Here is a 55,742-nt window from a genome sequence, read left to right as displayed (position 1 = left end):
GGCTTCCATCCGGTGCGGATCACCCGGGTCGTCGACGAGACACCGGACACCCGCACCTTCGCCCTCGACGCGCGCTTCCCCTACCGGGCCGGGCAGTTCCTGACCTTCAAGGTGTGCGGAACGCTGCGGAGCTACTCGATGTCGTCCTCACCCGACACGGACACGGAGGTGTGTGTCACGGTCAAGCGGGTGCCGGGCGGGCTGGCCTCCGGCTGGATGCACGAGCGGCTGAAGTCCGGTGACACGCTGGAGGCCACGCTGCCCGGCGGCTCGTTCTGCCTGCGGGAGGACTCCGCCGACCGGCCGCTCGTCGCGTACGCCGGGGGCAGCGGCATCACTCCGGTGTTCTCGCTGGTCAAGAGCGCGCTGGCGACGACAGGCCGTGACGTCGGACTGCTGACCGCGCATCAGAGCGCCGGGGCGGCCATCTTCCGCCAGGCGCTGGACGCCCTCGCGGCGCGCCACCCCGGCCGGCTCGACCTGCGCCACCATTTCGACGACCGGGACGGGCTGGTCGCCCCCGCGGAGATACGGGCCCTGGCCGACGAGGGGGCGGACTTCTACGTCTGCGGGCCGGAGCCGTTCATGACCCTCGTCGAGCAGACCCTGGCCGCCCACCGGATCGCCCCCGAGCGGATCCTGGTCGAGCGGTTCACCCCGGCGGCACCCGTGGACGCGGCCGAGGAGCCGCCCGCCGGAGCGCCGGAGCCCGTCGCCGGGACCGTCACCGTCGGCCTGCGCGGAGAGCGTCGTACCGTGCCGCAACGCCCCGGGGAGACTCTGTTGCAGAGCGCCCGCCGGGCCGGCTTCACGCCGCCGTTCTCCTGCGAGTCCGGGGACTGCGCCACCTGCATGGCCCGGCTGACCGACGGCGAGGCCAAGATGCGGGTGAACAACGCGCTGGACGCCGACGAGGTCGCCGAGGGCTATGTGCTCACCTGCCAGGCCGAGCCGACGACCCCCGACGTGACCGTGGTGTACGAGGACTGACACAGCACCATCCGCACCCGCCCGACGACCGGAAGGCCGCACATGGTTGAGCTGGAGCTGGAAGACGGCCTGGCGGTCGTCACCATCGACCGTCCGCACGCCCGCAACGCCATCGACCCGCACACCATGGGCGAGCTGGAGGAAGCCCTGGACGCGGCCGAGGGCGCGACGGCGCTGGCGGTGACCGGGGCGGGCGAGAGGGCGTTCGTCTCCGGCGGCGACCTGAAGGAACTGGCGCGGCTGCGCACCGAGGACGAGGCATCGGACATGGCGCTGCGGATGCGGGCGCTGTGCGACCGGATCGCCGGTTTTCCCGGTCCGGTGGTGGCCGCGCTCAACGGGCACGCGCTGGGCGGCGGAGCCGAGGTGGCGGTGGCGGCCGACATCCGCGTCGCCGCCGACGACGTCCGGATCGGCTTCACCCAGACGAAGCTGGCCATCGTCCCCGCCTGGGGCGGAGCCGAGCGGCTGGCGCGGCTGGTGGGGCGGGGTCAGGCCCTGCTGCTGGCGGGCACGGGGCGGGTACTGGAGGTGGCCGAGGCCGAACGGCTGGGGCTGGTGGATCTGGTCCTGCCCCGCGCGCGGTTCGCCGACGGCTGGCGGGAGGTGGCTCGCTCCCTGGCCACCCCGCAGGCGCGCGAGATCAAGAACCTCACCACCCGGACCCGGCCGGCGCGCGAGGCCGCCGCGGCCTTCGCCCGGCTGTGGGTGTCCGAGGAGCACTGGCAAGCGGCGGAGAAGGTGATGACCCGTGGCACGTGACGTACGCGTCGACGAGGGGCCGTTCGGCCCGGAGGTCCGCCCCGAGAGCGGAGCCGTGGCGCAGACGGTGCTGTACCTGCATGGCGATCCGCGGCTCGCGGGCACCCCGCAGGACGCACTGCCGACCGCGCGGGAACTGGCCCGGCTCACCGGGTACGCGGTCGTCTGCGCCCGCTACCGGCCTCGCTTCCCACAGGCCCTGGACGACGTGTGGAGGGCGTGGGAGCACTGCCACGCCGGCGGTCCGGCGGCAGTGGCGGGCAAGCGGCTCGGCGGGGCCCTCGGCGCCGGCCTGCTGCTGCGGCTGCGCGACGCGGGCGCGACACTGCCGACCTGCGCGGTGCTCTCCTCACCGGTACTGGACTTCACGCTCGACGCGCCCAGCCTGCTGCTCAACGCCGCCGCCGACCGCACCGTGGACGCGGAAGCTCTGCCGGTGCGGGCGGCCACGTACACGGGGACGACCCCGCGCGACCATCCGCTGCTCAGTCCGCTGCACGGCAATCTCCACGGCCTGCCGCCCATACAACTGCACGCGGCCGGCACGGAGGTGCTGCTCGACGACACGCTGTCGTTCGCGACCCGGGCGGCGCACTCCGGCGTCGCGGTGGACATGCGGATCCACGAGGACTCCGCCGCGCAGGGCCTACGGCAGCTGGAGGCGACGGCGCGGTTCCTGCGGGCCTGGTGCCCGGACGGGGCGGTCGTGCCGCGTCGCGGATGAACTCCGCGGCGCGGCCTTCGCGGGCCTCTCCGGGAGACCCCGGCAGCGCCGCGCGGCGCCGGCCCAGTGGTTTCGGTGGGGTCAGGAGACCGCTGTGCCGTCGTGGTACACCCGGCCGCCCTTCATCACGAAGCACACCTTCCCGGTGACGGACAGGTCGGTGAGCGGGTCGCCAGGCACGGCGACGACGTCGGCGAGCAGTCCTGGGGCGATGCGGCCCCGGTCGGCGGCGTCGATCAGCTCGGCGGCCACGGTCGTCGCAGCGCGCAGGGCGTCGATCGGCCGCATGCCCCGCTCGGCGAGGGCGAGGAGTTCCATGACGCCCTTGCCGTGGGGGATGGCGGGGGCGTCGGTGCCGAGGGCCACCTTGACCCCGCGCCGGATCGCGCGGGCGGTGGACTCGCGGGCGCGGGGGAAGACGTCGGCGGCCTTGGCCCGCAGCTCCGGCTCCGCGTGCGCGGTGTTCATGCCCTCGGTGAGGGAGGTGGTGGCCACCAGGAAGGTGCCGCGCTCGACCATCAGGTCGAGGGTGGCGTCGCTCGCGAGGAAGCCGTGCTCGATGCAGTCGATGCCGGCCTCGACGGCGGCCCGGATCGCCGAGTCGCCCATGCAGTGCGCCGCCACCTTCAGCCCCGCGCGGTGCGCCTCGTCGACGGCGGCGCGCAGCTCCTCGTCGGAGTACTGCTGCGCGCCGGCGGGGCCGGTGTGCGACATGACCCCGTTGGAGGCGCACACCTTGATGACCCGCGCGCCGTACTTGATCTGGTGGCGGACCGCCTTGCGCACCTCCGCCACGCCGTTGGCGATACCCTCCTCCACCGTGAGGGGCAGGACGCCCGGCGCGAATGCCTGGAACATGGTCGGATCCAGGTGCCCGCCGGTCGGGGCGATCGCGTGCCCGGCGGGCACCACCCGCGGACCGTCGACCCAGCCCAGGTCGATCGCCTTCTTCAGGGCGACGTCCAGCAGCACTCCCCCGGTCTGCACGAACAGGCCGAGGTTGCGCACGGTGGTGTAGCCGCGGCTCAGCGTGCGGCGGGCGTTGGCGACCGCGCGCAGGGTCCGCACGGCCGGGTCCTCCTGGACCGGGATCAGCGGACTGCGGTGGTCGGGGCCGCCGAGGAAGAGGTTGACCTCCATGTCCATCAGGCCCGGCAGCAGGGTGACGTCCCCGAGGTCACGGACCACCGTGCCCTCGGGCAGCCGGGTGGGCTGGATCCCGGCGATGTGCTCGCCCACCACGAGCACCTCGCCGGGCTCGGCGATCTCGCCCTTGTCGATGTCCAGCAGCCGCGCCGCCCGCAGCAGCACGGGAGGCTGTGGTGTCCTCTCCCGGGGAGCCTGTCCGAGTTCCTGTGCGGCCATCACACGGCGGGTTCGATGACGGCGTCGATGCTGGACGGGCCGCTGTCCGGGACCCTCGGCTGGCCCCACGCCTCCACCGGGAAGGCGACGGTCACGAGCGCGCAGAACGCCCACAGCAGGCGCTTGTCCTCTTCACTGATCGCGTCGAGGTGGAGGTTCTCCAGGTACTCGGTGTTCTGCTGGAGGAGTGGATACGCCACGTCGTAGAAGGCCTGAAGCTCCTCCATGGTGCTGCTGACGCGTTTGGCGTAGCGGGCCCGCTCGCCGCGGACCGCCCAGTCCGCGAAGGGTTCCAGCGCGGCGAAGCCGGGGGGAAAGACGTTGCCCATGTCAAGGTCTCCGTGTCTGTTCGGCGGGCGTCTTCGGGCGGAGGGCGGCTCAGGAGGTGGGCGCCGCGGCGTTTCGCTGCTGGTACTCGCGTACGTAGCTCCGCGTGGTGTTGTGCAGATGCCGGAGCAGAACCTCCTGGTCGCAGAGCGGGAACTGGTCCACCGCCCGCGACTCCAACATCGTCTGGGTCGCTTCCAGGGTGTTGCCGTCCTGGAGGCCGTACTCCTTGAACGTCACCGCGGCGAGTTCCTGCTGCAACCGCTCGAAGCCGTTCTTCGGCGGGACGAAGTAGCAGGTCCCCTCGAAGATGTGGGTGTTGTACGAGGTCGGCCAGTAGTGGTAGGTGAGCACCCAGTTGGGCCGCCAGATCAGCAGCATGAAGTTGGGGAAGAACACGAACGAGTCCATCCCCCAGACCTCGTTGCGCGTCGGGTTGATCGCCGGCGGCAGCTCCTCGGTCGTCATGCCGATGTCGGGGGCGTCCCACGGGCCGAACAGACCGCTGCGCAGCACCCGTTCGATGGGCTTGACCATGGCCTTCTCCTTGGGGGGCGCGATACCGCCCCAGGAGGAGACCATGCTGTGCGGGCCGTCGATGTCGTACGCCAGTGCCTCGTAGCCGTACTTCTTGATCTTGGCGGCCTCGCCCGACTCGTACTGGCCGGCGTGGAGGATCGGCGCGTGGTAGAACTCGGCGAACGCGTCGATGAACAGCTTCCAGTTGCTGCCGATCTCGGCGCGGTACTTGTGCACCTGGGTCAGCTTGTGGAACGGGTAGCCGTCGATGCCCTGCGCGAACTTGCCGAGGTAGGTCTTGAGCGGCGTGGTGTTCTCCGGGTCGAGGTTGACGAAGATGAACCCCTCCCACACCTCCGTCTGTACCTGCATCAGCCCGTACTTCGACGTGTCGATGCCGAAGAACTCCGACTCCTGCTGGACGAAGGTGAGCTTGCCTTCGAGGTCGTAGCGCCAGGCGTGGTACTTGCAGGTGAAGGCCCGGCAGGTGCCCTTGGTCTCCTCGCGCGGGTAGTCGTCCCACACGAGCTTGTTGCCGCGGTGACGGCAGACGTTGTGGAAGGCACGCACCTCGCCGTCCGTGCCGCGGACCACGACGACGGACGCGCGGGCGGCGTCCAGCTCCTTGGTGAAGTAGCTCCCTTTGCGCGCCAGTTGCTCGACACGTCCGACGTTCAACCAGGTTCGGCGGAAGATGGCGTCCCGCTCCTGCTCGTAGAACTCCGGCGAGATCGAGTCGGCGTAGGAGACGGGCCCGGTGTCGATCTTGAAATGCTCGGTCCAACTGCCCTCGGAGGGCTTGGGGAAGTGCGCCATGGGTCGGAACCTCCGCTCGGGGTGACCCCACCACGATAACAACAGTCTCCGAAATCGAGAATAGCGTTTCCGAATTCGCCTAACGGCTATTGCCGCATATGTTGATGCCGTTCTGTCTGGTCGGTACAGTGCTGGAGTCCCGGACGGCCGCGATGGAGTCAGGCCCGGCCCCGCGCCGGATCGGAGAAGGAGAGCGCGGATGTACGACGGCACGCCTCTGCCTCCGGGCGACCCCGTACCCGCCGAGTTCCATGACGCCAAGGCCGGCGAGCCGCTGTTCCAGACCGCCGCCCGCTGCGGCGCCAGGGAGAGAAAGTAAAGGGCCGTCCGGCCGTGGTCGGCTGCGTCGGGCTGGGCGCCATGGGCGGGGCGCTGGCGTCGAACCTGGTCCGGGCCGGGTTCGAGGTGGCGGCGGGCTGGCGTACGTGGACGCGCCCGTGTCGGGCGGGGTGGCCGGGGCGCGCCGGCGCACCCTGATGGTCATGTACGCCGGGACGGACGAGGACTGCGCCCGGGTGGAGCCGGTCCTGGCCGGGCTGAGCGACCGGCGGCGCAAGGTCGGCGACCGGCCCGGGCAGGCCCAGGCGCTGAAGCCGGCCAACAACTTCCTGTCCGCGACCGCGCTCGCCGCGACCAGCGAAGCTGTCTTCTTCGGGCGGGCCGCCGGGCTGGACCCGACCGTGATGCTGGAAGTGCTCAACGCCTCCAGCGGACGCAGCGGTGCCAGTGCGGACAAGTTCCTCAGCGAGGTGCTCACGGGGCGCTACTCCGCCGGGTTCAGCAACACGCTGATGGCCAAGGACGTCCGGCTCTGTCTGGACGAGGTGCGGCGGCTGGGCGGTGCCCGGACCGGGACGCCTTCAGCGCCGAGGAACCGGGGGCCGACTTCACCCGCGTCTATCCCTTCGTCGCGGGGGACTGACACTCCGTGGCAGCGCTGTCGGTGCCGAGAAGGACCGCCACGGCCTCCCGGGTGATCTGCGGATAGCGGTCCGCCTGTGAGTCCACGAGCCACAGCTGGTGGACGCCCTCGACCAGCGCCAGCAGGGCAGCCGCCGCGATCGGCGCGCTCAGCCCGCTGGGCACGCGCTCCCCGTACCGTTCGATCAGGCTGGCGACCAGGTGGTCCTGCACGGAGCGGCACCGCTCCCGGACGAAACCGGCGGCGGGTTCCTGGCCGGTGACCGCCTCGGCCAGCACCACGCTGTACACGGTGGCGAGCGACGGACGGCTCTGTTCGAAGGCCACGGTCTCGGCGAAGTCGCCGGCCCAGTCCTCGCCGACCCGCCGCCCCGCCAGATTCTTCCGGGCGAGTTCCTCACGGAAACTGAGGAGCTCCAGCAGCAGCCGCTTCTTGCTCGGGAAGTAGTGCAGGACGCCCTGACGCGTGAGAGCGGCCCGCTCGGCCACCGCGTCGATCGAGGTGCCCTTGAAGCCATGGGCGGCCATGACCTCCAGCGCCGCCTCCAGAATCTGCTCACGCCGGCCAGACACCATGTCCTGCCCCTTCCTGCGGTGGAGAGGTGCTCGCACACAGTACGCACGGGCGCGGCCCGGGGGCGAGAGTGCCTTCGCCGTCTCCCCCTCACCGTCCCATCGCGGCGAGAGCGGCGAGAGCGGCCAGGACGGCCAGGGCGGCCTTGCGGAGCACCGCCCCGTCGCGTGCGCCGGCCCGGTCCGCGATCTCGGCGAAGAGGCGGACGTCCTTGGCGACCAGGCTCCCGCGTGGGCGGCGATGCGGTCCAGAGCGAGGCCGGCCGCGCTGCCGACGCGGCCGTCTGGGCACCGCTGCCCGCGAACGGCATCAGCGTGGCGGGTCCGCGGGCCCACAGGGTCGTCTCGTGTCCAGTCCGATGAATCCCCCGCGCAGCGGAGGTCTGCTCATGCGGTCTTCCGGGGGCGCCAGAACGCAGCGAGCAGACCGGCGGTCGCCACCACGCCCAGTCCCAGTACGACACCGGCGCCCGCCCACCCCGTGACCGCGGTGCCGGCCGCCGTGTCGACCGCGTACTCCCCCGGGCCCCAGGCGCCGAGCGCGAGGGAGAGCACGGCCAGGACGAGGACGTACTCCCAGCCTTCCTTGAAGACGAAGAACCCGTGCGGCCGGTGGGCGAGCAGCCCGGCGACCAGCATGACCGACAGCACCGCCGCGCAGGCCAGCGGCGTGAGCAGTCCGAGCACCAGGAGGACGCCCGCGCCGATCTCGGTGACCACACTGAGCCACGCCTGCACGCGCGGCCGGGTCAGCCCCAGGCCGGCGAACCAGCGCGCGGTGCCGGTGATGCCGCCCCCGCCCCGCCAGTGGTTCCAGCCGTGCGCCACCATGACCGCGCCCAGCACGAGCCGGACCGCCAGCAGCCCGGCGTCGAAGGGTTCACCCATCGCGCCTCCCCCGTTCCGTGGGCAAGGCGGGGACGCCGAGCGCGCACTCCTCGACGAAGGCCAGGACGTGCAGGTGGTAGGCGAGGGCGGTCCGCCCGACGCTGGTGTTGTGGCCCGCCCCCGCCTGTTCGTGGAGCACCACGCGAGGTGAGCCGGTGAACAGCGAGGCGAGGTCCGACAGGCCCTCCGGCCCGTTGATCCACACCTGCTCGTGCTCGGCGAGGGTGATGTGGACCGGCACCGCGACACGCGCCGCCAGCCGGATCAGGTCCTCCTGCCAGCCCTCCCGGTGTCCCTCGTAGGCGGGCGAGGCCGCGCCGATGCGCTGTCCGCCGTGTACGTCGGGCGGGTAGGCCTGCGGCGGGTACCACAGCGCGTGGCGCAGGCTGGGCCGGGTGCGGGTCGGGTCGGTGCGCCACTCCTCCATCGCCCGCACGGCCCGGGGGTGGTGCACCCGGCCCATGCCGGCCAGCTCCACGCCGAGCAGGTCCCCGGCCCGCGGATCGCTTGCCATGCGCAGCGCGAGTTCGGAGCCCGCCGAGTGCGCCCACAGGAATACGCCCACACCACGTTCACGGTCCTTCAGCAGCATCTCGACGGCCTCGTACGCGAAGTCGGTGCGCTGGTCGGGCGTGCGCATGTGGTCCTCGTGCCCGGCGGAACTGCCGTAGCCGGGGCGGTCCAGGGCGAGGACGGTGAAGCCGGCCGCGGCGGCGGTGCGCAGGAGGGAGAGCCTCGGATGTCCGGGGTGGTCGAAGTAGGCGGAGGTGGTGGCGCCGCCGTGCAGGGCCACGATCACGGCCTGTGGTCGCGGTACCTCGGCCACCAGCGCGGAGGCGGGGACGCCGTGCACGTCGACGACCTGCCGGCGTACGGCGGTGGTGAGTTCGGGTTCGAGTGAGGTCATGCCACGGTCCTGGAAATCATGCGTCCGTCCTGAGCAGGAGTACGCCGCTGGGGGTGAGCCCGCCGCTGGAGACCACCGCGGTGCGCGCGTCCGCGACCTGCCGCCGCCCCGCCTGGCCGCGCAGCTGGAGCACGGCCTCGTGCAGCAGGCCCATGCCGTGGGTACGGCCGTGGGAGAGCTGACCGCCGTGCGGGTTCAAGGGCAGCGGGCCGTCGGGGGCGATGTTCTTGCCGCCGTCCAGGAAGTCGCGGGCCTCGCCGATGCCGCAGAAGCCGAGCGCCTCGATCCAGGACAGGCAGTTGAAGGTGAAGCCGTCGTAGAGCAGTGCCACGTCCACGTCGGCGGGGCGCAGGTCGGTGCGGGTCCACAGGTGGGCGGCCTGGCCGAGCACCTGGGGCTCGTGCGTGAGGGTGGACTGGTCCCATTCGGGCCGTTCGACGATCTGCGTGCCGACGGCCTCGACGCGGACCAATGGCCCGGGGAGGTCGGGGGCGGTCTCGGCGGCGGAGACGACCACCGCGACGGAGGCGTCGCAGGGGACGTCGCAGTCGTAGAGGCCGAAGGGGGTGGTGACGGTACGCGCGGAGAGATAGTCGTCCATGGTGAGCGGGTCGCGGTAGATCGCGTCCGGGTGTCGGGCCGCGTTGGCACGCTGGTTGAGGGCGATCCAGCCGAGGGTCTCCCGGGTGGTGCCGTAGCGGTGCATGTGCCGCTGGGCGTTCATCGCGAGCATGACCGCGGGCGAGACGGCGCCGAAGGGTTTGAACCAGCCTTCCGCGTCTGCCCGCCGGGGCACGGAGATCCTGCCCTGCCGGGCGAGTGCGCCGTACGTCGCCTCCCACACCGTGCGGAAGCACAGCACGTGCCGGGCCAAACCGCTCGCGACCGCGAGCATCGCGGCGATCACCGAACCGCCCGGGCCCGGGGTCTCCCCCGCGCCGTTGTGCCACACCGGGCGGATCCCGAGCGCGGACTCCAGCGCGGTCACACCGCCCTCGGCGAAGCCGCCGTAGGCGCCGCCGCCGGGGTAGGTGCACAGGCCGTCGATGTCGTCGAGGGTGAGGCCCGCGTCGGCGACGGCCTTCTCGCAAGCCTCGACGGTGAGGTCGAGGGGTGGGACCAACAGGCGGCGGCCGATGCGTGAGGCTCCGGCGCCGCTGATGACCGCGCGGTCCTCGAACCGGACCCCGGTCAGCGCCGGGCGCAGATACGGGGTGACCGGAGGGTCCTCGGGAAGGGGCGCGGGCGGGGGCTGCTCGGCGCACGGCCGGAACAGGGGGAGCCAGGCCTCACCTGCCCGCTCGAACACCACCTCCATGCGCATCCCGATCCGCAGGTCCTCCGGCGCGCAGCCGACGACGTCAGTGGTCAGCCTGACGCGCGGGTCCTCTTCGATCGCCACCTGGGCGACGACGAACGGCGAGGGCAGGCCGGGGAACGGGAAACGGTGGTTGACGGTGAAGCCGATCAGCGTGGCGAAGCCCGACACCTCCCCCACCTCGGTCACGTGCCCGCGGCAGTGGCGGCAGACGGGCTGCGGCGGGTGGATCAGTGCCCGGCACGCGGTGCAGGTCTGGAAGCGGAGCCGTCCGTCCCGGCCGGAGCTCCAGAAGAACTCGGTCTCCTGGCGGATCTCCGGCTGTGGACGGACAGCGTTCCCGTCCTCGCTCAACGGATCTTCGCCTCCGCCTTGCGGACCGTGACCGGCTCGGCCAGTCCGTGTTCGTCACAGGCCTGTTGAAGGTTCCCCAGGGTTTCCGCCAGTCCGGGTCCGAGGCGGTGGCCCGGCGTGAAGGTCGCCGGGAGGTGGCGCATCCCCTGGATGACACCGATGGTCTCGTAGTGGACCGTTCCCTCGGGGTCGCACGCGAAGTCGGGCATCCGGTCGAGGACCTGGAGCAGCATCCGCTTGAAGACGGTCCGCGCGACGTTGGAGCCGATGCAGCGGTGGATGCCCAGGCCGAAGGCGGTGTGCCGGTTGCCGCCGCGGGCGAGGTCGACCTGGTCGGGGTCGGTGAAGACCCGCGGATCGCGGTTGGCCATCGCCCAGGACAGCCACACCCGGTCGCCCTCCCTGAGCTCGGCGCCCGCGATCTCGCAGTCCTCGGCGACGGTGCGGCCGTCGCCGGGAGCGGGGGTGAAGTAGCGCAGGAACTCCTCCGTGGCGGTGTCCAGCAAGGTGTCGCGCTCCCGGCTCAGCCGGGTCCGCTCGCCGGGGTGCTGGGACAGCCACTCCAGGGTGTGCGCGGTGAGCGCGGTGGTGGTGTCGAAGCCTCCGCCGATGAGCAGGGCGAGGGCTCCGATCAGGTCCTCCTCGGGCGGGGCCTCGCCGTCGATCCGCAGCCGGGCCAGTGCGTCGGCGAGGCCCGGCCGTGGGTGGGCGCGTACTTCCCGGAGCGTGGCGGCGATGTCGCGGATCATCGCCATGTGCCCTTCCACCACCCGGGCCATCTCCGGCGAGTCGGGCGGGGTGTAGACGCCGGCGTGGGCGGGCTCGTTGTACAGCTCCCACTTCTTCAGCGGGATGCCCATCATGGCGAGCGTGAAGACGGCCGGGACGATGTTGGCGAGGTCGTCGACGAAGTCGATCCGGCCCGTCTCGATCCTCTCGTCGATGCAGGCCCGGGCCACGTCGTCGATGAACGGGACCCAGCGCTGGACGGCGGCCGGGGAGAGGTAGGGGTTGAGGGCGGTGCGGTAGGCGCGCTGTTCGGGCGGGTCCATCTCCAGGAAGCCGCCGCGCAGGCCCCTGCCGCGGGGCGGGGCCGGGATGCTGATGCCCCGGTAGCCGCGGCGCTCGCCGTGCACGTCGTGGTCGTTGGACAGCTTCTCACCGGCCCGGGCGAAGGCGAGCAGCTCACGGTTGCCGGCGGCCACCCAGTGGCCGTCGTAGGTGTCGGTCCAGGCGAGCGGGCAGCCCGAGTGGAATGCCCGGGTCTGCTCCTCGAACCGGTCGCGGTACTCCGGGGCATGCCGGTCGAAGTGGACGTGGGGCTGTTTGCGGGCCTCGTCGCCGGTGGTGTCCGGTGCGGTCATGGGCTGTGCTTCCTCTCGGTCCGCCGGGTACGGCTCAGAACACACCGATCGCGCGTTCGGGGCAGGAGCGGACGGCCTCGACCACCGCGTCCTCCTGATCGCCGGGGACGTCCTCGGCGACCGGCGAGGAGTGTCCGTCGATCTCGCTGAGCTCGAAGACCTCGGGGGCGCGCATGGCGCACAGGGTGTGCCCCTGGCAGCGCTCGGGGTCGACGCGTACCTTCACGTCGCTCACCTCCGGTTCATGTCAGGTCAGGTCGGCCATGGACGTGCCGACGTCGGCGAGGGTGGCCGGCTTGCCGTAGGCGCCCTTGTACTGGTAGGTGGGGGCGTCACAGCGGTAGGCGCCCTGGTCGGGCTCGAAGTCGGCCGCCTGCCAGCCCTTGGCGGTCGCCTCGACGATGACGTAGCACTTGGGCGGCTCCTTCGAGGTGAGGTCGAAGGGGGCCTGTAGGCCGCCTGCGGTGAAGGCGGTGTTCTTCATCGCGTTCTCGTACACGCATGTGCGGGTGAGCTCGGCGCAGTCGCGGGCGGAGGTGGCGAACAGCAGCCAGGCGGAGAAGGCGCGCAGGGCCGGATAGGTGACCTGCTTGCCGGGGGCGTACTTCTCGAACAGGTCGATCACCTGCTGGACGGCCGGGTTGTCCGCGGCACTCTCCAGCGGGGCGGTGGCGAAGAGTTCGGCGTAGTTGTGCTGCGTGCCCAGGGCGGCGCCGGCCAGTTGCGGGAAGGCGGGGCCGTAGGCGTTGCTGTTGGCGTCGATCCAGTCGGGGGTGTACCCGATGCCGGTGAGGGCCTGCTCCAGTTTGGCCAGGCTCGCGAAGTCGCCCAGGAAGACGAGCCCCTTGACGCCGTCCTTCTTGATCGACTGGGCGTAGGGCGTCCAGTCGGAGACTCCGGCCGCCGGGTACAGGTCGCTGTAGGAGACCGTGCCGCCGAGACCGGCGACGGCTTCCTTGAACTGGGCGGCCATGACCTTGGTGACGGGGGCGTCGCCCGCGATGACACCGACCTTGCCCGCCGAGTCCGGATACTTGTCCTTCAGCAGCCAGGAGTAGTAGCCGGCGTACCCGAAGTACCCGGCGACCGGTCCGGAGGCGAGGGCCTGGAGGTCCGAGCCGATGGCGCCGATCTGGCTGGACTGGGCGGGGAAGTTGGGCAGCAGGCACTTCAGACGGTCCTTGACGCCGAGGCTGTCCAGCGCCGAGCCGCCGCCCACGAGCGCGAAGTCCGCCTTGCATGCCTCCAGCACCCGCTGGCGGACCTCCATCAGTTTCGCGTCGCGGGTGACGGGGGCGAGGTCGCGCCCGTTGATGCCGCCGGCATCGTTGCACCAGGACGTGAACACCTTCGCGGCGTCCACGAACTCGGACCGTTTGGTGAAGCCGATGTCGGACATGACGCCGACCTGGATCTCGTCGTCGGTGACGCCCTGGACGGAAGAGGCCTTGGCGGTGCCGGGGCCGCACACGTCCTTCAGCGTGCCGAAGTCGGAGCTCTTCTCGGTGGCGGGGCTCGACCGCTGGGCGAAGTCGGTGCCGGGGCCGTCACCCGACCGGGTGGAGCAGCCGGCCAGCAGCACCGCGACCGCGGTGGCCGCGCCGATCAGCATCCTGCGCATGGTGCCTCCTCGGGGAGTTCGGACGCCGTCGTCCGAGGGAGGTGAGGGAGTGCGGGGGGCGTGGGCGAGCGCCCCGGCTCGGCGGTCAGGTGATCGCGCCGCTCGCCTTGAGGGCGAGGATGCGGTCCCAGTCGTAGCCGAGCTCGGTGAGGATCTCCTCGGTCTGGGCGGCGAACTCCGGGGCGGCGTGGAGGCGGGTGTCCTGGACGTCGAACTGGACCGGGCTGGTGACCAGTTCGAGGTCGCCGGCCTGCCCGATGTAGCCGTTGGCGCGGACCTGCTGGTCGGCTGCGGCCTGAAGGGTGTCCTGCACCGGTGCCCAGGGCCCGTCGAGCGCGGCGAGGTCCTTGGACCACTCTGTCAGGGTGCGGCTCGCGATCACCTCGCGGAGGATCTCCACCGCGTCCTTCGTGTGTTCGGCGATGGCCTCGGCGGTGGCGAAGCGGGCGTCGTCGGCGAGTTCCGGCCGGCCGATGCGGCGGCACACGTCGGGCCAGAACTTGGCCGGCTGGAGCATGACGAAGGCGATGAACCGGTTGTCGGAGGTGCGGTAGAGCCCGGAGAGCGGGTTGGTGGGTGAGCCGTGGGCACTGGGCGTCACCCCCTCCCAGGGGCGGTCGAGGTGGACGGAGACGGCGATGGTGTGGCCGAGCGCCCACAGGCCGCTGCCGAGGAGGGAGACGTCCACGACGGGGGCCTCGCCGGTGCGCTCCCGGCGCAGCAGGGCGGCGGCGACGCCGCCGGCGAGGTTGGTGCCGGAGACGGTGTCGCCGTAGGCGGGCCCGGGTGGGCTGATCATGCCGTCGCTGCCGGGCGGGGTGACGCTGGCGGCGGTGCCCGCGCGCGCCCAGAAGGCGGTCATGTCGTAGCCGCCCTTGTCCGCCTCGGGGCCGCGCGGTCCGAGGGCGCTGCCGCGGGCGTAGACGATGCGCGGGTTGACGGCGCGGATGTCGTCGACGTCGATGCCGAGGCGGGCGCGGGCGCCGGGCATGAGGCTGGTGAGGAAGACGTCGGAGTCCTTGACCAGTTCGTAGAGCACCTCGCGGCCCTCGGGGCGGGACATGTCCAGGCCCAGGGAGCGTTTGCCGCGGTTGGCGTGGGCGACGTTGGGGTTGGGGTCGCCCTCCACGCGGAACGAGCCGGTCTGGCGCAGTCCGCGCTGCGGGTCGCCGGTGACGGCGTGCTCGATCTTGACGACGTCGGCGCCCCAGTCGGCGAGCACGGCCCCGGCCGAGGGCACGAAGCCGTACATGGCGACTTCGAGGACGCGGATGCCTTCGAGCGGCTTCATGCCGCCTCCTTCGGCGGTACGACGCGGCCGAATGCCTTCGCCTCCAGGAACTCCTCGAACCCGGCGCGTCCGCTCTCCCGGCCGATGCCTGACTGCTTGTACCCGCCGAAGGGCACGTCGGCGGAGAAGTAGTTGCCGCCGTTGATCGAGAAGGTGCCGGTGCGGATGCGGCGGGCCAGGCGAATGGCGCGCTCGTCGTCGGCGCTGTGCACGGCGCCGGACAGGCCGTACCTGGAGTGGTTGGCGATGCGGACGGCGTCGTCCTCGTCGTCGTAGGGGATGACCGCGAGGACGGGTCCGAAGACCTCCTCCTGGGCGATCTCGCTGTCGGGGTCGACGCCCGCGAGGAGGGTGGGTTCGTAGAACCAGCCGGGATCGACGCGCTTGCCGCCGCGGACGAGTCTCGCCCCGGCCTCGACCGCGCGCCGCACCATGGCGTCCACCTTGTCGCGCTGCTGTTCGCTGATGAGCGGGCCCATGGCGGTCTTCGGATCGGCCGGGTCGCCGACCCGGACGCGTTCCATGCCCGCGGCGACGAGCCGCACGATCCGATCGTGGTCGGCGCGCGGGACGAGGAGGCGGGAGGTGAGGGCGCAGCCCTGGCCGGAGTGGGAGCAGATGGTGAAGGCGGCGAACATGGCGGCCCTGGTGAAGTCCGCGTCGTCCAGGACGATCATGGCGGATTTGCCGCCGAGTTCGAGGAAGACCCTCTTCACGGTGCCGGAGGCGGCGGCCATGATGGCCCGCCCGGTGGTGGTGGCGCCGGTGAAGGTGACCAGGTCCACGTCGGGGTGGGTGGTGAGCAGTTCACCGGTCCCGGCGTTCGAGGAGCTGAGGATGTTGACGACGCCGGGCGGGATGTCGGTGTGCTCCGCGATGAGTTCGCCGAGCGCGAGGGTGGTCAGGGGGGTCTGCGGGGCGCCTTTGAGGACGACGGTGCAGCCCGCCGCGAGCGCGGGGGCGAGCTTGGCCAGGGCGAGCTGGTTGGGGAAGTTGTACGGCAGGATGGCGGCGACGACCCCGGCCGCCTCCTTCTCCACCCAGCGGTGGTGGCGCTGGCCGCGGCTCTCCTTCTCCCCGAGGTCCTCGGTGAACTCGTAGGCCGCCAAGAGGTCCGCGTAGTACGTGACGAGGCCGATCGGCTCGTCGAGCTGGGGGCCGTGGGTGAGCTGGCGGGGCGCGCCGACCTCGGCGATGGTCAGCTCGCGCAGCTCCTCGCGGTGGTCGTCGAGGGCCTGGTGGAGCCGGCGCAGACAGCGCAGCCTCAGGTCCTTGTCCGTGGCCCATCCGGTGGTGTCGAAGGCGCGGCGGGCCGCGGCGACCGCGGCCTCGGCGTCGGCCTTCGTGGCGTCCGGAGCGTGGCCGAGCAGGTCACCTGTGGCGGGGTTGTACGAGGGGAAGGTGCTGTCCGCGGCGACCAGCTTGCCGTCGATCAACTGGGACTTGGCGACGAGAGGGCTCACAGCCGCACCACCGATCCGCCGTCGACGGCGATGACCTGTCCGGTGACCCAGGCGGCCTCGTCGGAGAGCAGGAACTTCAGGGCGCCCGCCTGGTCGGCGGCGGTGCCCATGCGTTTGAGGGCGAAGGACTGCACCATGGCCGTGCGGTGCTCCTCGGGGATGATGCTGCGGGCCGCCTCGGTGTCCGTCGGGCCGGGCGCGATCGCGTTGACGCGGATGCCGCGCGGCCCGAGTTCGGCGGCGAGGGAGGCGGTGAGGTGGTTGACGCCGGCCTTGGCGAGTCCGTAGAAGCCGGTGGCCTGCCAGGCCGCGGTCGACGACTGGTTGACGACGGCCGCGCCCGCCTTGAGGTAGGGCAGGGCGGCACGGGTGACGTGCAGCGCGCCGAGCAGGTTCACCTTCAGGAAGCGGTCGAGGTAGTCGTAGTCGACGGTGACGATGCCCTCGCGGCGCATGCCGTGGAAGATCGCGGCGTTGTTGACCAGGTGGTCGATCCGCCCGAACTCGCGCATCACGGTGTCGATGAGCGCTACGGCGGACGCGGGGTCGGCCACGTCGGTCCGCACGAACAGGGCGTCTCCGATCTCCTTGGCAACCCGCCGGCCCCGCTCCTCGTTCAGCTCCGCGACCACCACCCGCGCGCCTTCGGCCGCCAGCGCCCGGGCGTATCCCTCGCCGATGCCCTGGCCGGCTCCGGTGACGATGATCACCTTGTCCTTGAACCGCATCCCAGCCTCCTCGCTCGGTGGTTCGGAAACTACATTCTCTCTTTGCGCGAAGCAAGGATTCGGACACGAGAATCACATACTCAAACCAGCCGGGCTCATCACCCGGCAACCCCGCACGCACGGGGGTTCCCGCCCTCGCCCGACGAGAATAGGATTCTCGTATTCAGAAGGGGTGTTTTCATGATCGAATCGAAAGCGTTGAGCCCGGCGCTCGGGGTCGAGTTCACCGGGGTCACGGACCCGCTCGACGACTCCTTCGTCCACCGCTGCGCGGAAGCGCTCACGTGGCGGGGCGTCCTGCTGGTACGCGGACTGCACCTCGACGACGAGCGGCAGCCGGCGTTCAGCCGCCGGCTGGGCGAAGTGGTGGCGCTGAACGGCCAGGAGATCTTCCCGGTCTCCGTCGATCCGGAGAAGAGCAGAACCGCCAAGTACCTCAAGGGCGCCTTCTTCTGGCACCTCGACGGCACCACCGACGATGTGCCGGTCAAAGCGACCACGCCCACTGCCCGCCAGGTCGCCATGACCGGCGGCAGCACCGACTTCGCCGGCACCTACGCGGCGTACGAGACCCTGCGCGTGGCGCACAGCTTCGAGGCCGCCCGGCGGCTGGTGAACCCCGACCCCGGCGAGCGGGAGCCGGCCGCCTGGCGCACCCGGCCCTCGCGCGAAGCGGCCCTGGTGTGGCAGCGCCGCGACGGCCACGCCCTGCTGGAGGAACTGCTCGACCGGACCACCCAGGAGCGCTTCCGCCACACCCACGACTGGGCAGTCGGCGACCTGGTGGTCCGGGACAACACCGGCATCCCGCACCGGGCCCTGCCCTTCGCCGAGAGCTCCGAACGGCTGCCGCACCGCACGACCGCCGTCGGCGACGAGGCGTTCGCATGAGCACCGCGCAGGCACCGACCGCCGTCGTGACCGGCGGGGCCTCCGGCATCGGCCGTGCCATCGCGCACCGGCTCGCCGCGGACGGGCTGAACGTGGCCGCGCTCGACCTCTCCCCCGCCGAGGACGGCTTCGGACTGACCGTGGACGTCACGGACCGCGCCCAGGTGGACAAGGCGATGGACGCGGTGCGCGAGCGCTTCGGCCCCGTGAGCGTCCTGGTCAACGCGGCCGGCAAAGACGGCTTCACCCGCTTCGCGGACCTGCCCTTCGCCGACTGGCAGCGCGTGGTCGACATCAACCTCAACGGTGTCTTCCACTGCGTGCAGTCGGCCCTGCCGGACATGGTGCGGGCTCGCTGGGGCCGGATCATCAACATCTCCTCCTCCAGCACCCACTCCGGCCAGCCGTTCATGGCCCACTACGTGGCGGCCAAGTCCGCCGTGAACGGACTCACCAAGTCCCTGGCTCTCGAACTCGGGCCGAAGGGCATCACGGTGAACGCGATCCCGCCCGGCTTCATCGACACCCCCATGCTGCGCACCGCCGAGCGGGAGCAGCGGCTCGGCGGCACCATCGAGGACCACATCGCGCGCACGCCGGTCCGCCGGGTCGGCCGCCCCGAGGACATCGCCGCGACCTGCTCCTTCCTGGCCAGCGAGGAAGCCGGGTACATCACCGGGCAGATCATCGGTGTGAACGGGGGCCGCAACACATGACGAGGCTGCGTCCCGTCCCGTACGAGGAATGGGACGGCGAGGTGCTGCGTCCGCTGACGGGCGGGCGCACCGTCCCGCCGTCCAACGCCCTCGGCCTGCTGCTGAACCACCCGCGGCTGGCCATGGCGTTCCTGACCTTCAGCACGCACCTGCTGTACCGCAGCACGCTGCCCGCCAGGACGCGCGAGCTGACGATCCTCCGGGTCGCCTGGCGTCACCGGTGCCGCTACGAGTGGGCCCATCACGTGCTGATCGCACGCGAGGCCGGTGTGACGGAGGAGGAAGTGGAGGAGGTCCGCCAGGGCGCGAGCACGCTGCTGAACCGGGCGGTGGACGAACTCGAGACCACCTCCTCCCTGTCCGACGAGTTGTACGAAGAGCTGGCGAAGCACATGGACGAACGGCAGCTGATGGACTTCGTGTTCACGGTCGGCGCGTACCGGATGCAGGCCATGGCCTACAACACCTTCGCGGTGGAACCCGATCCGGGAATGGACGACGGGGGCATGCGCGACCGCGGACCGGCCACGTAGCCGGGAGGATGGACATGCCGCGTTCCGTACGCCCCGACCGGCCGCTTCGCGTCGTCCAGTGGGCCACGGGGACCATCGGCGCGCGATCGCTGCGCGCCGTTGTCGACCATCCGCACATGGTGCTGGCGGGAGTTCACGTCCACTCCCCCGGCAAAGCCGGCCGTGACGCAGGCGAGCTGTGCGGGAGCGGCCCCACGAGCGTCAGGACAACCCACCGTCTCGACGACGTGCTCGGCCTGGGGGCCGACTGCGTGCTGTACATGCCGCGCACGGCCGACCTGGACGAGCTGTGTGCTCTGCTCGCGTCCGGCACGAACGTCGTGACCACGACCGGCGGGTTCCACCACCCGGCGAGCATGGATCCCGCCGTCCGGCGCAGGGTCGAGGCGGCCTGCGAGCGGGGCGGCACCTCCCTCCACGACACCGGCAGCAGCCCCGGCTTCATCACCGAGGCCGTACCCATCGTGCTGGCCTCGGTGCAGCGGCGGCTGGACAACCTGACCATCCACGAGTACGCGGATCTGTCCAGGCGGAACTCGCCGGAGCTGCTGTTCGACAGCATGGGCTTCGGCCGGGAGCCGGCCGCGGCGTTCGGCGAAGACCGCCTGGCGCACATCCGGCGCGGTTTCGGACCGTCGTTGCGTCTGGTGGCCGACGCCCTGGGGCTGCCGCTGGACTCGGTGGAGGCGCGTGGGCGGTTCGCCGCGGCGGCCCACACGACCGGCATCGCCGCCGTGGTCCTGCGCGCCGGGACGGTGGCGGCGCAGCGGATGACACTGACCGGCCTGCGGGGCGGCCGTACGCTGCTGGAGTTCAACGCGACCTGGTACTGCACCGGCGACCTCGACCCGGCCTGGGACCTGCGTCCCACCGGGTGGCATCTGAGGGTCGACGGCGACGCGCCCCTCGACATCGACATGCGCTTCCCGGTGCCGCTGGAGCGGTTGGCCGCGGTCTCCCCCGGCTACACCGCCCACCGGGCCGTCAACGCCGTCCCCGCCGTCTGCGCGGCGGCCCCGGGCATCCGGACCGCGGTGGACCTCCCCCCGTTCACCGCGGTGCTCGGCTGAGCCGGGGCCCCCGCCGGTTCAGCCCTGCTTCAGACGCCGTTTCATCTCGTCGAGACGGGTCAGGATCGGGAAGCCGTCCACACTGAGCGCGTTGCCGTGCCCGGTCTGGTGGATGTCGAAGACGGACTGGAGGGCGGCGTAGAAGCCCTGGACGTCGAGCGTCTGGTTGACCGCCCGCTTGGCCTGGCGCAGGCCGAACGGGGGCATCGCGGCGATCCGGCCGGCCAGTTCGTAGGCGGCGGTGTCGAGTTCGGCCGGCGGCACGACCTTGGTCACCATGCCGGTCTGCTCGGCCTCCCTGGCGGTCAGCGGCCGTCCGGTGAACAGGATCTCCTTGGCCTTGCGCGGGCCCAGCTCCCAGGTGTGGCCGTGATACTCGACGCCCCCGATGCCCATGTGCACGACCGGGTCGGAGAACTCGGCGTTCTCGGCGGCCACGATCAGGTCGCACGGCCAGCACAGCATCAGACCGGCGGCGATGCACTTGCCCTGGACGGCCGCGATGGTCGGCTTGGGAACGTTGCGCCACTTCAGCGCGTACTCCAGATAGCGGCGGGTCTCGGCGTCGTAGATCCACTCCAGGGTGATCTCGCCCGGGCCGGGCCAACGGTCCTTCAGGTCGTGCCCGGCGGAGAAGTGCCGGCCGTTCGCCTTGAGGACGACGACCCGTACGTCCTCATCGCGCGCGGCGCGGGTCCAGGCGGCGTCGAGGTCGTCGAGGAGGGCCATGGTCTGGGCGTTGGCCGCCTCGGGGCGGTTCAGAGTGATCGTGGCGATGCCGTCCTGGGCGTCGTACAGGATCTGGTCCATGACCGGCGTCCTATCGGGGTAGGCCGAGGATGCGCTCGGCGATGATGTTGCGCTGGATCTCGCTGGTGCCGCCGGCGATGGTGCCGGCGAAACTGCGCGCGTACCGCTCGAACCAGCTGGAGATGAAGTGCTCGTGGTGCATGTGGTGGTACGGACCGGTGCGCTTCGGGTGCTCCAGTCCCTCGGCGCCGTGCGCCTCCAACGCGTGCAGGGAGGCGGACTGGACGGCCTCGGAGCCCAGCAGTTTGAGCACCGAGATCTCCGCCGGGTCCCGGTCCGGGCCGAGCCGGCGGTGGCCGAGCAGCCGCAGCGCCGTCAGGTCCATGCGGAGGGTGGCGTACCACTCCTGGCCGGCGCCCGCGTCGGCGGCGTCGCGCAGCAGGTCCTCCAGGCGTTCGGCGTACGACAGCCACAGCAGCGTCCGCTCGTGACCGAGGGAACCGTTCGCCACCCGCCAGCCCTCGCCCAGGGGGCCCACGAGGTTCTCGCGCGGCACCCGGACGTCGGTGAGGAACACCTCGTTGAAGTCCAGGTCGTCCTCGGCCGCGATCGACCCGAAGGGGCGGCGGACGACGCCCTCGGTGCCGGTCGGGATCAGCAGAGCGCTGATCCCCTTGTGCTTGGGCGCGTCCGGGTCGGTGCGGACGAAGGTGAGCAGGACGTCGGCGTCGTGGGCGCCGGAGGTCCAGATCTTCTGCCCGTTGACCACGAACCCGTCCCGGTCCGCCACGGCACGGGTACGCAGGGACGCCAGGTCGGATCCGGCCTCGGGTTCGCTCATGCCGAGCGCGGCGGTGATCTCGGCGCGCAGGATCGGCACGGCCCAGCGGCGCTTCTGCTCCTCGGTGCCGAAGGTGAGCAGGGAGGCGGCGATGATGCCGAGACCCTGCGGGTTGAAGCTGTGGTAGACCCGGCGGCGGGCCAGCTCCTCCAGGTGAGCGAGTTGCTGGGGCAGGCCGGCATCGCGACCGCCGTACTCGGGCGGCTGGCCCGGGAGCAGCCAGCCCGCGTCGAACAGGGTGCGCTGCCAGCGCCGGGCCCATGTGGGGACGTGGGCGCTGGAGCCGGCGCGTTCGCGGGCCTCGGCCTCCTCGGGCAGGTGAGCGTCGAGGAAGGCGGCGAACTGCGCGCGGAACTCCTCCACCTCGGGGTCGTCGGCCAGCTTCATCATGCGAGCAGTGCCTTCCTGTGCACGGACGCGGTGCCGAGGAGCAGGTCGCAGGCCTGTGCGCGTTTGAGGTGGTACTGAAGTTCGTTCTCCCAGGTGAAGCCCATGGCGCCGAAGAGTTGCAGCCCGTGCCGGAAGACCAGGCGCTGGCACTCCCCCGCCGCGGCCTTCGCCATGCGCGCGGCGTCGGTCCGGCGCGGGTCGTCCTCCGCGAGGGTCAGAGCGCCGAAGTGGGTGAGGGCGCGGGCCCGTTCGATGGCCACGTACATGTCGGCCGCCTTGTGCTTGACGGCCTGGAAGGAGCCGAGCGGCCGGCCGAACTGCACCCGCCGCTTCACATGGTCCAGGACGAGGTCGAGAATGCGGCGGCAGGCGCCCACGCAGGTGGCGGCGAGCCCCAGGAGGGCGAGGTCCGGCACTCCGGCGGCGAGTTCGCCGGCGCGGACGTGGGCGGCGTGCAGGTGCGGATCGAGCACGGGGACCCGTTCGGCCGCGAGTTCTGCGCCCGGGACGACGGTGACGCCGCGGCGGGTGAGCAGAGCGACCTCGTCGGCCCGGTCGGCGTCCAGGACGTAGCGCCCGATGCCGTCGAACACGGCGGTGCCGCTGCCCTCGGGGAGCCGGCCCGCGAGCGGCACGAACCAGGTGGCGGTGGCCAGGAACGGGGTCGGGTCGGCGGCGTAGCCCAACTCCTCCAGGATGAGCGCGAGTTCCAGCGGGGGCGCCTCCAGCCAACCAAGCCGAAGATACGTCTCCCACTGCTGTGCCTCGGGCCGGCCCCGCACCTTGGCGACCGTCTCGCGCACCGAGCGCCGCAGCAACTGCTGCTCCTCGTCGAGTTCGAACTCCACGCCCGGCCCCCTCCGCCGTACCGGTGGCTGCACACCGGGCGTGGGCCCGGATCAGAAGCGAGAATACCATTCTCTGGATGAGCGAGTAAGACTCTTGCTTTTGGCGGAGCGCGATTCGGTAGGGAGTGGGGCTCCTCTTCCCGCCTGCGTGGAGTACCGTTCTTCCATGAGTGCCGTCCCCGCAGAATCCGTCGAGACCCCCGAGCCCGCCTGGCGGCAGCGCGCCGTCGAGCGCTCCACCCGGGCGGCGAAGCTGCGCGCCGAGCAGCGCGTGCAGCGATTTCTCGACGCCGCCCAGGAGCTCATCGCCGACAAGGGCACCACCGACTTCACCGTGCAGGAGGTCGTGGAGCGTTCCCGCCAGTCGCTGCGCAGCTTCTACCAGCACTTCGACGGCAAGCACGAGCTCCTTCTCGCCCTGTTCGAGGACGCGCTGTCGAAGTCCGCCGCCGCCATACGGGAACAGGTCACCGCGGGGCGGGATCCGCTGGAGCGTCTGAAGATCGCGGTCGAGTGGCTCTACGACGCCTCCAAGCCCCGCGAGGGCCGGCAGTCCCCGCTCTTCACCGACTTCGCCGTCCAGTTGCTGGTCACTCACCCGGACCAGGTGGCGAGCGCCCACGTGCCGCTGGTCGACTTCTTCACCGAGATGGTGGAAGAGGCCGTCGGAACCGGTCAGGCCGTGGCCCCGAAGCCCCGGCGCACCGCCTCCCTGATCATGCAGACGGCGATGTTCACGGCCCAGGCCCCCTCGGCCCGGGTGGGCGCCCACCCCTCGCCGATCACGGTGGAGGAGGTGTGGGCCTTCTGCCTCGGCGGCATCAGTGGCGGCCCGGCGCCCGACGGCGCTCCGGCGACTGCGCCGGCGGCGAAGAAAACCGCCTCAAGGGCCGGCACGAAGAAGACGGCGTCCGCCAAGAAGTCCGCCTCGGCCGCGACCGCCGCCGCGAAGACGGGCGCGGCAGCCGGTCCGCGCAGGCGCGGGTGACGGTGCGCTGCTCAGCGTGACGACCGGGGGCGGGAGTCACCCTGCCCCCGGCCCTTTCCTTCAGGGAGCTCCCGTGCCTCGGAGCCGCACGGCCGTCAGGCCGTGTCCGAGGTTCAGGCGCCCGGGGACTCGACCGGCGCCACCTCCACCCCGCCCGCGGCCCTCCCCAGCAGCGTCAGTGTCACCTCGCCCGGTCCCGCCGGTGTCGTCCCGTCGGACAGCACCGCCAGAGCCAGCGTGTTGTGGCCCCGGGTACGCAGGATGCCGTTGGGGACGACGAACGTGTGCTGCGGGCCCGCGTCGTTGATGTACTGGCCCATGTTCCAGCCGTTGACGTAGAGCTGGACGCGGTAGGCGCGGGTGGCGTCGTCGGCGAACGTGACGCCGATCGAGGCGTCGGTGTCGTGGTCGATGCCGAGCCGGAACGTGGTCCGGTACCAGTCGACGCCCTGCCGGCGCCGGGCGAGCGGGAAGACCACCTCCGCCCAGTCCCCCGCTGCGGGCCCCGGCAGATGCCAGCCGTGCCGTTCCCCGTACAGGCCGCCGGTGTTGAGCGGCCCGCGTACCGGATCGCTCCCGGCCTCGCCCTGGAGGCGCCAGGTCACGGCGGGAGTGACGCCGGTGAACGTCACGGCGGTCAGGCCGCGGGCGGCCTTGTGGGTGTCCGCGGCCCAGCCGTCCTGATCGTGCTGCATGCGCCGCACCAGGACGGAGAGGACGTGGCCGCCCGCCGTCCGCAGATCCGGCGGCACGCTGAAGCCGGCCTCGGCCGTCCAGGTGCCCCGCCCCGACTCGGACGCGGTGGGCACGGGCATCCGGTGCGTGCCGAGCGGGCGCCCGTCCAGCCAGGCCATCAGCAGGCCCTGGGTCCCGGTGCTGTAGGCGAGTTTCACGGACTCGGCCTCGCGCGCGTCGTCGAAGGAACCGCGATACCAGACGTCGCCGTAGTGGAAGCCGTAGTCGTCGGCGAACAGGACCGGCCGGCCGGCCGGCACGGGAGTCGTCGAGTACGAGGACGTCTTGTCGGCGACGGCCCACCCGGAGTCGTCGAAGCCGGGCTGCGCTTCAGGGTTTTCGACCCGGTGACGCCAGCCGGTCAGGGCCGGCAGGACGACGTCGGCGGCGCCGGGCAGGGAGCGCTTCGCGGCGAGGCTGCCGGAGGCGGTGGCGTGGACACGCACCGTCTCGCCGTTCCAGGTCAGCTTCTGCACCCCGCGCGGCGCCCACACCTCCAGGTCGGCGTCCTCGACGGTGTCGCCGGTCAGATGCGCGCTCGTCCCCTTCAGCCGGGCCGTGCGCAGCAGTGCCGGACCGCGCACCAGGACCGGGCCCGACGGAGTGTCGTGGCGCCACAGCGTCGCGGAGGTGTCGTCGTCGGCGAACAGCACGAGGTAGGAGTCACCGATCGACACCCGTGTGAGCCCGTCGAGCCGGGCCCGGAGCGTCAGTCGTCCGTCCGCACAGGTGAAGCTCGCCGACCCGCCGAGCACGGTGACCTCCGGCTCGCTGTCGTACGCGAAGGCGACCTCGGCCGGCTCCCCGGCCCGCCCCGCGAACACGGCGACACCCCGGCGCCCGGCGCTGACCGCCAGCATCGGCTGGACCGTCGAGTACGCCAGCTTCCGCCCGGCGAGGGTGATGCCCGCGGCGATCATTTTGGCGTCATGGGCGCCCACGGTGACGTCGGGCGTCACCGTCGTACCGTCCGCGAGCGTCAGCGGCACACCCGGACTCACCCGCTCCCCGGAGTCGTTGCGCAGCACGTACACGTGTGCCCCGGTGTCCGGATTGGTCAGGTGGTAGGCCTTCAGCCCGGCCGCCGTGACGTCCGCCGCACGGTCCAGCTCGGCCAGGTCGGGCACGCTGTGGAGCAGCTGGCCGATCTGGTGCATCGGAATCATCTTCGGGGTGACGTTGCGGGCCTCGTCGATCGCGGCCCCGTAGTCGTACGACGTGTAGACGATGGGCGCGGGCAGCCAGCCCCACGAGGTACCGCCGTAGATCATGTAGATGTTGTGGATCTTGATGCCGTTGGCGAGGTTGGTGAGGCAGAAGCGCCGCAGGTACGCCGCGTCCCGGGTGCGCCGCACCTCCTCGTACCCCTTGCCGGAGAACGGGGCGCCGCCCCAGGGGTCGAACCAGCCGCCCCCGAACTCGGCGATGAAGCCCGGAGTGCCAGGGCTCGCGGTCGAGCCGCCCTGCGAGCCGCCCACGCCGAAATAGCCCCAGTCGGGCGCGGGTTCGGCCGGATTCGGATAGCCGTCGAAGGCGTACAGCCAGCGGCCCGACTCGCCCCCGGTGTCGAACGAGCCGGGGACCCAGCGTCCGTTGCGGTCGAAGTCGTTGTGGAACAGCGGCACGTCGATGCCGTCGGCGCGGACCTTGGCGTAGAGGTGGGCCATGTAGGCGCTGCCGGTGGCGGTTCCGGCGAGGGCCGCGTACTCGTTCTCCAACTGGTACAGGACGACGGTGCCCGCGCCACGGGTGTACTGATGGCGGGCCACGATCTCGTTCACGGCCGTCAGGTACTCGTCCGCGTACGACAGATACGTGGGGTCGTCGGTGCGGGCCCGGCCCTTCGTGACCGCCAGCCAGCCCGGGAAGCCGCCCCCGTCGGTCTCGGAGTTGATGTACGGCCCCGGGCGCACGATGACGTACAGGCCCTCCTCGGCGGCCATGCGCAGGAACAGGTCGAGGTCGCGTACGCCGGTGAAGTCGTACCGGCCGGGCGCCGGCGAATGGCAGTTCCAGGCGACGTAGATGCCGACGGTGTTGAGACCGTGGGCGCGCAGTTTCTGGAGCACGTCGCGCCACAGCGAGGGGCTCGGCAGCCGGAAGGGGTGTATCTCGCCGGACCACAGGACGACCCGACGGCCGTCGATCAGTACCGAGTACTTGTCAAAAGCGACCGTGTGCGCGGCCCCGTCCGCCGACGGCGGGGACGTGTCCGGTGCGTCGGCCGCGGCGCTGGGGCCGGCAGCCGCGGGCACGGCCAGGCCGGCGGCGGCGAGGGTGGCGAATGTGCGCCTGGTCAGCTCCAACTGGACCTCCATGGCGGCTCGTTGCAATGATCTTTCGATATGTCGGACAACGTTCGCATACGCGGACCCGAACCTAGATCCCCTTCCGAGGGCGGTCAACGGGCCGGCGAAGGGCCACGCCTGGACTCTTGACCCTGATTTCGGTCTGACCTTTAGTATGTTTTGCATATCCGTCGTCGGCAGAGGGGTTCCCCGCCGTGGATTTCGAGCTGACCGAGGACCAGGAGACGATCCGCAAGGCCGTGGCCGGTCTCCTGCGCGACTTCGACGACCGGTACTGGATGGAGAAGGACCGGGACCACGCGTTCCCCGAGGAGTTCTACGCCGCCGTCGCCGAGGGCGGCTGGCTCGGCATCACGATCCCGGAGGAGCACGGCGGCCACGGGCTCGGCATCACTGAAGCGACGCTGCTGCTGGAGGAGGTCGCGCGCTCCGGCGGGGGCATGAACGCCGCCAGCGCGATCCACATGTCGATCTTCGGCATGCATCCGGTGGTCGTACACGGCTCCGACGAGCTCAAGCGCCGCACCCTGCCGCGCATCGCCCGCGGCGACCTGCACGTGTGCTTCGGGGTGACGGAGCCGGGCGCCGGCCTCGACACGACGAACATCACGACGTACGCCCGCCGGGACGGTGACCACTACGTCGTCAGCGGACGCAAGGTGTGGATCTCCAAGGCGCTGGAGTCGGAGAAGATCCTTCTGCTGACGCGCACGGCCAGGCGTGACGAGGTGGAGAAGCCGACCGACGGGATGACGCTGTTCCTGACCGATCTGGACCGCGACCGGGTCGACATCCGCCCGATCCCGAAGATGGGCCGCAACGCCGTCTCCTCGAACGAGGTGTTCATCGACGACCTGCGGGTGCCCGCCCGGGACCGGGTCGGCGAGGAGGGCCAGGGGTTCCGCTACCTCCTCGACGGCCTCAACCCGGAACGGATGCTGATCGCCGCCGAGGCTCTCGGCATCGGCAGGGTGGCCCTGGACCGGGCCGTGCGCTACGGACGCGAGCGGGAGGTGTTCGGCCGCCCCATCGGCATGAACCAGGGCATCCAGTTCCCGCTGGCCGACGCCCTCGCCCACCTCGACGCGGCAGAGCTCGTGCTGCGCAAGGCGACCTGGCTGTACGACCGGGGCCGGCCGTGCGGACGGGAGGCCAACACCGCCAAGTACCTGTGCGCGGACGCCGGGTTCACGGCCGCCGACCGGGCGCTTCAAACGCACGGCGGCATGGGCTACTCCGAGGAGTATCCGGTGGCGCGATTCTTCCGTGAGGCCCGGCTGACGCGGATCGCGCCGGTCAGCCAGGAGATGGTCCTGAACTATCTGGGGTCCCACACGCTGGGGCTCCCGAGGAGCTACTGAGGAGCTGGGATGGCCGAAGGAACGGGACTGTTCGATCTGACAGGGCGTTCGGCGCTGGTGACCGGCGCCGGCGGCGGCATCGGTTCGGCTGTGGCCGAGGCGCTGGCACGGGCCGGGGCCGCGGTGCTCGTCACCGACGTGGACGGGGCGGCGGCAGCGGCCGTGGCCGGGAAGCTGACCGCGGAGGGCCTGCGCACCGAGGGGGCCGCTCTGGACGTGGTGGACCGGGAGGCGGCCGACGCCGCCGTGTCCCGGGCCGCCGCGCTCACCGGCGGGACGCTGCACATCCTCGTCAACAACGCGGGAGTCACCGCGCCCGCGATGTTCGAGAAGCTCCACGAGGAGTCGTTCCGGCGGCTCCTCGACATCCATGTGCTGGGCGCGTTCCACTGCACCCAGGCCGCGCTGCCGTTCCTGCCGGCGGACGGGACCGGGCGGGTCATCAACGTCACGTCGTCGGCCGGCCTGACCGGCACCCTGGGCCAGGTGAACTACTCGGCGGCCAAGGCGGGCATCATCGGACTCACCAAATCACTCGCCCGTGAGCTGGCCCGGAAGAACATCCTGGTCAACGCGCTCGCACCACTGGCGGCGACGCCGATGACCGAGACCATCCGCACCGACCCGAAGTTCGCGGAGCGGATGCTCGCCCGGATCCCGCTGGGCCGCTGGGCGGAGCCGGCGGAGGTCGCGGGCGCGTTCGTCTTCCTCGCCTCCGACGCGGCCTCCTTCATCACCGGGCAGGTGCTGCCGGTGGACGGCGGACTGGTCATCTGACGGACCGCGGGGTGCGGTGTTGAATGGTCCGGCCGAAACGATGCACGACGAGAGGCCTGAACCCGTGCCCAGCGCTCACCCCACGCCCCCCACCCCGCGCTTCGACACACTCACCGTCCCCAAGGCCTCGGACGTGCTGGCGTCCGAGGTGCGTGAGCGCATCCTGTCCGGGGAGCTCGCGGAGGGCACACCCCTGCCGCCGGAGCGACAACTGGTGGAGCAGACGGGACTGAGCCGGGCGACCGTGCGGGAGGCGTTGCGCATCCTGGAGGTCGAGCGGCTGGTGGAGATCCGGCCGGGCCGCGGAGGCGGGGCCTTCGTGCACCGGCCGGGCCGCGAATCCCTGGCGAACACCGTGCAGTTGGTCATCCGAGGCCAGCAGATCCGGCTGGAGGCCCTGCACGAGACGCGTGAGGCGATCGAGCCGGCCTGCGCCGCGCTCGCGGCCGGCCGGCGCACGGAGCGGGATCTGGCCGATCTGGACGCCGCCCATGCCGAGCTGGTCGGCACCGGTGACGACATCCGCCGTTTCCTGCGGGCCAACGTCCGCTGGCACAACGCGGTGGCGAGGGCGGGCGGCAACGAACTGCTCATCGGGTTCCTCGGCGCGCTCTCGGAGTCGATCTACGCCGCCACGAACCTGGAAGGCTTCATGGACACCCGTATCCGCGAGGTCACCGCCCAGGCACACGCGAAGATCACCGAGGCCATCCGGTCGCGTGACGCGGCGGCGGCCCGGCGGCGGATGAGCCGCCATGTGTGCGGGTTCGCACGGGCCGCGGCCGAGGTGGACGGCCGGGAACGCGTCGAACTGACCGAGCCCGAAGGCTGATCCGCCCCCGGATTCGAGAATGATATTCTCAATTTAGCGCAACACCATTGACACCTTCGGCCTGACCTTTAATAACATCGGCGACATGACCGACGCGAGCCCCGTCCTGACCGTGGCCGACGACGGAGACGTCCGCATCGTCACGCTGAACCGCCCCGACCGCCTCAACGGTGTCTCGGCGGAGCTCCACCTCAGGCTGTCCCAGGTGTGGCGGGAACTCGCCGAGGACCCCGGAGCGCGGGCCGTCGTCCTCACCGGGGCGGGCCGGGCGTTCAGCGCGGGCGGCGACTTCGACCACCTGCTCCGCCACCACGACGACCCGCAGCTGCGGGAGCGGTCCATCCGGCTCGACCGGACCATCCAGACGGACATGATCCGCTTCCCGCTGCCCGTCGTCGCGGCCGTCAACGGCCCCGCGGTGGGCCTGGGCTGCTCTCTCGCGCTGGGGTGCGACCTCGTGCTCATGGCCGAGGACGCCTACCTCGCGGACCCGCACATCTCGGTGGGCCTGGTGGCGGGTGACGGCGGAGTGACCCTCTGGCCGCTGCTGACGAGCCTGCTGCGCGTGAAGGAGTACCTGTTCACCGGGGACCGCGTCCCGGCCGCCACCGCCGTCGAACTCGGCCTGGCCAACCGGACCGTCCCGGGCCCCGCTCTCATGGGCGAGGCCCTGGCACTGGCCCACCGGCTCGCCGCGCAGCCCCCGGAGGCGCTGCGCGCCACGAAGGCGGCGCTCGCGGCGGTGGTCGAGCAGGTCTCGCGGGGCGGCATGGAGGCGGCGCTGCTGGCCGAGCGCTCCACCATGACCAGCCCCGACCACATCCGCATCGTGGGCGACCTCGCCGCCCGGGCGAGCCGCCGTCCCAGCGCCGCCGAGGAGGTCTGAGCGTGGAACGCGACGAGTTCACACTGGTTCGCGACATGCTGCGGGCGTTCGCGACCCGCTTCCGCACCGGCTCGGCCGACGACGTCAAGGCCCAGGCCCGCGCGGACGCGCAGCGGGCCCTGGACGAGCTCGGCCTGACCGGGCTCCGCCGCACCTCCCCGCCCGCCGCCACCGTGCAGGAGTGCGCCCTGCTCGCCGAGGAGCACGGCCGGCAGCCCCTGACCACGTCCCTGCTCGGCACGGCGCTGCTCGCCCCGGAGCTGCTGCGTCTCCTCGACGACGGCGAGCGGGCCGGGCCCGTCCACGGCGACCGCCCCACCATCGCCCTCGCCGGCGACCTGCGCTTCCCGGCCCCCGATGCGGCCGGTCTCCTCGCCTGGGACTGCGACGGCGCGGACACGGCGCTCTTCGTGCATGCCGACGGCCGCGTGAGCGAGCACGAGCTGGGGACCCCGGCACCGACCGCGGACCTGCTGCGCGGTGTGCGGCGGGCCTCGGCCGAGGGCCGGCCCGTCGGCCGGCTCACCCCGGGCGCCCACCGGAGCTGGCAGGCGTACGCCCTGGTCGTGGCCGCGAGCGAACTCGTGGGGGCGGCCCGTTCGTTCGTCGGACAGAGCGTGGACTACGCCCGCGAACGCCGCCAGTACGGACAGCCGATCGGCTCCTTCCAGGCCGTGCGGCACCAGCTCGCCGACGCCACCGTCCTCGTCGAGGCCTGCACCAGCGCCACCCGCTACGCCGCCTGGTGCCTGGACAGCGAACCGCCGGACCGTGCGCTGACCGCGGCCCGCGTGGCCAAGGCGGAGGTCAACTCCTCGGCCGTGGAAGCCGTGTACGCCGGGATGCAGGTGTTCGGCGGGATCGCCCAGACCTGGGAGCACGTGGCCCACCTGTACCTGCGCCGGATCCTCGTCGGAGCGACCGCGCTCGCGACCACGGACGACCTGCTGACCGCCTTGGCCGCACCGGAGGCGACGCGATGACGGACACTCCCCTGGACTTCGGCGACCCCGAGGACCTGGAACGCCTGCGCCACGACTTCCGCGCCTGGCTGACCGGCCACCCGCTGCCCGAACGGCCCGCCGACGAGCCGCTCCCCGTGTTCCTGCACCGCTGGCACCGCCGGCTGTACTCCGGCGGCTGGGTCGGCCTCGACGTCCCGGAGCAGTACGGCGGCCGGGGTCTGACCGCGCTGCACCAGGTCACGGTCAGCGACGAACTGGGGGCGCGGGGCGCGCCCGGTGTCCCCCGCATCGGCTATCTCGCTCACGCCCTGCTGGAGTTCGGCTCGGAGGAGCAGCGCCGCCGTCTGCTGCCGCGCATGATCTCCGGCGACGACGTGTGGTGCCAGGGCTTCAGCGAGCCCGGCGCCGGCTCGGACCTGGCCGGCCTGAGCACCTTCGCCGAGCGCCGCCCCGAGGGCCACTACATCGTCAACGGCCAGAAACTCTGGACGAGTTACGCCCAGTACTCCGGCCTCTGCCTGCTCCTGGCCCGCACCGACCGCACCGCACCCGCCCACACCTCCATCTCGGCCTTCGTCCTGCCTCTGGACCGCCCTGGCGTGACCGTCCGCCCTCTGCGCGCGGCCAACGGCGACGACGAGTTCTGCGAGCTGTTCCTCGACGACGTACGCCTGGAGGAGACCGAGCGGATCGGCGCCGAGGGTGACGGCTGGCCGCTGGCGATGACGACGGTGGCGTACGAGCGCAACGCCCTGGACACCGGTCACTTGTCGACGTACGGGCTGCTGACCGAACGGCTCCGTCAGGCCGCGCACGAGCGCCGCGGCTCGCTCCCGGACGGGCTGCTGTCGGACATCGGCCGCTGTGTCGTCGACTACCGGGTCCTCGTCGCCCATGCCCGGCGCCGCACCGCCGAACGGCTCGCCGGGCGGCCGGCGGGGCCCGAGTCGTCCGTGGACAAGCTGCTCATGACGCGCGCCGAACAGCGCCTGTACGAGACGGCGTTGAAGGTCTTCCCCGAGGAGCTGTACGGGGAGGGCGGCGAAGTCCTGGGCGACTACTTCTATTCGCGGGCCGCGTCCGTGTACGGCGGCACGTCCCAGATCCAGCGGAACATCATCGCCAAGCGGCTGCTGCGCCTGCCCGCCGAGCACCGTGCCTGAACGGAGCCCCCGTCATGCGACACGACCTGGAATTCCTCAGCATTCCGAACGTGGTGAGAGTCGCCGCCCAGCGGTTCGGCGACGCCCCGGCCCTCGTCGACGGCGAAGTGCGCCTCACCTTCCGGGAGTTGGAGGCCCGGATGATCCACGCGGTGCGTTCGGCGCTGGCGCTCGGCATCGGGCCGGGTGACCGAGTCGGCCTGTGCGCACCGAACTCGGCGGAGTGGATCGTGGCGGCCCTCGGCATCCAGGGCGCGGGAGGTGTCGTCGTACCGCTCAACACCCGTTTCAAGACGGCCGAGCTCTCCTACATCCTGCGGAAGTCCGGCGCGAAGGCGCTGTTCGCCGCCGCGTCGTTCCTCGGCACCGACTACATCGCCGAGCTGAGACGAACCGACCCCGGACTGCCCGCGCTGCGCACCGCGGTGCCGATGCCGGGCGGAGCGGAGGGCCTGTACCGGAGTCAGTTCCTCGCGCATGGCGAGAAGTGCCCCGCGGCGGCGGCCCACGAGTCCATCGACCGGCTCACCCCGGATCATGTCTCCGACGTGATGTTCACCTCCGGCACCACCGGCCACCCCAAGGGCGTGATCCTCACTCACGGGCAGACACTGCGGGCGTACGGCTGGATGTCCACGGAGTACACGTTCGACGCCTCCGACAGGTTCCTGGTCGTCCCGCCCTTCTTCCACTGCTTCGGATACAAGGCGGGCTGGCTCGCCGCGCTGATGCACGGGGTGACCGTGATCCCCATGGCCGTCTTCGACGCGGGGCGCGCCCTGGAGATCATCCACGCGGAGCGGGTGAGTATCCTCCTCGGCCCGCCGACCATCTTCCACGACCTGCTCAGCCATCCGCGGCGGACCTCGTACGACCTGTCGTCCCTGCGGGTGTCGATGACGGGCGGCACGACCATCCCCGAGTCGCTGATCCGGGCGATGAAGAAGGACCTGTCCTTCGACATCGTGCTGAGCGCCTACGGGCTCACGGAGTCGACGGCGCTGGTCACCACGACCAGGGTCGGGGACACCGAGGAGACCGTGGCCCGCACCGCCGGGCGTCCGATCCCGGACGTCGAGGTCCGGGTCGCGGACGGCACCGGGAAGGAAGTGCCGGCGGGCGAGGCGGGGGAGGTTCTGGTCCGCGGCTACAACGTCACGCGCGGCTACTGGGACGACCCCGCAGCCACCGCCGGGACGATCGACCGCGACGGCTGGCTGCACACCGGCGACATCGGCCGCCTGGACCCGGACGGCAACCTGGCGATCGTCGACCGGAAGAAGGAGATGTTCATCGTCGGCGGCTTCAACGCCTACCCGGCCGAGATCGAGAAACTGCTCCTCGGCCACGAGTCGATAGCGCAGGCGGCGGTGATCGGGGTTCCGGACGAGCGGCTAGGCGAGGTCGGCTGCGCCTTCGTCGTGCCGAGGCCGGGCGCGGACGTCACGGAACAGGAAGTGATCGTGTGGGCCCGGGGCCGCATGGCCAACTTCAAGGTCCCCCGCCGGGTGCGCTTCGTGGACCACCTGCCGCGCAATGCCGGCCAGAAGGTGCTCAAGCACGAACTGCGCGCCCGGTACGAGGGCTGAGCCGGTGACGAATAGCGGCCCCCTCGCGGGGATCACGGTGGTGGCACTGGAGCAGGCCGTCTCGGCCCCCATGTGCACGCGCACGCTCGGTGACTTCGGTGCCCGGGTGATCAAGGTGGAGAACCCGGCGGGCGGTGACTTCGCCCGGCACTACGACGACGTCGTCGGCGGCCTCGCGGCGCACTTCGTCTGGGCCAACCGGGGCAAGGAGTCGGTGGCCCTGGACCTGAAGTCGGACGCCGGACAGGCGGTCCTGCACCGGCTGCTGGAGCGCTCCGACGTCCTCGTCTCCAACCTCACCCCCGGTACCACGGCCAAGCTGGGCCTGGCCCCCGCCGACCTGAAGGTGAGCCACCCGGACCTGATCGCCGTGGAGATCGACGGGTACGGCCCCGGCGGGCCCCTCTCCCACAAGCGCGCCTACGACCTGCTGGTCCAGGCGGAGTCGGGGGCTTGCTCGGTCACGGGCCGGCCCGGCTCCCCGGCCAAGCCGGGGCCACCGGTGGCGGACGTGTGCAGCGGACTGTACGCGGCGCTCTCGGTGCTGGCACTGCTGTACGCCGGACGGCCGGGGCAGGTCGCGGTGAGCCTGCTCGACACCATGACCGAGCTGATGGGCTATCCGCTGACCTACACCCGGCACTCGGGGGTGGAGCAGCAGCCGCTCGGCATGAGTTCACCCGCCGTGTCCCCCTACGGCGCCTACCGCACGGCCGACGGGCAGACGGTCGTGCTCGGCACCACGAACGACCGTGAATGGCAGCGGCTGGCCAGAGAGCTGATCGGCCGAGCCGACCTGGCGGACGACGAACGGTTCCACACGAACGCCGGACGTGTGGAGCACCGCGAGGTCCTCGACGACGCGATCGGCGCCTGGTGCGCGCGGTACGACCTGGGTCACGTCCAGGAGCGGGCCGACGCGGCCGGGATCGGCAACGCCCGCTACAACACGGTCACCGAGGTCCTCGGCCATCCCCATCTGGCCGCCCGCGACCGCTGGCGGAAGGTCGGCACGCCGTCGGGTCCGGTGCCCGCGTTGCTGCCACCGCCCGTGATCGCCGGGTTCGACCCGCCGATGGGCGCGGTCCCCGGGCTCGGCGAGCACACGGACGCCCTGCTGGCCGAACTCGGCTACACACAGCCGGAGATCGCCGCACTGCGGACACGGGGGGCGATCCGATGAGCGTGCTGTTGACGAGCGACACCGGCGGAGTGCGGACCCTGACCCTCAACCGGCCGCACCGCAGGAACGCCATCGACGCCGAGCTGTGGGAAGCCCTCCGGGAAGCCCTCGCGGCAGCGGGCGGCGACCGGTCCGTCCGGGCGCTCGTCCTGACCGGGGCGGGCGGCGCGTTCTGTTCCGGCGCGGACATTCCCGAGCGGGTCAGCAGCGCCCATCCCCTGTACCGGATGCGGCCCCTGACCGAGGTGACGCTGCTGCTGCACGAACTGCCCGTGCCCACGGTCGCCAAAGTGACCGGGGCAGCGGTGGGGGCCGGCTGGAACCTGGCACTCGGCTGCGATCTGGTGGTCGCCACGCCCCAGGCACGCTTCGCGCAGATCTTCGCCCGGCGCGGACTGTCCCCGGACTGCGGTGGCACCTGGCTGCTGCCGAGACTGGTCGGACTTCAGCAGGCCAAACGGCTCGCGCTGCTCGCGGAGACGATCGACGCGGCGGAGGCCCAGGCCATGGGCCTGGTGACCTGGGTGACGGACGCCGACACGGTGGACGCCTTCGTCGACGATGTCACCGGCCGACTGGCGGCGGGCCCTCCGGTGGCCCTCGCCCAGACCAAGGCGCTGCTCAACGAGGGCGCCGACCGGACCCTGCGGGACGCGCTGACGAACGAGGCACGGGCGCAGGCGGTGAACTTCGCGGGCGCGGACGTCCGGGAGGCGTACGCCGCGTTCGCCGCGCGCCGCGAACCACTCTTCACGGGCCGCTGGGCCGTACCGAGCCGACCGGAGGACGACACGTGACACGGGAAGCGGTGATCGCCGCGGCGGTCCGCACCGCGGTGGGAAAGCGCAACGGCGGGCTGGCCGGTATCCACCCGGCCGACCTGTCCGGCACGGTGCTGAACGCGCTCGTCGAACGGGCCGGAGTGGATCCGGAGACCGTCGACGACGTGATCTGGGGCTGTGTCTCCCAGGTCGGCGACCAGTCGAGCAACATCGGCCGCTACGCGGTACTGGCCGCGGGCTGGCCCGAGAGCATCCCCGGGACGACGGTCAACCGGGCCTGCGGATCGAGCCAGCAGGCGCTGGAGTTCGCCGTGCAGGCGGTGCTGTCCGGGCAGCAGGACGTGGTCGTGGCGGGCGGGGTGGAGGCCATGAGCCGGGTCCCACTGGGCTCGGCCCGGGCGGGCGGAACGCCGTACGGGCCTCAAGTCCTGGGCCGGTACCAGGACTTCTCCTTCAACCAGGGCATCTCGGCGGAGAGGATCGCACAGAAGTGGGGCTTCACCCGGGCCCGGCTCGACGCGTACGCGGCGCTCTCGCATGAGCGGGCCGCCGCCGCGCAGGACTGTGGGGCCTTCGAGGAGCAGATCGTGCCGGTGGTGGAGGTGAGGGCCGACGAGGGCGTTCGCCGAGGCACCAGTGTGGAGACGCTCGCGAGGCTCAAGCCTTCCTTCCTGGAGGACGACGGCGTGATCCACGCCGGCAACTCCTCCCAGATCTCCGACGGCGCGGCGGCGCTGTTGGTCACCACCCCGGACAGGGCAGGGGAGTTGGGACTGACCCCGATGGTGCGCTTCCGGGCGGGTGCGGTGGTCGGCTCGGACCCGGTGCTGATGCTCACCGGGCCGATACCGGCCACCGAGAAGGTGCTGCGCAAGGCCGGGGTGGCGCTGTCGGAGGTCGGTGTCTTCGAGGTGAACGAGGCTTTCGCGCCCGTCCCGCTCGCCTGGCTCGCCGAGACCGGTGCCGACCCGGAGCTGGTCAACCCGCTCGGCGGCGCCATCGCTCTCGGCCATCCGCTCGGCGCCTCGGGAGCCGTCCTGATGACCCGCATGATCCACCACATGCGCGACCACGGCATCCGCTACGGCCTCCAGACCATGTGCGAGGGCGGCGGCACCGCCAACGCCACGCTCATCGAACTCGCCGACTGACGACGGGGGTTGTTGTCGTGCGCCGTGACGTCTTCACCGCCGACCACGAGGCGTTCCGGAAGGTTGTCCGGGACGTCGTGACCAGAGAGGTGGTTCCGCACTACGCCGAGTGGGAGAAGGCCGGACGGCTGCCCCGGTCGTTCTTCGAGCGACTCGGCTCGCTCGGGCTGCTGGGCATGGCCGTCCCGGAGGAGTACGGCGGGGGCGGGCAGCCCGACTACCGCTACAACGTCGTCCTCCAGGAGGAGGCGGCCCACGCCCTGGTCACGCTGGGTACGGTCCGCACCCAACTCGACGTCGTCCTGCCGTACTTCCTCACCTACGCGAACGAGGAGCAGCGCCGGCGGTGGTTTCCCGGACTGGCCTCCGGCCGGCTGCTGACCGCGATCGCGATGACCGAGCCCGGCACCGGCTCCGACCTCGCGGGGATACGGACGACCGCCGTGCACGACGGCGACCACTACGTGGTGAGCGGGTCCAAGACCTTCATCACCGGGGGGCTCCTCGCCGACCTGGTGATCGTGGTGGCGCGCACGTCGGCCGACCCGGACGACCGCCGGGCGGGGCTCACACTGCTGGTCGTGGAGGACGGCATGCCGGGCTTCACGCGCGGCCGGGTACTGGACAAGCTGGGCATCAGGGTGCAGGACACCGTCGAGCTGGCCTTCGACGAGGTCCGGGTGCCTGTCGCCAACCGGCTCGGCGAGGAGGGCAGGGCCTTCGCGTATCTGGGGCACAACCTCCCTCAGGAGCGGATGACCGTCGCAGTCGGCTCGGTCGCGCAGGCCCGCGCCGCGCTCGACACGACGATCGCGTACGTCAAGGAACGCAAGGTCTTCGGGTCGCCGGTCGCGTCCTTCCAGAACACCAAGTTCGAACTCGCCGCCGTCGACGCGGAGATCGAGGCGGCGCAGGCCGTGCTCGACCGGGCCGTGCGGGAACTGGTCGACGGGCGGCTGTCCGGCGCGGACGCCGCGAAGGTCAAGCTGTTCTGCACCGAGACGCAGGCCCGCGCCGTCGACCGGTGTCTTCAACTCTTCGGCGGTTACGGCTACATGCTGGAGTACCCGATCGCCCGGCTGTACGCGGACGCCCGCATCACACGTATCTACGCCGGGACGAGCGAGGTCATGAAGGTCATCATCGCCAAGTCCCTGGGGTTGTGAGAGACATGTCCATGGAGGACTTCACCCGTCGGCCGGGCGCGGCCTTCGTCGCGGGCGGTACCGGCGGCATCGGCGCCGCGATCGTCCGGACGCTCGCCGAACGCGGCAGCGACGTCACCTTCACCTACCGCAGCAGCCATGCGGCGGCGGACGACCTCGTCCGGGAGGTCAAGGGCCATGGCCGCCGGGGGACCGCGCTGCGGCTCGACCTCACCGACGAGGCCGAGACGGCACAGGCCGTTCGCGGATGCGGCGCCCTGCACACCCTGGTCTACGCGGCCGGACCGCATGTGCCCATGACCCACCTGAGCACGGTCACGCCAAGCCGGTACCGCGCCCAACTGGAGGCCGACGCGGTGGCGTTCTTCAACCTCGTCCACCCGGCGCTGCCGCTGCTGCGGGAGAGCAGCGGCAGCGTCGTCGCCGTCACCACCGTCGCCACGCGCCGCTATCCGGTGCGCGACGGGCTCTCCTCCGGCGTCAAGGGGGCCGTGGAGGCGGTGGCCCGTGCCCTGGCGGCCGAGGAGGGCCGCTACGGCGTCCGCGTCAACTGCGTCGCCCCGGGGATGCTCACGGACGGCATCGCGGGCCGGCTGATCGACACGGGCGAACTCGACGAGGAGGCCCTGGCCGTCGCCCGCCGCAACATCCCCCTGCGCCGCTTCGGACGGGCCCAGGACATCGCGGAGGCGGTCGCGTTCCTCGCCTCGGACCGGGCCGGGTTCATCACCGGACAGGCGCTGGGCGTGGACGGCGGGTACAGCGTCTGAAGCAGCGGGGCAAGGGCGCCGCCGGCATGTCGTCCACCCGCGCTGTCACGCCACGCAGCGCCTGACGCAGGACTCCAGGCAACTCACGGACCGGGTGGGACCCTCCTGGATCTCGTCGTCGCCGTGGACACAGCGGTGGCGGGCGTCTCGTCCACCGCGCTCCTTCGTCGTCCGGCGCGGGTCAGGTGATCGGCCGGCCCTGTACGTAGGCGGCGCGTACGGTGTCGGCGGTCAGCGCGTCGAGCGCCTCCCGCAGGGGCACGTGGAGCAGGCACAGGTCGGCCGGCGAGCCGACCGTCACCGTCCGTGGGCGTTCCGGCCGGTGCGGGCTGCCCAGGAACAGTCCCAGTGCCGCGCGCGGGGTGAGACGCTCTGCCGCGTCGCGTGCGACGGCGGCCCGCATGACGGCCCAGGGGTCGTTCGTGCCGTACGGCGCGTCGGTGCCGGCGGCGACCGGGACGCCCGCTTCGGTGAGGCTCCGGCAGCGGTAGAGGTGGGGCCGGTCGTCGGGATGCACCTCGGTGGCGTAGGCCTGCGCCCGCTCGATCGGGAAGTGGGGCTGCGTCACCACGGTCACGCCGAGCCGGCGAAGGCGTGGGAGGGCCTCGGCCGGGATCACGGACCCGTGCTCGATCCGGTCTCCCCCGATCGGGCCGGCCTCCTCCAGGGCGAGGAGCGTGACGAGCAACTGCACGCGGGTGACGCAGTGCACGGCGACCGGCCGGGGCCGGATCGCGGCCACCGTGGCGGCCAGATCGTCGGGGGTGGGCAGGGTCGGGTCGTCGAGCACGAGTTTCACCGGCGGGTCGACGCCCATGACGACGAGCCGCTGGGGCAGGACGGACAGCGTCCGTGCGAGACCCTCGGCGGGGTGTGGGTCGGCGTTGGTGAACCCGGTGACGCCGAGGGCCGCGGCGCGGCGCCCGACGCCGGCCAGGTCGAGCGGCACGGGCGGGAGGAGAGCGCGCAGACGGCCGTCCGCACGCCACAGGCGTCCATCGGCGCTCTCCAGACCGGCCGCCCGCAGCGCGGCGCTGTTCAGGAACCACAGGGCGCCGCTCCGGTGCTGCACCCGGACCGGTCGGTCGGGGGCAAGGGCGTCCAGCGTCCACCGGTCCAGTTCCCCCGCGACGCTCTCGTGGTAGCCGACGGCCCGGATCCACTCCCCCGGCGCCCCGGCCCGCAAGGACCTGGCGAGTTCGTCGCGTCCGCGCACCTGGGCGGGCCCCACCCGCACCGAGGCAGCCTCGGCCGCCAGCGCCATGAGATGGACGTGGTGGTCGTGGAGTCCGGGCAGCAGCGCCGCGCCGCGCCCTTCGACCTGAGCGTCCCCGGACAGCCGGCGTCCGATCCCGGCGACCCGGCCGCCCTCGACACGGACGTCGACCCGCCCGCGTCCCTCGACCTCGACGTCTCCGATCAGCACGTCGCCGCCGGCGTCTCGGCCTGTGCCACGGCGCAGGCCGCCATGGACACGCACAGCATTTCTCCGCCGCCCCGGTGCAGGGAACGGGCGACGGCCCGGGCGGCGTACAGGCCGGTGACCGGATCGGCGAGCGCGTCGCCGAGGAACACCGGGTCGCCGTGCCGGTCGCGGCCCGTGAGGCCGCCGGCGATGGCCGCGTCGTCGCCGAAGGCGATCCGGTCGTCGTCGCGGCCGTACCCGGTGATGCTCACCCACACTCGGCCGGGGCGGGCGGCGAGGAACTCCTCCGCGTGCACGCCGAGCCGCCGCAGCGCCCGCGGCCGGGACGCCTCCACGACCACGTCGGCGTCCGCGAGCGCCTCGGCCAGCGCGCCGGAGACGAAGTCCAGTACCAGGCTCTCGTGCCCGGCGTGCAGGCTGCGGTAGAACTCCGGGTGTCCGAAGCGGGCCCCGTCCGGCCGGGTGCTGCTCTCCACCTTCACGACCCGGGCACCGGCCAGCCCCAGCAGACGTGCGCACAGGGGGCCCGCCCAGAGCGCGGACAGGTCGACGACCTTCAGGCCCGTGAGGTCTCGCGGGCGGGGCTGCCCGTGCCGTTCGGCGCGCACCGGCGCGCGGTCGCCGCGCTCGGATCCGAGTGCCGCGGCGGCCATGTCCAGCAGTTGAGCGGATCGCACCAGTTCGGCCGCGCCGGTCCGGCGCGCGGCGGCCCGCAGCCCGGCACGGGGTGCGCCGAGGAGGGCGAGGAGGGCCGGGAGGGCGGCATGGTCGTCGGGGCGCGCCAGATTGACCGCGGCCCAGCCGTCGGCGGTGGCGAGGAGTTGGCAGGAGCCGCCTGCCGAAACCCTGGCGGGGAGGCGGTATCCGGCGAGCTCGGCCCGTTCGAAGAGCACACCGGCGAGGTCGACGGGTACGCCGGTCAGGGTGGTGAAGTCGTCGGCGACGGCGGTCAGGGGCCCGAGTCTGCCCTCCACGGTTGCCATCCAGCGGGCGAGAGTGACATTCTTCATCACGCAAACACCCTTCTCGTCAGGGGTGAAGCAAGGTTACACTGCGAGCGTCATGGAACAACCCTTCCTCCTGGTCGACCTCGACGGCCCGGCCTCCCGCCTCCCACGGGAAAACTCCTGTGTGCGCGTCGCCGTGGCAGCGGAACCCGTGGAAACGGCCGGGGAGTTCGACCTGCTGCTCACCGCGTCGCCCGACCCGCCCCGGCCTTGGGTCGGGTGCGCCGATCCGTACGCCACCGCGCAACGGCTCCGAGACATCGTCACCGCCCGCCCTGACGCCTGCCTGACCCTCGTGCAGGTGCTCCGCACGGGCCCCCGTCTGCCGCCGCCCGACCGACTGGTCATGGAGTCCCTCGCCTACTCCACCCTCCAGGCAGGGGCGGCCTTCCGGTCCTGGCTCGCCGGGAAGAGCCCGTATGCCGCCCGCCCGTCCACCGAGCCGGTCCTGCTCGACCGGGACGGCGACCGGCTGACCATCACGTTGAACCGCCCCCGGGTGCACAACGCCTTCGATGCCGCCATGCGGGACGCCCTGTGCGAGGCGCTGGAGGTCGCCGTGTCCGACCCGACGGTCACCCGCGTCGACCTGCGCGGCAACGGCCCCTCCTTCTGTAGCGGCGGCGACCTCGCCGAGTTCGGCTCCTCGACCGACCCGTCGAGGGCCCACCATGTGCGCGTGCACCGCAGCCCCGCCGCCCTGCTCCAGCGGTGCGCTGCCGCGGTGACCGCACACCTGCACGGCGCCTGCGTCGGGGCGGGCATCGAACTGGCCGCCTTCGCCGGCCGGGTGAAGGTTGCGCCGGACACGGTGATCCGGCTGCCCGAGATCGGCATGGGACTGATCCCAGGCGCGGGTGGCACAGCGAGCCTGCCGACGCGGATCGGCCCCGAACGAACCGCCTACCTGGCCCTGACCGGTGCCGCGCTGGACGCGGCGGAGGCCCGGCGCTGGGGTCTGGCCGACGAGATCGTGAGCGGCCACACCGACCCGCGCGGGTCACTAGCCACACACGGCGACGAGAACTAGATTCTCATACACGAGAAGCATAATCACGTTTCCGCTCACGAAGGAGACCGGCCAGTGGCCCACGACGAGCCGCCCGAGGGCATCGACGCGATCGACTTCTTCCGGGACGACACCACCGTGGCGGACCCGTACCCCTACTTCGACACCCTGCGCGCACGCTGCCCCGTCACCCGGGAACCCCACCACGGCGTGATGATGGTGACGGGGTACGACGAGGCGGTCCAGGTCGCCCAGGACCCGCGGACCTTCTCGTCCTGCCTGTCGGTGACCGGCCCCTTCCCGGGTTTCCCGGTCCCGCTGGAGGGTGACGACGTCAGCGAGCTCATCGAGCGGCACCGCGACGAGCTGCCGATGAGCGATCAGCTGCCGACCCTCGATCCGCCCGTGCACACCGCGCACCGCGGGCTGCTGATGCGGCTGATCACCCCCAAGCGGCTCAAGGAGAACGAAGCGGCCGTCCGGGAGATCGCCGACCGCATGCTCGACACCTTCCTGGCCCGTCCGGAGGGCGAGTTCATCAGCGAGTTCGCCGGCCCCTTCACACTGCTCGTCATCGCGGACCTGCTCGGCGTGCCCGAGGAGGACCGGGAGGAGTTCCTCGACAAGCTCCAGCGCCGGCCACGGGCCGGGGGCGGCATCGGCAGCACCGGCGAGGACTCCCTCGCCCACTCGCCGCTGGGGTTCCTGTACGGGCGGTTCTCGGACTACATCGAGGACCGGCGCCGGGAGCCGCGCGAGGACGTTCTGACCGGCCTGGCCACCGCCACGTTCCCCGACGGCTCCCTGCCCGAGGTCGCCGACGCCGTCCGGGTGGCCGCCAACCTGTTCTCGGCCGGGCAGGAGACCACGGTCCGCCTGCTCAGCTCCGCGTTCAAGGTGATCGCCGAACGCCCCGACATCCAGACGCTGTTGCGCACGGAGCCGGACCGCATCCCCAACTTCGTCGAGGAGACGCTCCGGATGGAGAGCCCGGTCAAGGGCGACTTCCGGCTCTCCCGTGTCCCGGCCACGGTGGGCGGCGTGGACATCCCGGCCGGCACCACGCTGATGGTGGTCAACGGCGCCGCCAACCGCGACCCGCGCCGCTTCGAGGACCCGGCGACCTTCGACCCCGCCCGCCCGAACGCCCGCCACCACATCGCCTTCGGCCGCGGCATCCACACCTGCCCCGGCGCACCGCTCGCCCGCGCCGAGGCACGGGTCGGCATCGAGCGGCTCCTGGCCCGCACCGGCGGCATCCGGATCTCCGAGCGCGTGCACGGACCGGCCCACGCGCGCCGCTACCAGTACCTCCCGACCTACATCCTGCGGGGCCTGACCCACCTCGCCCTGGAGTTCACACCCGCCGAGGAGAGCACGCGATGAAGATCACCATCGACGAGGACCGCTGCCGCGGCCACGGCGTCTGCTGCACCGTCAGTCCCCAGGTGTTCGACCTGAGTGACGACGGCTACGCCGTGACCGAACAGCCCGATGTGCCGCAGGAGTTCGAGCAGGCGGCACGCTCGGCGGCGATGAGCTGCCCCGAGCGCGCCATCACCTGCCACTGACGCGGCTCAGGCCGACCTCGGCGGCATCTCGAACCCGGCGACCAGCACGGCGTTCGTCTCCGCCGCCGCCTGCCGCAGCGGCTTGGCCCGCGCGTACGCGGCCGACTCGTACCACTCCCGCGCCGCCTCGACCGACGCGAATTCGAGGACGACCGTCCGGTCGCCGTGCCACTGCCCCTCCAACACCTCGGGCTCTCCTTCGACGGCCAGCACCCGGGCGCCGGCCTCGGCCATCGACCGGGCGGCAGCCCGGCTGTAGGCGTTCATCCCGGCCTGGTCGCGGATGGCCTCGGTCAGGATCACGTACCCCTTGGGCATGGTCATCTCCAATGCACTACATACGACAATGGATGGGTGGTAATGAATGGGTGGCATACGCCTTATGAGCGCTATTCGCCTTATACGTCATATGCGTTATAACACAGTCGCGTTCAACTCGGATGCCCCGCACACGAGTTGGGCCCCTGCGGCTTTCGCTCCGGGCTCTGCGGACGCCCGGTGAGTGTCCCTGAGTTGTCGTGCGGCCTCCCTCCCGGCCCCGACTTCGCCGATCTGGCCGCTCTCGCCGAGGAACTCGGCTACGCCCGGGTGTGGATCTACGACTCCGCGCCCCTGTGGGAGGACCCCTTCGTCCACCTGGCCCTCGCGGCCCACCGGACGACCCGCATCGGTCTGGCCACCTCGGTGCTCGTGCCGGACGAGCGCTCCGTGATGACCATGGCGTCCGGGATCGCCACCCTCGCCCGGCTGGCGCCCGGCCGCTTCCGGGCCTGTTTCGGCACCGGCTTCACGGCCCGACTGGCCCTGGGGCAGCCGCCGATGCGGCTCGACGCCTTCGCCGAGTACGTCCGCGCCGTGCGCGGACTCCTGGCGGGTGACACCGTTGTGCTGGACGGCGAACCGGCGCGCATGCTGCACGCCCCCGGGCTGGCGGCGGCCCGCCCGCTGGACGTGCCGGTGTGGCTCAGCGTCTTCGGCCCGCGGGGCAGCGCCCTGGCCACCGGTCTGGCCGACGGAATCATCGGGCGGCCTCATCCCGGCCTCCCCACGGCGACCATCGTGTCCGGCACGGTCCTCGACGACGGCGAGGACGCCGGCAGCGCACGCGTGCGGGAGGCCATCGGGCCCTGGCGGGTCGTCGACTGGCACGACGCCTATGCGCGCGGCGGGGCCGGGGCAGTCGACGCCAAGCCGGGAGGGCGCGCCTGGCGGGAGGCGCTGGAGGAGGGCGCCGGGGCCGGGGAACATCGCCTGCTCACCTTCGAGGGCCACGTCACCGGCCTGACGGACCGCGACCGCCTGCTGCTGGAACACATCGACACCGCGACCATGGTCGGCGACGCCGACCGCATCGGCCGCAAGCTGACACGGCTTGGTGAGCTCGGCTTCCAGGAGGTCGTCTACACGCCCACGGGACCCGACGTCCGACGGGAACTGCGGGCCTTCGCGGGAACCCTGTGACACCGCGCCACGACCGACCGGGTAGCCGCTCCCCGGCGCGCTCGGCAGCCCGGATGGGGCATTCCAGGCCGCCGGACGGCCCAAGTCGTACGCCTCGGTCGTGGAGCAGATCCTGGCCGGCATCCGGTCCAGACTCTTCCCACCGGGCAGCGCGCCGCCGGCGGAACGGACGCTGGCGAGCCGGTTGCAGGTCGGCCGCGGTTCCCTCCGGGAAGCGCTGCGCGTGCTGGAACACGCCGGGGTCCTGGGCATACCGGTCTCACCGCCCTGGACGAGGCCTTCGAGAAACAGGCGCGGGCGACCCGGGCGGACGAGGACGTGGCGGAGCCCGACCTCGCCTTCCGCCTGGCCGTCGCCGCCGCGTCCCGCAACAGCGTGCCGCCGGCGTTGAAGAGGACGCGCATCGACCGCATGCACGAGCAGACGTGGAGCGAGCTGAAGTACCGCAGCCGCAACCCCTCAGATCCGGGACACGGCGCGCTCCGCGTCCCGGACGAAGGAAAGGGACGAGCTCGACACCCCATCCCGGAGCGCTCGGCACCTCGACCCGGCCGTCGACAACCTCCAGCATCGGCTCGTACACCGGGATGAGCTCCCAGCCGCGGTTCTCGATGCCCCATTCCTGAAGCTGGTGACAGGCGGGCATGGCGGCGGCGAGATGCACGGTGAAGACGCGCAGCGTCGAGTTGTCCGCGCAGTGCACGGTGCAGGGCACACCGGCGGTGCCGGCGATGACCGCCACCTGCCTGGCCCGGCCGACGCCGCCCACGTAACCGATGTCCGGCTGGACGATGTCGACGACGCCCTCGTCGATCAACCGGCGGAACTGTCCGAGCGCGTTGTCCTGCTCCCCGCCGGCGACCGGGATGCCGAGCGCCGCCGCGACCTGCGCGGTGTGCGCCAGATCGTCGTACGGGCACGGCTCCTCGAAGTGGAAGTAGCCCTGATCCTCCAGCATCCGCCCGACCTGGATCGCGCGGGCCGCGGTGAACCCGCCGTTGGCGTCCGCGCTGATGTCGGTCCCGTCGCCCAGAACGGACCGGAGGTGCGGGATGACGCGCTCGGTACGGCCCGGAGTCACGGCACGGAACCCCTGTTCGGCCACGAGCCGCGAAGGCGCTCGCCCTCCTCCTCGGGGCTGATGTCGCGGCGCATGCTGGACGCGTAGACCGGCACCGAGGTGCGGTACGCGCCGCCGAGGAGCTTGTGCACCGGTTGCCCGGCCGCTTTCCCGAGCAGGTCCCAGATCGCGGTGTCCACTCCACACAGAGCCCGGTGCAGGAACGTGCTCGGGAACTTGTCGTGCGTGAGCAGTGTCCTGGCCACGAGGGCCTCGCCGTCCCACGGGTCCTGGCCGGGAAAGAGCGGCGCGACCATCTCGTGCAGCACCTTCGCTGTGATGCCCGGCCGATACGGAGCCGTCTGGCCGATGCCCTCGGCGCCGTCGTCGGTACGTGGTGGGACCGGGACGTGCGGCGTTCACGGCGGCCCGGGGGCGTACAGGTCCCTGGCGATCCGCGGGCGCGGATCGCCGCGCTGGACGGGTTCGGATGGTCGGCAACCGGTGAGCGAGCCTGACCGCGGCGTGGGCGAGGGCCCGCTCCGGCCGGCCGCCAGGGGCCGGGGGAAGGGCTGGATCACGCGGCGGCTTCGCGGGCGTGGTGTGGGGCGTCACCGTCAGGTGGGGCGCGGTCCACCGGGGCGGGCCGGCGGGCAGGTCGGTTCACGGACGCCGCCGGGCTCAGGCGCGTTCCAAGACAATCAGATAGATCGCGTTGGGCGCGAGATCGACGGTGGCGGTGTGGGTCCTGCCCGGCCTGACGATCTTCCTGTCGACCAGTTGGAGGCCGGCCTTGGCCGGGTCGGTGAAGTAGTTGCTGGTGTTCTGGTCGATCCGGTACATGAGCTGGCGGACGGGACGGTTCCTGAGTTCGGACGGCATCCGGGACATGTCGATGGTGGCCCGGTAGCTGCGGTCGCCGACGTGCTGCCAGTTCCAGACCATCAGCGACGCGCCGGACCGGTCCTTCGACGCCATCGCGTAGACGCCGTTGTCCCCTTCGAGCGCGCCCGACACAGTGGCGGACACCCTGGTGTCCTTCATCCGGGACTGCATCACCATCACGTTGCCGTAGGGAGTGAGGGTGTTGTTGAGCGGCCCGTCCGGGGTGCGGGTCACGAACTGGTCCTTGCGCTCCTCGACCCGGTGCCGGACGCACCAGTTGAACATGCGGGTGTCCGGCTGGTTCGCGAAGTAGTAGGCGTAGGTGGCCATGCCGGCCGCCTGCCGTACCACGTCCTTCTTCGGGTCGGTGTCGTCGTAGGCCGGACCGGGGTAGATGCCCGTCTCGGTGACGTAGCTCGGGATGCGCTGGTGGATGCGGCGCTCCTTCAGCCAGCCGAGCAGGGTCTCCCGCTGCGACGCCACCACCCTCAGGTCGCTCTTGTACGTCGTCGGGGTCTTGTACGTGTCGTCGTCCCAGGAGAGGTATGCGTGGTAGGCGAGGAAGTCCAGGCGCTTGTGCGGATTCTCGTCGGCGGCGTAGTCGTCGAGGAAGGGCTTCATCCACTTCGGGTCCAGCCACGACAGCGCCGGCCCTCCGAGCTCGATGCGGTCTGCGCGCCCGAGGCCCTTGTTGATCTTGTTGACCGCCTCGTAGTACGGCTTGTAGAAGCGGTACAGGTCACCAGGTTGCAGGGTCGTCTCGTCCGGCGGGATTCCCTGCCTGCGCTGCTGGCCGTAGAACTGCCAGTCCGGCTCGTTGAAGGCCTCCACGTACTTGACGCGCGGGTACTTCGCCTTGACGCTGCGCATGATCAGTTCGAGCATCGGCTCGAGGTCCTTCATGGGCCGCTTGCCCTCGACGAAGTCCGTCGGGTTGACGTTGATCATCACCGCGTCGGACACCGTGCTCGCCTGGGTGAGGTAGGCGTCCAGCTCGGACAGGTCGCACCGCTGGGTCTTCAGATCGCACAGGTTGAACACGTCCAGGCTGTCCGCCGCGTTCGGGCTGCTGAGCCAGATGCGGTAGACGTCGCCGTGCAGGCCCTGCTTGTTCAGGAACCTGACGTCGCCGACGCGTTGTTCGGGCCACGCCGTCACGTTGCCGAAGTTGTTCAGTCGTTCCGAGTGCGGCAGCCGGCCTTCACTCGAGCCGAAGTCGACCGAGACCCCGGCCGGGGAGAGCGAGGCGGCGGGTTCGGCGGCCTGTGCGGCGACGGACTGGACGGACGTCACCGCAAGCAACGCTGCGGCCACTCCGGCCAGCAATCCTCGCCGGGTCGGAAGTCTGGTGCTCATGTGCATGGGGGAGGTCCTCGCTTCCATGAAGCAATGGCAGCCGCTTGTCGCGGGCGGGGGATGGCCGACGGCGAGCTCCAGCATAGGGATCCTCTCCCTGACTGAGAACCCTATTAACATTTTTGAAGAATTCTATTCCGCCAGGCGGGGAACCGGGGTGCACACCGTCGCCGAGGTCAGCGGCCGTGACACGGCCGGGGGGGGAGGCACTGAGCAGCGCCCGGGTGTAGGGGTGTGCCGGGTTTCCGTACAACTCCTGGGTCGTCCCGGTCTCCACCATCCGCCCCCTGTGCATCACGGCCACCCGGTCGGCGACCAGCCGGACCAGGTTCAGGTCGTGGGAGATGAAGACGTAGGCCAGCCTGCGCGAGCGCCCGCGCGATGGCGACCCGCTGCCGCTCACCGCCGGACAGGCGGCTGGGGCAGAGCCCCGCATACCCTTCGGGCAACCCCACCTGGCGCAGCAACTCGGCGATACGGGACTCCTGTCGCGTCTTCGGCACGACATCCTTGTGCACCCGCCACGCCTCACGTACGACGTCGCCGACGAGGCGCCTCGGGTGGAGGGAGGCGTACGGGTCCTGGAAGACCATCTGGATGTTGCGGCGCTCCTTACGCATCTCCCGGCCGGAGAGCGCCGGCAGGTCGCGGCCCTTGTAGTGCACCGAGCCGCCGGTCGGCTCCACGAGCCGCGTCAACGCCCGGGCCAGGGTGGACTTGCCCGAGCCGGACTCGCCCACCACCGCGAGGCACTCCCCCGCACGGACGTCGAAGGTGACGCCGTCCACCGCGCGCAGGATCTCGCGGTTCCGGGGCGGCCCGGTGACGAAGTGCCGGTGCAGGTTCTCGACGCGGGCCCGTCCGCTGCCCCCCTCGGGCCGGGTGTCGGGCTCAGTGCGCGGCATCGAGGACCCCCTCGGCGTGGTGGCAGCGGCTCAGCCGGTCCGCGGTGAGGGCGCGCAGGTCCGGTTCCTCGGTGGTGCACCGGTCGGTGGCGATCGGGCACCGCGGGTGGAAGGCACAGCCGGGCACAGTGCCGGCCTTGTCCGGTGGGCTGCCGGCGACCGGCGCAGATCGCTCCAGCTGCGGGCGGTGTCGGGCTGCGACGCGAGCAGCGCCCGGGTGTAGGGGGTGTGCCGGGCGCCGGTAGATGTCGTCCAGGCCGCCCTGCTCCACGATCCTGCCGGCGTACATCACGGCCACGTCGGAGGCCACCAGCCGTGCGACGGCGAGGTCGTGCGTCACGAACATCAGGGCCATCCCCGTCTCCCGCTGCAACTGCCTGACGAGCCGCAGAATCCCGGCCTGGACGGTGACGTCGAGTGCCGTGGCCGGCTCGTCCGCGATGAGCACCCGGGGGCGCAGAGCGATGGCGAGCGCGATGCACATGTGCTGCCGCATCAGCGCCACCGCGCGTTCCCGCGCGGCCCGCCGGTCCAGACCCTGGCGTACCCGCAGCAGTTCGGTGACCTGTGAGCCGACGGAGTAGACGGGGTTGAGGCTGTCCAGCGAGTCCTGGAACACCATCGAAACGCCCTTGCCGCGGACGGCGCTCAGCCGCGCCTCGTCCCAGCCGACGATGTTCTCGCCCTCGAACTCGATGGCGCCGCGCACCCGGCCGGGCGGGTCGATCAGGCCGAGCAGCGCCTTCCCGGTGACGCTCTTGCCGGAGCCGCTCTCGCGAGGATCGCCAGGCTCTGGCCGGCATGGAGGGTGAAGCTGACACCCCGCACCGCTAAGACCCTCGCCGGTGAGTCCGTCACCTACAACGGGCAGGTCCACACCTGCCTCAACGGCCCGTACCAGCAGGAGCATTCGCTGGAGATCCTCGCGGAAGTGGCTGCGCGGTACCCCATCGACGGCGTGTTCATCAACATGCACGGGTACCAGGTCCGCGACTACAGCCGCACCTACCACGGCATCTGCCAGTGCGCCAACCGCGCGCGGCGCTTCGGGGAAGCGCGGTTGCCCCGCTCCGAGGACGATCCGCTGTACCCCTCCTACGAGGACTTCAAGACCCGCACCGACGGCACGATGACGACGCTGGGCGGGGACTCCCCGCAGCAGCCGGGCTACGACCTGCTCGGCGCGTTCACCGGCTCCGAGGGCACCCTCGGAGTGGTCACCCGGTCCCGCGACGACGGAGAAGCGGACCTGTGACGCCGAAGACGCCTGCGCCGAGGGCGAGTCGGACGCGGCCGACCGCACCGAGACAGACCGCTCGCCCCGCCTGGCAGCGCCGCTCCCCGGACACCTCCTGACCTCCGCCCACGGCGCGCCCTCGGAGCGCCGTCCCCGCATGGGCCGCCCCGGCCCTCTGAGAGCCGTCCCCACACGGCACCACCCCGGCCCCCCTAAGAGTCGTCCCGCACAGCGCCACCCCAGCCCCCTGAGCGCCTTCCCCGCACCCCCTCCCCGCACCCCTCCCCCAGGACCCCGATCCCACCCCACCCCGATCCCGCCCCCACCCCGCTGCCCCACGCCCACCGGGCCCCGGTCCCATGTCCCGCCGGGCCCGGACAGGGCCCCGACGGGGCCGGAGGCTCAAGCCCCCGGGACCCCGGGCGGGGGACCTTGAGGGGGCAACGTTCCGCGAGGCTCGCTTCCGAAGGCGGTGGATCAGATGGCGCACAGCACGGATTCCACCGCCGCCCGGCAAGGGGAAGCGCCTCGTACGGGACCCTTGCCCACAGACCAGCCGGACCGGACGGCACGCTCCTCGCGAGCTGCCCGCGACGCCGGCCGCCGACGGGGGCGCCGTAGGGGTGCGGCGCGGCGGCGGCAGGCGAGAGCGGCCACCGGTCCGGCTTCCCGGCCCCGCCCGCATGAGGCCGCCCCGGTGCCTCCGCCGGCCTCATGCGGAGCGTGGGCGCCCCATCACCGTCCCCTCACCCCCGGCCACCACCGACCGGAACCCACACCCCACCGACGCCACCTCGTTCTCTCCCCCGCTCAGCACCGGCCCCAGACCGCGCCCCACCACCGGCCCGATCCCGCCCGCCGTCGCCGATCCGTTCCCGCACCCACCGACCTCAGCCCGCACCACCAGCCCGCCCCGGCCCCCCGCCACCACCGGCCCCAGCCCGCCCCCACCCCCCGAGGACCCGCCATGCCCTTCCCGCCTCCCACCACCCACGGTCTCACCACCACGGACGGTCCCGGTGCCGCGCGCAGTTGGACCGTGGCCACCGCGAAGCCCGTGAGCTACCGGGTCCGTTTCGCACCGGGTGTCCTGGACCCCCGTAATCCCGCCCTCGCGCGCGCCGGGCTCCCGGACCGGGAGGATGCTCCGGCCCGGCGGCTGCTGGTCGTCGAGGAGGATGTGGACCGGCTGTACGGGGCGCGGCTGCGCGCCTACTGCGAGGCGGCGCGGCACGCGTCGTACACGGTCCACGTGCTGCCCGCGCACGAGCGGCTGAAGACGATGGACTCCGTGTACTCCGTGGTCGACGCGATGGACCGGTTCGGTCTGGACCGGCGGCGCGAGCCGGTCGTGGCGATCGGCGGCGGTGTGCTGCTGGACATCGTGGGCCTGGCGTGCAGCCTGTACCGGCGCAGCACGCCGTACGTCCGGGTGCCGACGACGCTGATCGGCCTGGTCGACGCCGGGGTCGGCGCCAAGACCGGCGTGAACTTCGGCGCCGGCAAGAACCGCCTCGGTACGTACCACCCGGCGACGGAGACGCTGCTGGACCCGGCGTTCCTCGCGACGCTCGACGAGCGGCATGTCGCCAACGGCCTCGCCGAGATCCTGAAGATCGCGCTGATCAAGGACCGCGACCTGTTCGACCTGCTGGAGAGCAGCGGTGAGCGCCTGCTGGCGGGCCGCTTCCAGGCGGACGGCCCGCTGCGGACCACGGCGCACCACGTGCTGGCCCGCGCGGTGCACGGGATGCTCGAAGAACTCCACGACAACCTGTGGGAGCACCGCCTGGAGCGGGTCGTCGACTACGGCCACTCCTTCAGCCCGACGCTGGAGATGAAGGCCCTGCCCGCGCTGCTGCACGGCGAGGCGGTCAACCTCGACATGGCGTTGACCACCGTGATCGCCCGTGGCCGCGGCCTCATGACGGACCGTCAGTGCACGCGTGTCCTGGACACGATGCGCGCCCTGCGTCTGCCGGTCCACCACCCCTTGCTGGAGCCGGAGTTGCTCCGCTCCGCCCTCGCGGACACGGTCCGTCACCGGGACGGCATGCAGCGGCTGCCGCTGCCGGTCGGCATCGGTGACGCGGTGTTCGTGAACGACCTGACGGATCGTGAGATCACCGGCGCGGCCCAGAAGTTGGCGCGCGCCGCGAAGGAGGTGCGGTCCCATGCGTGACGCACTGGTTGTGGCCGACGTGCACGCCCCCGCCGTGGTGCACGGCGTGCACGACTCGGACGGGATCTCCCGCTGGTCCTGCCTGGCGCGGCGGACCGGCCTGTACGGCGGCTGGGAGGCCGTCGAGTGGGCCTGGCTGCCGCCCGGCGGGGTCAGCGGGGAGCATCTGCACTCCCGCACCGAGGAGTTGTACTTCCTGCTGCGCGGCCGGGGTGAGATCCACCTCGACGGCGTGGCACATCCGGTGCGCGCCGGGGACGCCGTGCTCACCGGGATCGGTTCCCGGCACGCGCTGCACAACACCGGGCAACGGCCGCTGTCCTGGCTGGTGGTGGAGTTGCCCGCCGTCTTCCCGAGGCCCCGCAGGTCTCCGGAGGAAGAGGAGCCTTCCGTGAACAGCATCGTCGTACGCGATCTGCGCGCCCATGGACCGCTGGACGCCCAGAGCGTCCTGACCGGGCCGCTGCGCACCATCCGGGTCCAGGACCTCCCGCCGCACGCGGGCGTGGAGTTCGCGGCGCGCGGCACCGAGCACACGGTGTTCGTGCTGAGCGGTACGGGGGTCGCCCGCACCGCCGACCGCGAGGTCCGGGTGGCCTCGGGGACCGCGCTGACCCTGCCGCTGGGCGGGACGGTGCGACTGTGGGCCGGGGACGGCGGCCTGGAGTACTTCCACGCCGTCCTGGACGTCCCGCTGCCGGACGAACGCCGCCTCGCGGCCTAGTCCCGAGCTCAACTCACCTCGACAGAAAGGGAGTCGGCCGTGATCGTCCACGACGGACCGTCCAGCGCCGTCCTGTTCGGGCCGGGCGAGGAGCGGGCCGCCGTCCGCTGCCTCGCCCGGCGGGGGATGCTGCACAGCGAGTGCGAGGCGTTCGACGAGGTCGAACTGGCCCCCGGCACCCGCTGGGAGCCGGCCGGCCGCGCCGGCACCGAGACCGTCTGGTACGTCCTGACAGGGACGGTGCACGCCGACCGGCGCCCCGTCCCGCTCACCGCGGGCGGCCTCGTCCTCGCCCCGCACGGCGGCGCCACCACCCTCACCGCGGGCCGGCACGGCGCCCGGCTGCTGTGCCTGACGCTCGGCCCGGCGTCCGTGACCCGCGCCCTGCCCGCCCGCACCCCCAGCACCGCCCGCGGCTCCCGCACCGGCCCGGCGACCGCACCCCGGGACCAGCCCGCCCGCGATGCCCTCAACTCCCGCAAGGACCAGCCATGATCACCGTCCCCGGCGTCGGCGCCGTCCACCACGTCGCCTACACGGTCCCCGACCTCGACCAGGCCGTGACCTTCTTCACCGACGCGCTCGGCGCTCAACTCGCCTATCTCACCGGCCCGGTGGCGGACCCGGCGGGCCTGTGGATGCTGCGCCAGCTCGGCGTCCACCGCGACGCGGTCGCGCACATCGCGATGCTGCGCCTCGGCCCGGTCACCAACGTCGAGCTGTTCCAGTACACCTCCCCCGACCAGCGCCGCGTCTACCCCCGCAACAGCGACTGGGGCGGCCACCATCTCGCCCTGGGCACAGAGGACTTGGACGCCTCCCTGGAGCATCTCGCCTCGCACGAAGGGGTGGTCGCCCTGGGCGAACCGCAGACCGTGACCGACGGCCCCATCGCGGGCGTCCGGTTCGTCTACCTGCGCACGCCCTTCGGGCTCCACCTCGAACTCTCCGAGATCCCCGAGGAGTTGCCCTTCCACGCCAGCACGCCCGTCCGGCTCTACGACCCGCCGAGGGCCGTGTCATGACCGGCCTGTGGGGTCCCGGCTCGCCGCCGGTCGTGACGGAGGAGCGGGAGGTGTACGAGGCCGATGTCCTGGTCGTCGGCTCGGGCGCGGGCGGTGCCACCACCGCCTGGGCGCTGGCCTCGACGGGGGCGCGCGTCCTCGTCGTCGAGCGGGGCGACTTCCTGCCCCGCGAGCCCGAGAACTGGTCCCCGGAGGCGGTGTTCGAGCAGGGCCGCTACCACAACACGGGTTCCTGGCACACGGCCGAGGGCCGCCGCTTCACCTCCG

Annotated in this window: 58 protein-coding genes and 2 pseudogenes (2 of these 60 running past the window's edge); 33 read left to right on the top strand and 27 right to left on the bottom strand. The window is 71.9% G+C overall.

Annotated features, from left to right (window positions below):
• The 3 genes in view from PV682_RS12570 to PV682_RS12560 are tightly spaced (at most 42 nt apart) and all read left to right on the top strand, a layout consistent with a single transcriptional unit that may run on beyond the window.
• Positions 1–990, top strand: the 3' portion of a protein-coding gene (locus tag PV682_RS12570; protein ID WP_319728526.1) for a ferredoxin--NADP reductase. The gene continues 15 nt to the left of window position 1, outside the view; 990 of the gene's 1,005 nt are visible here — the last part of the coding sequence; its start codon lies beyond the left edge, outside the window; it ends in the stop codon at positions 988–990.
• A gap of 42 nt (positions 991–1,032) precedes the next feature.
• Positions 1,033–1,752: an enoyl-CoA hydratase/isomerase family protein gene (locus tag PV682_RS12565; protein WP_319728522.1), complete on the top strand. Its 720-nt coding sequence runs from the start codon at positions 1,033–1,035 to the stop codon at positions 1,750–1,752.
• On the top strand, positions 1,742–2,476 hold the full coding sequence (locus PV682_RS12560) for an alpha/beta hydrolase fold domain-containing protein (protein WP_319728514.1): 735 nt from the start codon (positions 1,742–1,744) through the stop codon (positions 2,474–2,476). Before PV682_RS12565 ends, PV682_RS12560 begins: the two co-directional genes overlap by 11 nt.
• A gap of 81 nt (positions 2,477–2,557) precedes the next feature.
• Here the strand turns inward: PV682_RS12560 and PV682_RS12555 are convergent, their stop codons facing one another.
• The 3 genes from PV682_RS12555 to PV682_RS12545 are packed head-to-tail and all read right to left on the bottom strand — an operon-like array spanning position 2,558 to position 5,503.
• Positions 2,558–3,841 carry a metal-dependent hydrolase family protein gene (locus tag PV682_RS12555; RefSeq protein WP_319728505.1) on the bottom strand — a complete coding sequence of 428 codons (1,284 nt, stop codon included), beginning with the start codon at positions 3,839–3,841 and terminating at the stop codon, positions 2,558–2,560.
• Positions 3,841–4,170: a hypothetical protein gene (locus PV682_RS12550; protein WP_319728497.1), complete on the bottom strand. Its 330-nt coding sequence runs from the start codon at positions 4,168–4,170 to the stop codon at positions 3,841–3,843. Before PV682_RS12550 ends, PV682_RS12555 begins: the two co-directional genes overlap by 1 nt.
• 49 nt (positions 4,171–4,219) lie before the next feature.
• On the bottom strand, positions 4,220–5,503 hold the full coding sequence (locus PV682_RS12545) for an aromatic ring-hydroxylating oxygenase subunit alpha (protein ID WP_319728488.1): 1,284 nt from the start codon (positions 5,501–5,503) through the stop codon (positions 4,220–4,222).
• Between the two features lie 333 nt (positions 5,504–5,836).
• Here PV682_RS12545 and PV682_RS44315 point away from each other — a divergent pair, with 333 nt between their 5' ends.
• On the top strand, positions 5,837–5,980 hold the full coding sequence (locus tag PV682_RS44315; RefSeq protein ID WP_407705653.1) for an NAD(P)-binding domain-containing protein: 144 nt from the start codon (positions 5,837–5,839) through the stop codon (positions 5,978–5,980).
• Positions 5,929–6,480 carry an NAD(P)-dependent oxidoreductase gene (locus PV682_RS12540; protein WP_319728480.1) on the top strand — a complete coding sequence of 184 codons (552 nt, stop codon included), beginning with the start codon at positions 5,929–5,931 and terminating at the stop codon, positions 6,478–6,480. The genes PV682_RS44315 and PV682_RS12540 overlap by 52 nt, the downstream gene beginning before the upstream one ends.
• Here the strand turns inward: PV682_RS12540 and PV682_RS12535 are convergent.
• From PV682_RS12535 to PV682_RS12485, 11 genes are all read right to left on the bottom strand, one after another.
• Positions 6,401–7,000: a TetR/AcrR family transcriptional regulator gene (locus tag PV682_RS12535; RefSeq protein ID WP_319728472.1), complete on the bottom strand. Its 600-nt coding sequence runs from the start codon at positions 6,998–7,000 to the stop codon at positions 6,401–6,403. The genes PV682_RS12540 and PV682_RS12535 overlap by 80 nt on opposite strands.
• An 88-nt stretch (positions 7,001–7,088) precedes the next feature.
• Positions 7,089–7,289 (bottom strand): hypothetical protein, encoded by a 201-nt coding sequence (locus PV682_RS12530; RefSeq protein WP_319728464.1) that lies wholly within the window; start codon positions 7,287–7,289, stop codon positions 7,089–7,091.
• Positions 7,290–7,384: 95 nt separating this feature from the next.
• Complete coding sequence (locus PV682_RS12525; protein ID WP_319728458.1) at positions 7,385–7,885, bottom strand: DoxX family protein; 501 nt, start codon at positions 7,883–7,885, stop codon at positions 7,385–7,387.
• On the bottom strand, positions 7,878–8,792 hold the full coding sequence (locus PV682_RS12520; RefSeq protein WP_319728453.1) for an alpha/beta hydrolase: 915 nt from the start codon (positions 8,790–8,792) through the stop codon (positions 7,878–7,880). The genes PV682_RS12525 and PV682_RS12520 overlap by 8 nt, the downstream gene beginning before the upstream one ends.
• 16 nt (positions 8,793–8,808) lie before the next feature.
• Positions 8,809–10,464 (bottom strand): thiolase C-terminal domain-containing protein, encoded by a 1,656-nt coding sequence (locus PV682_RS12515; protein WP_319728443.1) that lies wholly within the window; start codon positions 10,462–10,464, stop codon positions 8,809–8,811.
• Positions 10,461–11,828, bottom strand: coding sequence for a cytochrome P450 (locus PV682_RS12510; RefSeq protein WP_319728434.1), 1,368 nt, complete (start codon positions 11,826–11,828; stop codon positions 10,461–10,463). The genes PV682_RS12515 and PV682_RS12510 overlap by 4 nt, the downstream gene beginning before the upstream one ends.
• Before the next feature lie 34 nt (positions 11,829–11,862).
• The gene (locus PV682_RS12505) at positions 11,863–12,063 is read right to left on the bottom strand and encodes a ferredoxin (protein ID WP_319728418.1); all 201 of its coding nucleotides are present in this window, start codon (positions 12,061–12,063) and stop codon (positions 11,863–11,865) included.
• 12 nt (positions 12,064–12,075) lie between these two features.
• On the bottom strand, positions 12,076–13,449 hold the full coding sequence (locus PV682_RS12500) for an ABC transporter substrate-binding protein (RefSeq protein WP_319728410.1): 1,374 nt from the start codon (positions 13,447–13,449) through the stop codon (positions 12,076–12,078).
• Positions 13,450–13,534: 85 nt separating this feature from the next.
• Positions 13,535–14,740 (bottom strand): CaiB/BaiF CoA transferase family protein, encoded by a 1,206-nt coding sequence (locus PV682_RS12495; RefSeq protein WP_319728402.1) that lies wholly within the window; start codon positions 14,738–14,740, stop codon positions 13,535–13,537.
• Entirely contained in the window at positions 14,737–16,203 is a 1,467-nt protein-coding gene (locus tag PV682_RS12490; protein ID WP_319728395.1) for an aldehyde dehydrogenase family protein, read from the bottom strand. Before PV682_RS12490 ends, PV682_RS12495 begins: the two co-directional genes overlap by 4 nt.
• On the bottom strand, positions 16,200–16,931 hold the full coding sequence (locus PV682_RS12485) for an SDR family oxidoreductase (protein ID WP_319728385.1): 732 nt from the start codon (positions 16,929–16,931) through the stop codon (positions 16,200–16,202). Before PV682_RS12485 ends, PV682_RS12490 begins: the two co-directional genes overlap by 4 nt.
• A 180-nt stretch (positions 16,932–17,111) precedes the next feature.
• Between PV682_RS12485 and PV682_RS12480 the strand changes: the two genes are divergently transcribed.
• Genes PV682_RS12480 through PV682_RS12465 form a run of 4 tightly spaced genes read left to right on the top strand, consistent with a single transcriptional unit; the run spans position 17,112 to position 20,141 of the window.
• The gene (locus tag PV682_RS12480) at positions 17,112–17,822 is read left to right on the top strand and encodes a TauD/TfdA dioxygenase family protein (protein WP_319728379.1); all 711 of its coding nucleotides are present in this window, start codon (positions 17,112–17,114) and stop codon (positions 17,820–17,822) included.
• Positions 17,819–18,538: an SDR family NAD(P)-dependent oxidoreductase gene (locus tag PV682_RS12475; RefSeq protein WP_319728369.1), complete on the top strand. Its 720-nt coding sequence runs from the start codon at positions 17,819–17,821 to the stop codon at positions 18,536–18,538. Before PV682_RS12480 ends, PV682_RS12475 begins: the two co-directional genes overlap by 4 nt.
• On the top strand, positions 18,535–19,071 hold the full coding sequence (locus tag PV682_RS12470; protein WP_319728362.1) for a carboxymuconolactone decarboxylase family protein: 537 nt from the start codon (positions 18,535–18,537) through the stop codon (positions 19,069–19,071). Before PV682_RS12475 ends, PV682_RS12470 begins: the two co-directional genes overlap by 4 nt.
• Positions 19,072–19,085: 14 nt before the next feature.
• Positions 19,086–20,141 (top strand): NAD(P)H-dependent amine dehydrogenase family protein, encoded by a 1,056-nt coding sequence (locus tag PV682_RS12465; RefSeq protein WP_319728340.1) that lies wholly within the window; start codon positions 19,086–19,088, stop codon positions 20,139–20,141.
• Between the two features lie 18 nt (positions 20,142–20,159).
• Here PV682_RS12465 and PV682_RS12460 read toward each other — a convergent pair whose 3' ends face one another.
• The 3 genes from PV682_RS12460 to PV682_RS12450 are packed head-to-tail and all read right to left on the bottom strand — an operon-like array spanning position 20,160 to position 22,970.
• On the bottom strand, positions 20,160–20,951 hold the full coding sequence (locus tag PV682_RS12460; protein WP_319728330.1) for an enoyl-CoA hydratase: 792 nt from the start codon (positions 20,949–20,951) through the stop codon (positions 20,160–20,162).
• A 10-nt stretch (positions 20,952–20,961) separates the two neighbouring features.
• Positions 20,962–22,122 (bottom strand): acyl-CoA dehydrogenase family protein, encoded by a 1,161-nt coding sequence (locus PV682_RS12455; protein WP_319728321.1) that lies wholly within the window; start codon positions 22,120–22,122, stop codon positions 20,962–20,964.
• Positions 22,119–22,970: an acyl-CoA dehydrogenase family protein gene (locus PV682_RS12450; RefSeq protein WP_319728310.1), complete on the bottom strand. Its 852-nt coding sequence runs from the start codon at positions 22,968–22,970 to the stop codon at positions 22,119–22,121. The genes PV682_RS12455 and PV682_RS12450 overlap by 4 nt, the downstream gene beginning before the upstream one ends.
• 166 nt (positions 22,971–23,136) lie before the next feature.
• Between PV682_RS12450 and PV682_RS12445 the strand changes: the two genes are divergently transcribed.
• Positions 23,137–23,958: a TetR/AcrR family transcriptional regulator gene (locus PV682_RS12445; RefSeq protein ID WP_319728285.1), complete on the top strand. Its 822-nt coding sequence runs from the start codon at positions 23,137–23,139 to the stop codon at positions 23,956–23,958.
• Positions 23,959–24,071: 113 nt separating this feature from the next.
• Here PV682_RS12445 and PV682_RS12440 read toward each other — a convergent pair whose 3' ends face one another.
• Complete coding sequence (locus PV682_RS12440; RefSeq protein ID WP_407705658.1) at positions 24,072–26,999, bottom strand: glycoside hydrolase family 35 protein; 2,928 nt, start codon at positions 26,997–26,999, stop codon at positions 24,072–24,074.
• 197 nt (positions 27,000–27,196) lie between these two features.
• Here PV682_RS12440 and PV682_RS12435 point away from each other — a divergent pair, with 197 nt between their 5' ends.
• The 12 genes from PV682_RS12435 to PV682_RS12380 all read left to right on the top strand — a co-directional run bounded on the left by PV682_RS12435 (position 27,197) and on the right by PV682_RS12380 (position 39,627).
• Positions 27,197–28,363, top strand: coding sequence for an acyl-CoA dehydrogenase family protein (locus tag PV682_RS12435; protein WP_319728264.1), 1,167 nt, complete (start codon positions 27,197–27,199; stop codon positions 28,361–28,363).
• Between the two features lie 9 nt (positions 28,364–28,372).
• Positions 28,373–29,140, top strand: a complete 768-nt coding sequence (locus PV682_RS12430; protein WP_319728258.1) for an SDR family NAD(P)-dependent oxidoreductase — start codon at positions 28,373–28,375, stop codon at positions 29,138–29,140.
• A gap of 64 nt (positions 29,141–29,204) precedes the next feature.
• Positions 29,205–29,972, top strand: coding sequence for a FadR/GntR family transcriptional regulator (locus tag PV682_RS12425; protein WP_319728253.1), 768 nt, complete (start codon positions 29,205–29,207; stop codon positions 29,970–29,972).
• Between the two features lie 85 nt (positions 29,973–30,057).
• Complete coding sequence (locus PV682_RS12420; protein ID WP_319728245.1) at positions 30,058–30,858, top strand: enoyl-CoA hydratase/isomerase family protein; 801 nt, start codon at positions 30,058–30,060, stop codon at positions 30,856–30,858.
• Between the two features lie 2 nt (positions 30,859–30,860).
• Positions 30,861–31,841, top strand: a complete 981-nt coding sequence (locus PV682_RS12415; protein WP_319728236.1) for an acyl-CoA dehydrogenase family protein — start codon at positions 30,861–30,863, stop codon at positions 31,839–31,841.
• Positions 31,838–32,986 carry an acyl-CoA dehydrogenase family protein gene (locus tag PV682_RS12410; protein WP_319728223.1) on the top strand — a complete coding sequence of 383 codons (1,149 nt, stop codon included), beginning with the start codon at positions 31,838–31,840 and terminating at the stop codon, positions 32,984–32,986. The genes PV682_RS12415 and PV682_RS12410 overlap by 4 nt, the downstream gene beginning before the upstream one ends.
• Positions 32,987–33,000: 14 nt before the next feature.
• On the top strand, positions 33,001–34,575 hold the full coding sequence (locus PV682_RS12405) for a FadD3 family acyl-CoA ligase (protein WP_319728213.1): 1,575 nt from the start codon (positions 33,001–33,003) through the stop codon (positions 34,573–34,575).
• Between the two features lie 4 nt (positions 34,576–34,579).
• Entirely contained in the window at positions 34,580–35,758 is a 1,179-nt protein-coding gene (locus PV682_RS12400; protein ID WP_407705652.1) for a CaiB/BaiF CoA transferase family protein, read from the top strand.
• Positions 35,755–36,555 (top strand): enoyl-CoA hydratase/isomerase family protein, encoded by an 801-nt coding sequence (locus tag PV682_RS12395; protein WP_319728203.1) that lies wholly within the window; start codon positions 35,755–35,757, stop codon positions 36,553–36,555. Before PV682_RS12400 ends, PV682_RS12395 begins: the two co-directional genes overlap by 4 nt.
• Positions 36,552–37,691 carry a thiolase family protein gene (locus PV682_RS12390; RefSeq protein ID WP_319728198.1) on the top strand — a complete coding sequence of 380 codons (1,140 nt, stop codon included), beginning with the start codon at positions 36,552–36,554 and terminating at the stop codon, positions 37,689–37,691. The genes PV682_RS12395 and PV682_RS12390 overlap by 4 nt, the downstream gene beginning before the upstream one ends.
• Before the next feature lie 17 nt (positions 37,692–37,708).
• The gene (locus PV682_RS12385; RefSeq protein WP_319728188.1) at positions 37,709–38,857 is read left to right on the top strand and encodes an acyl-CoA dehydrogenase family protein; all 1,149 of its coding nucleotides are present in this window, start codon (positions 37,709–37,711) and stop codon (positions 38,855–38,857) included.
• A gap of 11 nt (positions 38,858–38,868) precedes the next feature.
• The gene (locus PV682_RS12380; protein WP_319728928.1) at positions 38,869–39,627 is read left to right on the top strand and encodes an SDR family NAD(P)-dependent oxidoreductase; all 759 of its coding nucleotides are present in this window, start codon (positions 38,869–38,871) and stop codon (positions 39,625–39,627) included.
• A gap of 181 nt (positions 39,628–39,808) precedes the next feature.
• Here the strand turns inward: PV682_RS12380 and PV682_RS12375 are convergent, their stop codons facing one another.
• Positions 39,809–41,053 (bottom strand): amidohydrolase family protein, encoded by a 1,245-nt coding sequence (locus PV682_RS12375; protein ID WP_319728167.1) that lies wholly within the window; start codon positions 41,051–41,053, stop codon positions 39,809–39,811.
• Positions 41,047–42,063: a CoA transferase gene (locus PV682_RS12370; protein ID WP_319728158.1), complete on the bottom strand. Its 1,017-nt coding sequence runs from the start codon at positions 42,061–42,063 to the stop codon at positions 41,047–41,049. Before PV682_RS12370 ends, PV682_RS12375 begins: the two co-directional genes overlap by 7 nt.
• A 52-nt stretch (positions 42,064–42,115) precedes the next feature.
• Between PV682_RS12370 and PV682_RS12365 the strand changes: the two genes are divergently transcribed.
• From PV682_RS12365 to PV682_RS12355, 3 genes are read left to right on the top strand one after another with little or no spacing between them, the layout of a single operon-like run.
• Positions 42,116–43,090 (top strand): enoyl-CoA hydratase/isomerase family protein, encoded by a 975-nt coding sequence (locus PV682_RS12365; RefSeq protein WP_319728149.1) that lies wholly within the window; start codon positions 42,116–42,118, stop codon positions 43,088–43,090.
• A gap of 54 nt (positions 43,091–43,144) precedes the next feature.
• Positions 43,145–44,455, top strand: a complete 1,311-nt coding sequence (locus PV682_RS12360) for a cytochrome P450 (RefSeq protein WP_319728138.1) — start codon at positions 43,145–43,147, stop codon at positions 44,453–44,455.
• A complete protein-coding gene (locus tag PV682_RS12355; RefSeq protein WP_319728118.1) occupies positions 44,452–44,640 on the top strand; it encodes a ferredoxin in 189 nt (62 codons plus the stop codon). The genes PV682_RS12360 and PV682_RS12355 overlap by 4 nt, the downstream gene beginning before the upstream one ends.
• 6 nt (positions 44,641–44,646) lie before the next feature.
• Here the strand turns inward: PV682_RS12355 and PV682_RS12350 are convergent, their stop codons facing one another.
• Positions 44,647–44,964 carry a DUF1330 domain-containing protein gene (locus PV682_RS12350; protein ID WP_319728108.1) on the bottom strand — a complete coding sequence of 106 codons (318 nt, stop codon included), beginning with the start codon at positions 44,962–44,964 and terminating at the stop codon, positions 44,647–44,649.
• Between the two features lie 174 nt (positions 44,965–45,138).
• Here PV682_RS12350 and PV682_RS12345 point away from each other — a divergent pair, with 174 nt between their 5' ends.
• Both PV682_RS12345 and PV682_RS44310 read left to right on the top strand, forming a co-directional pair.
• The gene (locus PV682_RS12345) at positions 45,139–46,101 is read left to right on the top strand and encodes an LLM class flavin-dependent oxidoreductase (protein ID WP_319728101.1); all 963 of its coding nucleotides are present in this window, start codon (positions 45,139–45,141) and stop codon (positions 46,099–46,101) included.
• Between the two features lie 100 nt (positions 46,102–46,201).
• Positions 46,202–46,339 (top strand): annotated as a pseudogene (locus PV682_RS44310) (GntR family transcriptional regulator); the annotation flags it as partial.
• Positions 46,340–46,360: 21 nt separating this feature from the next.
• Here the strand turns inward: PV682_RS44310 and PV682_RS12340 are convergent.
• The 6 genes and pseudogenes from PV682_RS12340 to PV682_RS12320 all read right to left on the bottom strand — a co-directional run bounded on the left by PV682_RS12340 (position 46,361) and on the right by PV682_RS12320 (position 51,217).
• Positions 46,361–47,182 carry an enolase C-terminal domain-like protein gene (locus PV682_RS12340; protein WP_319728092.1) on the bottom strand — a complete coding sequence of 274 codons (822 nt, stop codon included), beginning with the start codon at positions 47,180–47,182 and terminating at the stop codon, positions 46,361–46,363.
• A pseudogene (locus tag PV682_RS12335) lies at positions 47,179–47,544 on the bottom strand (hypothetical protein); the annotation flags it as partial. The gene PV682_RS12340 and the pseudogene PV682_RS12335, both read right to left, overlap by 4 nt.
• A 298-nt stretch (positions 47,545–47,842) precedes the next feature.
• On the bottom strand, positions 47,843–49,339 hold the full coding sequence (locus PV682_RS12330) for a hypothetical protein (RefSeq protein WP_407705651.1): 1,497 nt from the start codon (positions 49,337–49,339) through the stop codon (positions 47,843–47,845).
• Positions 49,248–49,682: an ABC transporter ATP-binding protein gene (locus tag PV682_RS44305; protein WP_407705650.1), complete on the bottom strand. Its 435-nt coding sequence runs from the start codon at positions 49,680–49,682 to the stop codon at positions 49,248–49,250. The genes PV682_RS12330 and PV682_RS44305 overlap by 92 nt, the downstream gene beginning before the upstream one ends.
• Complete coding sequence (locus PV682_RS12325; RefSeq protein ID WP_319728077.1) at positions 49,579–50,307, bottom strand: dipeptide/oligopeptide/nickel ABC transporter ATP-binding protein; 729 nt, start codon at positions 50,305–50,307, stop codon at positions 49,579–49,581. The genes PV682_RS44305 and PV682_RS12325 overlap by 104 nt, the downstream gene beginning before the upstream one ends.
• Positions 50,294–51,217, bottom strand: a complete 924-nt coding sequence (locus tag PV682_RS12320) for an ABC transporter ATP-binding protein (RefSeq protein ID WP_319728061.1) — start codon at positions 51,215–51,217, stop codon at positions 50,294–50,296. Before PV682_RS12320 ends, PV682_RS12325 begins: the two co-directional genes overlap by 14 nt.
• Here PV682_RS12320 and PV682_RS12315 point away from each other — a divergent pair.
• From PV682_RS12315 to PV682_RS12290, 6 genes are all read left to right on the top strand, one after another.
• Positions 51,116–51,562: an alpha-amylase family protein gene (locus PV682_RS12315; protein ID WP_319728942.1), complete on the top strand. Its 447-nt coding sequence runs from the start codon at positions 51,116–51,118 to the stop codon at positions 51,560–51,562. The two genes, PV682_RS12320 and PV682_RS12315, sit on opposite strands and share 102 nt — an antisense overlap.
• A 949-nt stretch (positions 51,563–52,511) precedes the next feature.
• Positions 52,512–53,726, top strand: coding sequence for a sedoheptulose 7-phosphate cyclase (locus PV682_RS12310; protein ID WP_319728046.1), 1,215 nt, complete (start codon positions 52,512–52,514; stop codon positions 53,724–53,726).
• Positions 53,719–54,450, top strand: a complete 732-nt coding sequence (locus tag PV682_RS12305) for a cupin domain-containing protein (RefSeq protein WP_319728043.1) — start codon at positions 53,719–53,721, stop codon at positions 54,448–54,450. The genes PV682_RS12310 and PV682_RS12305 overlap by 8 nt, the downstream gene beginning before the upstream one ends.
• 39 nt (positions 54,451–54,489) lie before the next feature.
• Positions 54,490–54,945: a pirin family protein gene (locus PV682_RS12300; protein WP_319728039.1), complete on the top strand. Its 456-nt coding sequence runs from the start codon at positions 54,490–54,492 to the stop codon at positions 54,943–54,945.
• The gene (locus PV682_RS12295) at positions 54,942–55,475 is read left to right on the top strand and encodes a VOC family protein (protein ID WP_319728028.1); all 534 of its coding nucleotides are present in this window, start codon (positions 54,942–54,944) and stop codon (positions 55,473–55,475) included. The genes PV682_RS12300 and PV682_RS12295 overlap by 4 nt, the downstream gene beginning before the upstream one ends.
• Positions 55,472–55,742 carry the 5' end (the start) of a GMC family oxidoreductase gene (locus tag PV682_RS12290; RefSeq protein ID WP_319728025.1) on the top strand. The gene runs 1,292 nt beyond the window's last position, so only the first 271 of its 1,563 coding nucleotides appear in the window; the start codon lies at positions 55,472–55,474; the stop codon falls past the right edge of the window. The genes PV682_RS12295 and PV682_RS12290 overlap by 4 nt, the downstream gene beginning before the upstream one ends.

This window comes from Streptomyces niveiscabiei (assembly GCF_033794345.1).
In the GTDB taxonomy this organism is placed as follows: domain Bacteria; phylum Actinomycetota; class Actinomycetes; order Streptomycetales; family Streptomycetaceae; genus Streptomyces; species Streptomyces niveiscabiei.
Note: the sequence above shows the minus strand (reverse complement) of the source record. Positions and strands in the feature narration are given on the sequence as shown.

Coding starts and splice junctions, on each gene's coding strand:
- PV682_RS12370 (WP_319728158.1), bottom strand. CDS start 42,063: ATGAAGAATGTCACTCTCGCCCGCTGGATGGCAACCGTGGAGGGCAGA.
- PV682_RS12465 (WP_319728340.1), top strand. CDS start 19,086: ATGCCGCGTTCCGTACGCCCCGACCGGCCGCTTCGCGTCGTCCAGTGG.
- PV682_RS12445 (WP_319728285.1), top strand. CDS start 23,137: ATGAGTGCCGTCCCCGCAGAATCCGTCGAGACCCCCGAGCCCGCCTGG.
- PV682_RS12310 (WP_319728046.1), top strand. CDS start 52,512: ATGCCCTTCCCGCCTCCCACCACCCACGGTCTCACCACCACGGACGGT.
- PV682_RS12520 (WP_319728453.1), bottom strand. CDS start 8,792: ATGACCTCACTCGAACCCGAACTCACCACCGCCGTACGCCGGCAGGTC.
- PV682_RS12380 (WP_319728928.1), top strand. CDS start 38,869: ATGGAGGACTTCACCCGTCGGCCGGGCGCGGCCTTCGTCGCGGGCGGT.
- PV682_RS12325 (WP_319728077.1), bottom strand. CDS start 50,307: ATGCCGCGCACTGAGCCCGACACCCGGCCCGAGGGGGGCAGCGGACGG.
- PV682_RS12550 (WP_319728497.1), bottom strand. CDS start 4,170: ATGGGCAACGTCTTTCCCCCCGGCTTCGCCGCGCTGGAACCCTTCGCG.
- PV682_RS12350 (WP_319728108.1), bottom strand. CDS start 44,964: ATGACCATGCCCAAGGGGTACGTGATCCTGACCGAGGCCATCCGCGAC.
- PV682_RS12480 (WP_319728379.1), top strand. CDS start 17,112: ATGATCGAATCGAAAGCGTTGAGCCCGGCGCTCGGGGTCGAGTTCACC.
- PV682_RS12295 (WP_319728028.1), top strand. CDS start 54,942: ATGATCACCGTCCCCGGCGTCGGCGCCGTCCACCACGTCGCCTACACG.
- PV682_RS12535 (WP_319728472.1), bottom strand. CDS start 7,000: ATGGTGTCTGGCCGGCGTGAGCAGATTCTGGAGGCGGCGCTGGAGGTC.
- PV682_RS12460 (WP_319728330.1), bottom strand. CDS start 20,951: ATGGACCAGATCCTGTACGACGCCCAGGACGGCATCGCCACGATCACT.
- PV682_RS12395 (WP_319728203.1), top strand. CDS start 35,755: ATGAGCGTGCTGTTGACGAGCGACACCGGCGGAGTGCGGACCCTGACC.
- PV682_RS12545 (WP_319728488.1), bottom strand. CDS start 5,503: ATGGCGCACTTCCCCAAGCCCTCCGAGGGCAGTTGGACCGAGCATTTC.
- PV682_RS12320 (WP_319728061.1), bottom strand. CDS start 51,217: ATGCTCCTGCTGGTACGGGCCGTTGAGGCAGGTGTGGACCTGCCCGTT.
- PV682_RS12410 (WP_319728223.1), top strand. CDS start 31,838: ATGACGGACACTCCCCTGGACTTCGGCGACCCCGAGGACCTGGAACGC.
- PV682_RS12485 (WP_319728385.1), bottom strand. CDS start 16,931: ATGCGGTTCAAGGACAAGGTGATCATCGTCACCGGAGCCGGCCAGGGC.
- PV682_RS12355 (WP_319728118.1), top strand. CDS start 44,452: ATGAAGATCACCATCGACGAGGACCGCTGCCGCGGCCACGGCGTCTGC.
- PV682_RS12525 (WP_319728458.1), bottom strand. CDS start 7,885: ATGGGTGAACCCTTCGACGCCGGGCTGCTGGCGGTCCGGCTCGTGCTG.
- PV682_RS12470 (WP_319728362.1), top strand. CDS start 18,535: ATGACGAGGCTGCGTCCCGTCCCGTACGAGGAATGGGACGGCGAGGTG.
- PV682_RS12565 (WP_319728522.1), top strand. CDS start 1,033: ATGGTTGAGCTGGAGCTGGAAGACGGCCTGGCGGTCGTCACCATCGAC.
- PV682_RS12500 (WP_319728410.1), bottom strand. CDS start 13,449: ATGCGCAGGATGCTGATCGGCGCGGCCACCGCGGTCGCGGTGCTGCTG.
- PV682_RS12305 (WP_319728043.1), top strand. CDS start 53,719: ATGCGTGACGCACTGGTTGTGGCCGACGTGCACGCCCCCGCCGTGGTG.
- PV682_RS12495 (WP_319728402.1), bottom strand. CDS start 14,740: ATGAAGCCGCTCGAAGGCATCCGCGTCCTCGAAGTCGCCATGTACGGC.
- PV682_RS12455 (WP_319728321.1), bottom strand. CDS start 22,122: ATGATGAAGCTGGCCGACGACCCCGAGGTGGAGGAGTTCCGCGCGCAG.
- PV682_RS12420 (WP_319728245.1), top strand. CDS start 30,058: ATGACCGACGCGAGCCCCGTCCTGACCGTGGCCGACGACGGAGACGTC.
- PV682_RS12555 (WP_319728505.1), bottom strand. CDS start 3,841: ATGGCCGCACAGGAACTCGGACAGGCTCCCCGGGAGAGGACACCACAG.
- PV682_RS12365 (WP_319728149.1), top strand. CDS start 42,116: ATGGAACAACCCTTCCTCCTGGTCGACCTCGACGGCCCGGCCTCCCGC.
- PV682_RS44305 (WP_407705650.1), bottom strand. CDS start 49,682: ATGGTGGAGACCGGGACGACCCAGGAGTTGTACGGAAACCCGGCACAC.
- PV682_RS12405 (WP_319728213.1), top strand. CDS start 33,001: ATGCGACACGACCTGGAATTCCTCAGCATTCCGAACGTGGTGAGAGTC.
- PV682_RS12430 (WP_319728258.1), top strand. CDS start 28,373: ATGGCCGAAGGAACGGGACTGTTCGATCTGACAGGGCGTTCGGCGCTG.
- PV682_RS12510 (WP_319728434.1), bottom strand. CDS start 11,828: ATGACCGCACCGGACACCACCGGCGACGAGGCCCGCAAACAGCCCCAC.
- PV682_RS12475 (WP_319728369.1), top strand. CDS start 17,819: ATGAGCACCGCGCAGGCACCGACCGCCGTCGTGACCGGCGGGGCCTCC.